This window comes from Trinickia sp. (genome assembly GCF_051954495.1).
Classification (GTDB): Bacteria; Pseudomonadota; Gammaproteobacteria; order Burkholderiales; family Burkholderiaceae; genus Trinickia.
Window position 1 is genome coordinate 1 of the sequence record NZ_JBQCHR010000130.1, and the last position, 49279, is coordinate 49279.

Here is a 49279-nt window from a genome sequence, read left to right on the forward strand (position 1 = left end):
ACGCTGCAAGAGCTCGGTCAAGCCAAGCGCATCGAAGTGGGCAAGGAAAACACGACGATCATCGACGGCGCAGGCGAAGGGAAGAACATCGAAGCGCGCGTGAAGCAAATCCGCACGCAAATCGAAGAAGCGACGTCCGACTACGACCGTGAAAAGCTGCAAGAGCGCGTGGCCAAGCTGGCCGGCGGCGTGGCAGTGATCAAGGTCGGCGCCGCGACCGAAGTCGAAATGAAGGAAAAGAAGGCACGTGTCGAAGACGCGCTGCACGCCACGCGTGCCGCCGTTGAAGAAGGCATCGTTCCTGGCGGCGGTGTTGCGCTGATCCGCGCTCGCACGGCCATCACGGGCCTGAAGGGCGCGAATGCCGACCAAGACGCAGGCATCAAGATCGTGCTGCGCGCGATGGAAGAGCCGCTGCGTCAGATCGTGGTCAACGGCGGCTTGGAAGCCGGCGTTGTCGTGGCGGCCGTTGCCGGAGGCAAGGGCAACTACGGCTTCAACGCTGCGACGGAAGAGTACGGCGATCTGGTGGAAGCCGGCGTCGTCGATCCGACGAAGGTCACGCGTACGGCGCTGCAAAACGCCGCTTCGGTGGCAGGCCTGCTGCTGACGACGGACGCAGCCGTTGCCGAACTGCCGAAGAAGGATGCCCCGATGCCTGGCGGTATGCCCGGCGGCATGGGCGGCATGGGCATGGACATGTAATTTCGGGTTCGAGCGGCCCCTGCTTTTAGGCCGCTCGCCGAAACGACATGGCGGGCGCGGTGAAAGCCGTGCCTCCAAGCCGAAAAAAACCCCGCAGCAATGCGGGGTTTTTTTATGCGCGCGACGGCTTCTGACGCGGGGCGCGCTCGCCAATCGGCGGCGATTCCTCTTCGTCGTCGCGCGCCCAGAAGAAGCGGTCGGGCAAATACGCGCCCATGCCGGGCCGGAACGCCTGCCGGGCCGCCTGATAGAGATATTCCTGCGCTTCGCGCACCGCTTCGGCCGGCTCCTGGCCGTTCGCGAGCAGCGCGGCGACGGCCGCGCCGAGCGTATCCGTGATGCCCATGAGCCGATACTGCGGCCGGTCCCACATATCCTGCCGTAGCTGGCCTTCCTCGCTGTAAAGCGTGTTGACGAGCCGATGGGTGCCCGTTTGCGTCGATAGCACGTATTCGGCGCCTTGCGACAGCAAATGCGCGATCGCGGCATCGAGGCTCGGCGCTTCGGCTTCGCCGTCGGGCTGCGCCAGCGTGATGAGCGTGGCTTGATCCGCGATCAGCACCGTCGTTTGCGGCGCCAGCAGATCGGCGATGGATTCGCGCAGTTCGTCGGCGGCAAGCACGTGTTCGTCGTCGACGGTGAAATCGGGGGCGAGGATCAGCGGAATACCGTCGTAGTCGGCCACGACTTCCGCAATGGCGCTGACGACTTCGGCGCGTGTGGCCGCGCCGATTTTGAATGCCGCGATGGGCATGTCCTCGAGCAACATGCGCGCTTGCGTGGCGACGACCTCGGGGTCGAGCCCTGTCACTTCGTCGCAGGTGGCCGAGTCGCGCACGGTATAGCCGGTCAGGACCGACACCCCGTGGCAGCCCATGCTGGCGAGCGTGAGCAAATCGGCTTGCAGGCCGAAGCCGCCGGTGGGATCGGACAAGCCGAAGGTTAGAACGATAGGGGGGGCGGCGCTGAGCATGGAGTGGAGCAATGTCGAGAAGAACGCAAGCGGCGAGCCGGCCGGCTCGCCTGCGCGCGCCTCATTATGAGGCTTAATTCGGTCCGATGGCGCGAAGAAAGGGCATTAGCGGGCTGCGTATGCGGCGTTGCTCGCATGTTGGACGCGAACTCGCGCGGCGACCCGGGTTTCCACGCAGCCGGAACGCCGACTACGCCTAGCCAGGGGCACCCCAAAAACGGTACCATCATGGCTCTTTGATCAATGGTTTTCAACGCGATACAAGAATGGAATATAAAAGCTGGATGTGCCTCATTTGCGGGTGGATCTACGACGAAGAGGCCGGGCTGCCGGAAGAAGGCATTGCGCCGGGCACGCGCTGGGAAGACGTTCCGATCAACTGGACATGCCCGGAATGCGGCGCTCGCAAGGAAGATTTCGAAATGGTGCAGATCTGATCGTTAGCCGGCCCGGTTCGTGCGCGCGTGCGTACGAGTTGCGTCGCATCCTCACGAAGCCATGACATCCGCCGATTTGCCAAGCCTCGAGGCGTTGCCGAACCCCCGCGGCGCCGCCGTGCGCGAGGCCGAGGCCGCGCTGCTCGAAGCCCGGCATGCCTGCGAGGCGCGGATGGCCGTGGTCGGGCCATTGCTGCGCGCCGCGCAAGCGCTGCGTCAGGCGGGGTGGCTCGCCTCGCAGCGGTTCACCGATGCGCTCGTGCTGGCTTCCCCCTTCGCGAACGGCGATTTTCTCGTGCAATTCGAAGCGGCGCTGGCCGATTTTCATGCCGCATTGGCCCGTCGCAACTTGCGCGAGCTGGCATGTTCGCCCACGCTGTTCAGTCATTACTGCGAGTTGAATGCCCAGGTGGCGCGCCATACGCAGGCCTACGCCGTCGCCCTCGAGGATCTCGCCCTGGCGGGGCGGCCTATTGCGCCGGCCGTCATGCGGGCGCATTCCGGCCCCGCGCACGCCGGTTTGCGCGCACGATACGAGCAGGCGCTGCTGCCCGTGTTGAAAGGGCATGACGACGGCGGGGCGGCGCTCGATACGCTCGATGCCTGCGTGGCCGAGCTCGCCGGCGACGACGCGTACGACGTTTGGCGTCTGGCGCGTGCATGCGCTCGCACGTTGCGCTTGAACGGCCGTTCGCAGGCGGGCGATCCGGACGCCAAGCGCTTCTATGCCCGCTGCAACTTGCTGCTGGCCGAGCAGGGCCATGGCCAGCAATACGCCCCGCGTTCGTTCGTGCGCGCGGCGCTTGCCTTGCTGTGGCGCGACTATGCGTTATATGGCGCGGCCGCCGAAGATGCCGACGCGGTGGCGCTGCTCAACGACTATGGGCTGACGGTCGACTGGCACGTCGCCGGCACGCAATCGTCGGAGGCCGCCTGGGAGCAGGAAGCGGCCCAGGCCGAAAGCGCGGGGGCGAGCGGTGCGGCCACGCGCGAACTCGGCGTGCTGTCCGTCAACGTTTATGCGTACGAGGATTTTCTGCAAACGGCGGATGCATCGATGGCGGCGCTGACCGTCGGCGCCGATGCCGCGTTCGCATCGGCAACGCCGGACGCCGCCGCGGCCGAGCATGCCGCCCAAGCGGCCTATCGGCTGGGCGCCGCGGCGCAAGCCCTTGGGCTCGGTCACGTCTCGCTGCTCGCCGATGCGCTCGGTTTGGCATGGCGCCGCCATGCCTATGCGGCGCGCGTCGCCTCGCCGCAGTCGGCGCCGCAGCGCAAGCCGATCGAGCAGGCAGGCGAAGCGTTGCGCGCGATGCTGCTGCGCGTCGCGGCGGGCGTCGCGCCGCCCGATTCGGCCGTTCCGCTTGCGCTGCTCACGCAGGCCATCGAGCGCACCCCAGGTGCCGCAGGGACCATACAGGCCGCGTAAGTGTCTTAAGCACTGCAAGACTTCCTTCTTCATCGCCGGCCATGCCGCGCGGCAAACCCTTGTCCGAACGGCTATGCGCCGGGCGACGGTGTGCATGCGTGATAGAGTGCGAGAAACATAGGGCCGCTTTAAGAAGCGGGCTCGAACGATGCGCCGCTTCCGGCGCGTGGCCGGCCATTGCGAGCCGGCGCGCACTTGTGGCGTCCAACGTGCACCGTCTTTGCTAAAATTCGAACCATGCCTAAGAGTAACGATCGCATCAACCTGACCAACCAGTTCCTGATCGCCATGCCCAATATGGCCGATCCCACTTTTTCAGGGACTGTGGTCTACCTTTGCGATCACAGCGAGCGCGGTGCGCTTGGCCTCGTCATCAACCGGCCGACCGACATCGATCTCGAATCGCTATTCAGCCGCATCGATCTGAAGCTCGAGATCGAGCCGCTGCTCCATGTTCCCGTCTACTTCGGCGGCCCGGTGCAAACCGAGCGCGGCTTCGTGCTGCACGAGCCGGTCGAGGGCAGCGCGTATACCTCGTCGATGGCCGTCACCGGCGGCCTAGAGATGACAACCTCGAAAGACGTGCTCGAAGACGTCGCGAGCGGCAAGGGGCCGCAGCGCTTCCTGCTTACGCTCGGCCATGCGGGCTGGGGGGCGGGGCAGCTCGAAGAGGAAATCTCGCGCAACGGCTGGCTGACGGTCGAGGCCGATCCGAAGATCGTGTTCGACGTGCCCGCAGAGGAACGCTTCCAGGCGGCGTTGGGGCTGCTCGGCGTCACGCCCTCCATGCTGTCGGGCGACGCGGGTCACGCATGATGAAGCCGGTCGGGCGTGAGGCGACGCTGCTTGCGTTCGACTATGGCGAGAAGCGCATCGGGGTTGCGGTCGGCAATGCGTTGACGCGGCAGGCCCGTGCGCTCGTCGTCGTCCAGAATCGCAACCGCGAGTTTCGTTTCGAAGCCGTGGGCAAGCTCATCGGCGAGTGGAAGCCCGATGCGCTCGTCGTCGGCCTGCCGTGCCATCCCGACGGCACTCCGCACGAAATGACGCAATTGGCCAAACGATTCGGCAATCAGTTGAACGGGCGTTTCAATTTGCCGGTCGACTGGGTGGACGAACGCTATAGTTCGGTCGAAGCCGATATCGACATGCGCGAACGAGGCGTCGGGGCCGACATGCGCGATGCAGAAGCCGCCCGCATCATTCTTCAACAGTATTTGGACGGACTTTCCAATGAGTGCCATTGATGCCGAAGCGTCCTACGGGGCGCTCGTCGCGCAAATTCGCGACGTCTACGGCGCGTCCTTCGCGGCCGCGGACGGCCCCGTGCTCGCGGGCATCTTCAGCGGCGGCGCCTGGCTGGCCGAGCGCCTAGCCGGCGATCTGGGGGCCAAGGTGTTCGGCGTCGTCAACGTCGCGCTGCATCGCGACGATTACGCTAAAAAGGGGCTGCACAGCCAAGCGTCGCCCACGTCGCTGCCGTTCGACGTCAACGATCGGCGCATCGTGCTGGTGGACGATGTGCTGCACACGGGGCGCACCGTGCGCGCGGCTATCAACGAGCTGTACGACTACGGGCGTCCCGCATCGATCGAGTTGGCCGTGCTGGCCGAGCGCAGCGGCCGCGAGATGCCGATCGAGGCGCGCTTCGTGGGCGCCCATGCCGAAATCGACGCGGCCACGACGCTCGTGCTGGAACAAGGCCCGGATAAGCGCCTGGCCTTCCGCACCGAAGCGCGAGGCGCGTAGCCCGTGCTTCGTGCTGTTTCTCCCGTAGGCCGCTATCGCATCACGGCGTATCGCGCATGCGCTGCGTCGAGGCGCCCGCGCGCCATGCGCGGCGCTTCGCTCATTCACGTTTGTATTAGACCGTCAGACCGACCATGAACACCGTCACTCCGGGCAGCGCCGAGCGCTTTCGCTACGGCTTCCTGAAGGGCAATCCGCAGCTCACGAAAAACGGCGAGCTCAAGCATTTGCTCACGATCGAAGGGCTGCCGCGCTCCATTCTCACGCATATCCTCGATACGGCGGAGCCGTTCGTGAGCGTGACCGACCGCGAGGTGAAGAAGGTGCCGCTTTTGCGCGGCAAATCGATCTTCAACCTGTTTTTCGAGAACTCGACGCGTACGCGCACGACCTTCGAAATCGCGGCGAAGCGGCTCTCGGCCGACGTGCTCAATCTGAACATCAACGCTTCGTCGACGAGCAAGGGCGAATCGCTGCTCGACACGATCAACAATCTGTCGGCCATGCATGCCGACATGTTCGTCGTGCGGCATGCGTCGAGCGGCGCGCCGTATCTGATCGCCGAGCATTGCGCCCCGCACGTGCACGTGATCAACGCCGGCGACGGGCGGCACGCGCACCCCACGCAAGGGTTGCTCGACATGTACACGATCCGCCACTACAAGCGCGATTTCACGAATCTGCGCGTGGCGATCGTCGGCGACATCCTGCACTCGCGCGTGGCGCGTTCCGACATCCACGCGCTGACCACGCTCGGCGTGCCCGAGGTGCGGGCGATCGGCCCGCGCACGCTGCTGCCGGGCGGCTTGGAAGAGCTCGGCGTGCGCGTTTATCACGACCTCGACGAGGGCCTGAAAGACGTCGACGTCATCATCATGCTGCGCTTGCAGAACGAGCGGATGAGCGGCGCGCTGCTGCCCTCGGCGCAAGAGTACTTCAAGAGCTGGGGGCTCACCCCCGAGCGGCTCGCGCGCGCGAAGCCCGACGCGATCGTCATGCACCCGGGCCCCATGAACCGCGGCGTGGAAATCGATTCTCAAGTGGCCGACGGGCCGCAATCGGTGATCCTCAATCAAGTGACGTTCGGGATCGCCGTGCGCATGGCGGTGATGAGCATCGTGGCCGGCAACAACGACTGAGCGAGCGCCTCGAATCGGCCGAACGGCAAGCTCGAGAGCGACGCAACGAGAACAAAGGCAGCACATGAAGATTCATATCGAAGGCGGCACGGTGATCGACCCGGCCGCGGGCGTGGAAAAACGCGCGGACGTCTACATCGCCGACGGCAAGATCGCCGCAATCGGCGCGGCGCCCGACGGTTTCGAGGCGGACAAGACCATCGACGCGAAGGGCTTGCAGGTGGCGCCGGGCTTCGTCGATTTGTCGGCGCGCTTGCGCGAGCCCGGCTACGAGCACAAGGCGACGCTCGACTCGGAAATGGCGGCGGCTGTCGCGGGCGGGATCACGACGCTCGCGTGCCCGCCGGATACGGATCCGGTGCTCGATGAACCGGGGCTCGTCGAAATGCTCAAGTTTCGCGCGAGCAAGCTTCATCGCGCACACGTTCATCCGCTCGGCGCGCTCACGGTGGGCTTGAAGGGCGCCGTCATCACCGAGATGGTGGGACTGACCGAGGCGGGTTGCGTCGGTTTTACGCAGGTGGACGAGCCGATCGTCGACACGAAAGTGCTGCTGCGCGCGCTGCAATACGCGAGCACATACGGCTATGCGGTATGGCTGCGGCCGATCGACGCCTACCTCGCCAAGGATGGCGTGGCCGCGAGCGGCGCGGTTGCCTCGCGCCTGGGTTTGTCGGGCGTGCCGGTGGCCGCCGAGACCATCGCGCTGCACACGATTTTCGAGCTGATGCGAGGCACGGGCGCGCGCGTGCATTTGTCGCGCTTGTCGTCGGCCGCGGGCGTCGCGCTCGTGCGCGAGGCGAAGGCCGAGGGGCTCGCCGTCACCTGCGACGTCAGTGCGAATCACGTTCATCTCATCGACGTCGACATCGGCTATTTCGATTCGCAGTTCCGGCTCGACCCGCGCTGCGCGGGCAGCGCGATCGCGAGGCGATTCGCGCGGGCTTGGCCGACGGCACGATCGATGCAATTTGTTCCGATCACACGCCTGTCGACGATGACGAGAAACTGCTGCCGTTCGCTGAAGCCACGCCGGGCGCGACGGGCCTGGAGTTGCTGCTTTCGTTGACGATCAAGTGGGCCGATGAAGCGAAGCTGCCGCTTGCGCAGGCGCTGGGCCGCATCACATCGGCGCCGGCCAACGTCCTCAAGCTGCCGGTAGGACGTATCGAAGTGGGCGCGGCGGCGGATATCTGCGTGTTCGACCGCGATGCGTTTTGGCGCGTGGAGCCGCGCGCGCTCAAGAGCCAAGGGCACAACACGCCGTTCCTCGGGTACGAACTGCCGGCGCGCGTGCGGGCGACGATCGTCGCCGGGCGCGTGGCGTACGCGCAGGCGTAACGCCAACGCCTATCGGGTCGATCGACATGAAGATCATGCTCGCCAAGCTGCGTCTCGTGCTGCATCTGCTTCACGGCATGTGGATCATTGCGACGCGCTATTCACGCTGGTCCGATGCGCGAAAGCGCGAGGTCAATCGCGCGTGGTCGCTGAAGCTGCTGCGCCTGGCGGGCATGCGGCTCGTGGTTCACCACGACGAGCATCGCCTCGATCACGGGGCGCTCGTGGTCGGCAACCATATTTCATGGGCCGATATCTACGTGATCAACGCCTGGCGGCCCACGCCGTTCGTGTCGAAGGCGGAAGTGCGGCAGTGGCCTGTGGTGGGCTGGCTGGCGCACCGGTTGGATACGATCTTCATCCATCGGGAAAAGCGCCGGGATGCCCAACGGGCCATGCACGAGATGGCGGCGCGTTTGGAGGGCGGTGGCGTGGTGTGCGTTTTTCCGGAGGGGACGACGTCCGACGGTCTGACGCTGCTGCCGTTCCATGCCAACCTGTTTCAGGCGGCCGTATCGGCGCAGTGCCCCGTGCAACCGATCTGCTTGCTTTATGAAGATGTGGCAGGGCGCCAGTCGACGGCGCCGGCGTATATCGGCGAGATGAGCCTGGGGCAGTCGCTCGACGCGGTGCTCAACGGTGGACCGTTTACGGCGCATTTGTATGTCGGGGCGCCGATCGAGCCGATGGAGGATCGGCGCGCACTTTCGGCGAAAGCGCGCGAGGCGGTGCAGGCGGGGTTGAGCGAACTGCAGGCAAGTGTGGCGCGGCCGCTCGAGCACGGAGCGCCGGCCGCGGACGAACGTGCTTCGGACGACGAAGGATCGATCGAGGGGACGCTGACGCCGCGGCATTGAGCATCGGCCGCCGGACGGTTTATTTTCCCGCGCCGCTCGCGCATTCCGCGCAGTCGACTTGCACGACGGTGCGTGCGCTCGGATCGCGCGCAAGCCTGACGGCCGATAGGCGGTTGCCCCATACGCAGCCCGAATCGAGCGCGACGAGATTCTCGCGCACCATGAGCCCAAGCGCGGCCCAGTGGCCGAAGACGACCGTGACGTCCGACGTGGCTCGATCGGAGGCGTCGAACCAAGGCATCTGTCCGGCGGGCGCCGAGTTGGGCCCGCCATTCGCTGCGAATTCCATGGTGCCGTCGGCGGTACAAAAGCGAATACGTGTGAGCGCATTGAACGCCACGCGCATGCGGTCCTTACGCTTCAGATCGGGCGACCAGCGGCGCGGCTCGTTGCCGTAGAGGTCTTTCAGCGTGTCCTTCCAATCGGGCGAGCGCAAAGCCCGCTGCAACTCGTCGGCGAGTTCCAGCGTGAGCGTTGCATCCCACTGTGGCAAGACGCCGGCATGCACCATCAGCATGCCGTTTTCGAAATGGGCGAACGGGCGTTGACGCAGCCACTCTAGGAGCGGTTCGGCGTCGGGGGCTTCGAGGATGTCGGCGATCGTATCGCTGTCTTTCATCTTGCGAATGCCAGCCGCCACGGCGAGCAGGTGCAGGTCGTGATTGCCTAGCACCGCCGTTGCTCGGGCGCCGTAGCCGGAGACTTCGCGCAGCGTGGCGAGGGAATCGGGGCCTCGGTTGATGAGGTCGCCGGCAAACCATAGCGGGGTGTCAGGTTCGAGCGGGAGCGCGTCGAGCAGGCGCCGAAACGGCGCGTGGCAGCCTTGGAGGTCGCCGAAGGCGAAGGGGGCGGATACGGCGAATGTCGTCATCGTTGCGCGAGGCGAGCCTGCTGGGGCTCGACTGATCGAATTGTTGCAGCGCCGCCGTATAATTGGCGGCATCGAAGCGGCCGACCTTGCCCATGGCAAGGCTATCGGTGCGGCGCGCGGTTGATTCAGTGATCGGGATTGTACGGAAAGTCCGTTTGCCTACCTACTTGCCGGTCACGCCTATCGAATAGGAACAGGAACCTTCATGATTCTCGTAACGGGCGGTGCCGGCTTTATCGGTGCAAATTTCGTGCTCGACTGGTTGCGCGACACTGACGAAGTCGTACTCAACGTCGATAAGCTCACATATGCGGGCAATCTTCGCACGTTGAAGTCGCTCGAGGGAGATAGCCGGCATGTATTTGTGCGTGCCGATATCTGCGACGCTGCCGCGCTCGATTCGCTGTTTTTGGCTCACCGGCCGCGCGCGGTGGTCCACTTCGCAGCGGAGAGTCACGTCGACCGCTCAATCCACGGCCCTGCCGATTTCGTCCAAACTAACGTCGTCGGCACGTTCGTGCTGCTCGAGGCTGCGCGCAGATACTGGGCCGCGCTCGATGACGCTGACCGTGAGGCATTCCGGTTCTTGCATGTATCGACCGACGAAGTGTACGGGTCGCTCGGTCCAGCCGATCCTCAGTTTTCGGAAACCACTCCTTATGCGCCGAACAGCCCCTATTCGGCGACGAAGGCAGGCTCCGATCACCTCGTGCGTGCCTATCATCACACCTACGGCTTGCCGACGCTGACCACGAACTGTTCGAACAATTACGGTCCATATCAGTTTCCGGAAAAGCTGATCCCGCTGATGATCGCCAATGCGCTGGCCGGAAAGGCGCTGCCTGTTTATGGCGATGGTCGTAACGTGCGCGATTGGCTTTACGTAGGCGACCATTGCAGTGCGATTCGACAGATCTTGGCGCGCGGCGAAGTCGGTCAGACCTACAACGTGGGCGGCTGGAACGAGAAGACGAATATCGACGTCGTGGAGACGATTTGCGCGCTGCTCGATGTTGCTAGGCCGAAGGCGGGCGGTTCGTACCGCGACCAAATCGCATTCGTGAAAGATCGCCCCGGGCATGATCGACGCTACGCGATAGACGCACATAAGCTCGAACGCGAACTCGGCTGGACGCCGGCGGAGACGTTCGAGACAGGACTCGCTAAGACCGTGCAGTGGTATCTCGACAATCAAGAATGGGTCGACGAGGTGGCGTCTGGCGAGTACCGGAAGTGGGTGGAAACCAACTACGCGAAACGCGCTTAAGGAGAACGAGGCATGGCGCGTAAGGGAATTATTCTTGCCGGGGGCTCGGGCACACGGCTGTACCCGATCACGAACGTCGTCTCGAAGCAATTGCTGCCTGTGTACGACAAGCCGATGATCTATTACCCGCTGTCGACGCTGATGCTCGCGGGAATTCGGGAAGTGTTGGTCATCTCGACGCCGCAAGACACGCCGCGATTCGCCGCGATGCTAGGCGACGGAGGTCAGTGGGGCATGAACCTGCAGTACGCCGTGCAGCCCTCGCCTGACGGGCTTGCACAGGCGTTCATTATTGGGCGGGACTTCGTGGGCTCGGATCCGAGTGCGTTAATCCTCGGCGACAACATTTTTTACGGGCATGACCTGGCGGGGCAACTTGAACGTGCGGACCAGCGTGAAGCGGGCGCCACCGTCTTTGCATACCACGTCAACGATCCCGAGCGCTATGGGGTCGTGGAGTTTGATCGCGGCTTTAGGGCAGTCTCGATCGAGGAGAAACCTCTCGAGCCCCGCTCCAACTATGCGGTAACGGGCTTGTACTTTTACGACCAGCGCGTGTGCGATATTGCCAGTCAGATCAAGCCGTCGGCGCGCGGCGAACTCGAAATCACCGACGTGAACTCGCACTATCTTCGCGAAGGCGCGCTGACTGTTGAAATCATGGGGCGCGGCTATGCGTGGCTAGATACGGGTACGCATGATTCGTTGATCGAAGCGGCTTCATTCATCGCGACGCTGCAAAAACGGCAGGGCCTCGTGGTGGCGTGTCCCGAGGAGATTGCATACCGTCGCAAGTGGATTACCGCGGAGCAACTCGAGAGACTCGCCGCGCCCCTGTCGAAGAACGCGTATGGGCACTATCTGCGCAACCTACTTTCGGATCCGATCGCCTGAATATGAGAGTCATTGCTACTTCGCTGCCCGACGTCAAAATTATCGAGCCGAAGGTGTTTGAGGACGCCCGCGGTTTCTTCTTCGAGAGCTTCAACTCACGCGTTTTCGAACAACAGGTCACTGCGGGCGTGCAATTCACGCAGGACAATCACTCCCGTTCATCCAAAGGCGTTTTGCGGGGCATGCACTACCAAATTCAGCACCCCCAAGGCAAGCTTGTGCATGTGCTGAGCGGCGAGGTGTTCGATGTCGCCGTCGACATGCGTCGCAGCTCGCCGACTTTCGGCAAGTGGGTAGGGGCGTTGCTGTCGGCCGAAAACAAGCGCCACATGTGGATTCCACCCGGATTCGCGCATGGCTTCGTGGTGCTGTCGGACACTGCCGAGTTTTTCTATAAAACGACAGACTTTTGGTATCCGGAGCACGAGCGTTGCTTGCTTTGGAATGACCCCGACGTCGCGATCGATTGGCCAATCGATTTCGAGCCCACTTTGGCGAAGAAGGATGCAGCTGCTCAGCGCTTGCGCGATGCAGAGGTCTACGAATGAAATTGCTCGTGATTGGTCGGGGCGGCCAGGTGGGATGGGAATTGACGCGAAGCTTGGCGCCGCTAGGGCACGTGGTGGCGCTCGGCCGTGAAGATGCAGACCTATCGCGGCCCGACCGGCTACCTGGGCTCATCGGCGAAATCAAACCGGACATCGTAGTGAATGCCGCGGCATATACCGCGGTCGATAAAGCCGAAAGCGAAGCGAAGCTTGCCTCGACGATCAACGCGGACGCTGTAGGCGCTCTCGCTGAAGGGGCGCGAGATATCGGCGCGCTTTTCGTTCATTTCTCCACCGATTACGTGTTCGACGGCAAAAAGGCCGGTCCCTATGGGGAGACCGATGCGCCCAGGCCTCTGAACGAGTATGGACGCGGCAAGCTGGCCGGGGAAATAGCTATCGAGGCGGCGGGCGGTGACTGGCTCGTGTTCCGAACATCGTGGGTTTACTCCGCGCGCGGTGCGAATTTTTTTCAAACGATGCTTCGGCTCGCACAAGAGCGCGAAACGCTGCGGGTCGTGGCTGATCAATACGGTGCACCGACCGCGGCACGGATGATCGCCGATTTGACGGCGCACGCAATTCGACAGGCGGCCGCAGAGCGTAAGAGCGGCCTCTTCGAAAGCGGTCTGTTTCACATGACTGCTAACGGAAGTACGAGTTGGTTCGGCTTCGCGTCGCGGATCATCGACGCGTTTGCCTCCGCCTGTCCGGGGCGAGTCCTGACGCGCTCGATCGAGCCCATTGCGTCCAGCGAATACATGACAGCGGCGGAGAGGCCACGCAACAGCTTGCTCGACAACTGCAAATTGGAGCGGCGATTTGGCCTTTTTCGTCAAGACTGGGACGCATACCTGCAACTGGTGTTCGACGAAGCGCTAGCTAGCGGCTCGCGATAATACGGGCGGATGAAGCGGGCGACGCTCGGCGGCTGCGGGGATATCCACCCCGCACCGGCGCAGCGGCGTTCGCCCCGTTACGCTGTCTACTTATGCCAAACAGTGCGGTTGACGTAATCGGTATAGCTCAGCACGATTCGGGCGATTTGCTTCGATACGTGCGGATTCTCGTAATCGGCGACGGGCAGGACGGGCGGATTCGCCGCGTCATATTGGCTAGTGACCATTCGAACGGCGTCAATGACCCGATCTTTCTTGAGCCCACTCATGACGAGCGTGCCCACATCCATGCCCTCCGGCCTCTCATGTGCATTGCGAATGGTGATCGCGGGCAGATTGAGCAGCGAGGTCTCCTCGGTAATCGTGCCGCTATCGGACAGCACGCAGAAGGAATCCTTTTGTAGTCGGATGTAGTCGAGAAAGCCGAAAGGTTTCGCGAACTCGATTCCGTGTTCAGGCAATCGCTTATCCAGATCCGCCAAGCGCGCACGTGTGCGCGGATGTGTCGATACAAGTACGCGATGACCGAATTCGCCAACCAAGGCTTCCAGTGTGTCGAGCAGATCGCCGAGCGCCTCGGGCGAGTCCACGTTCTCTTCACGATGGGCGCTGACAATGAAATATTCTCGCGGCTTAAGTCCGAGCCGCGCCAGCACGTCCGACTTCTCGATCTTAGGCGCGTAATAGTCCAGCACTTCGCGCATGTGCGACCCTGTCCGAAAGATCGTTTCCGGGCGAATGCCTTCGTCGAGCAGGTAGCGCCGCGAATTTTCCGTGAGCACGAGGTTGATATCGGACAGGTGATCGAGCACCTTGCGATTGAGCTCTTCGGGGACGCGTTCGTCGAAGCAGCGGTTTCCGGCCTCCATGTGAAACACAGGCACCTTGCGCCGCTTGGCGGGAATGACGGCCAGGCAAGAGTTGGTGTCGCCGTATAACATCAACGCGTCCGGCCGTTCGAGCTCGATAACTTTATCCGCGCGCTCAATGACTCGGGCAATCGTTTCGGCCGGCGAGGCTCCGGCTGCGTCCAAGAAATGGTCGGGGCGCCGAATTTCCAAGTCGTCGAAGAAAACCTGATTGAGCTCATAATCGAAGTTCTGACCCGTGTGGACCAGCACATGCTTGGTATGGCGCTCCAACTCGGCGATCACGCGGCTCATCTTGATGAGCTCCGGCCGCGTACCGACGATGGTCATGACTTTAAGCACGCAATGCCTCCTGCACGTAGTCGAGTTTGCCCAGCAGCGTCTTGACCTGCTCGACATTCAAACGCTCGGTATTGTGCGAAGTGTAGTCCTCGGCTTGCGAGATGCTCGTTTCGCCCTGCACGAAGTATTTGTTGTAATTCAAATCGCGATCGTCCGAAGGGATCCGATAGTAACGCCCCATGTCTTCCGCCCGGGCCATCTCCTCGCGTGAGACCAGCGACTCATAGAGCTTTTCGCCGTGCCGTGTGCCGATCACTCGAATTTTGCTGCGGCTTTGGAACAACTCTATCAGTGCCTGTGCAAGATCGCCGACGGTCGACGCCGGCGCCTTCTGCACGAAGATGTCGCCTTGTGTCCCGTGCTCGAACGCGTGAAGTACGAGATCGACGGAATCTTCCAGGGACATCAAAAAGCGCGTCATCGTGGGATCCGTCACGGTCAAATCCTTACCTTCGCGAATCTGATCGATAAAGAGAGGAATGACGGAGCCGCGCGAGGCCATGACATTGCCATACCGCGTGGCGGACATGACCGTGTCGCCGGGCCCTTGAATGCGAGACTTTGCAACCATGAGCTTCTCCATCATCGCCTTGGAGATGCCCATAGCGTTGATGGGGTACACCGCTTTGTCAGTGGAAAGCACGACGACCCGGTCGACCCCGCACGCGCTTGCCGCGGTCAAGACGTTCTCGGCACCGATGACGTTCGTTCGCACGGCCTCCATCGGATAAAACTCGCAAGAAGGCACTTGCTTGAGGGCCGCCGCGTGAAAAACGTAATCGACGCCTTTCATCGCGTCGCGCACGCTATCGGCATTGCGCACATCGCCGATGTAAAACTTCAGTTTGGCATCGGCCAAGGCGATGCGCATGTCTTCCTGCTTCTTCTCGTCTCGGCTAAATATGCGGATTTCGCGGACGTTCGTATTGAGGAAGCGTTTGAGCACGGCATTGCCGAACGAACCGGTACCTCCGGTAATCATCAAGACTTTATCGTCGAACATGGATGTCTTCCTCAGCAATCAATTAAACCGGTGCATGGTTTCGATCAACGCCGGCCACGCCGGCGGGACGTAGCCTGTTGCGTCTCGAAAGCGCGCAGCATTGAGTGAGCGATCAATGGCGAGCGCATCGTCGGCTACGATTTCGATCGACTTGCCGTACGTCTTCGCCACGAGCGTCAGCAGATCGAATTTGGCGATCGGATCCGCCGCCACGTGATAGAGGCCGCGTAGATCGCGGTGCGGCAGGACGAACTCTTTCATGATCCGGGCGAGTTCGACCGTGGGTACGCCCGAAAATATTGCTTTACGAAATCCCTTCACCTGACCCGATTGACTCAAGAACCAGTCGACGAGTGCACTTGCTCGGCCAAACTCGTGACCGATGATGGAGGTTCGAAGCGTAACAGCGTGCGGATAATCCACTTCGCCCAGGAGCTTGCTGCGCCCGTATAGGTCGGTGGCGTCGGGGGCGTCTGTTTCACGATAATTGCCCTTGTCGCCCGCGAAGACGCAGTCGGTGCTGACGTGGATCATGCGGGCGCCAGCCACCTCGCACAGACGCGCGATGCGATGGGGCAGCAACGCATTGATCGGCAACGCTTCGAGTGGGTCGTTGACATGCGCAAGCTGCTTAATGAGGCCAACGCAATTGATGACGACATCCGGCTTCGCTAGGCCGAACGCTCTGACAAGCCCGTCGGCGTCGAGCACATCGATGCCGCAAATTAGTTGGCTGCGTAGGGCCGGATCAAAGTGTTGCAATGCAGCCGCCTGACGCACCGTACCGAAGGTGCTCATGCTCGAATCGGCTGAGAAATATCGAAAGACCGCGTTTCCGAGCATGCCGGAAGCGCCGAGAACGAGAACGTTCATACGATCGCCTGTTGTCATCTGTTAAATGGTGCGCTTAAGTGCCGCTTCTGTCCGATCGGGATGGGTTGAGCGAACGAACGTGCTGTTCGAGCCAGGCGTTCAGGACGCGCTGGTCGTAGTGCGTATCAAAGAATGCCTTGCCGTTTGCCCCCAGCGTATCTCGTTCCTGAGGACTCATTTCGTACAAGTCCAGAATGCGCTGGGCAAGCATGGGTGCGTTCTCGCTGGGGCAAGTCACGCCAGCCCGCGCCTTTTCGACCACGCGCGCTCCTTCGCCGTTCAGTGCGGCGATGATAGGGCGGCCCGCGGCCAGGTACGCTTGGACTTTGCTTGGTACCGTGTAACTGCCCAAGGCCACGTCCTTGAGCGACACGAGCAGTGCGCTGGCCCGCGCGAAGATAGCGGGCATTTGCTCGACCGGGAAATGACCCGGCATCTCGACGTTGCTCAGCCCGCGCCGCTCGATGTCTTCGCGAAGCTTCTGCGCCAACGCGCCAGCGCCAATCAGAAAAATACGAATATCGGTTCGATCGCGCAGCAGCTCCGCGGCATCGAGTACCGTGGGCAATGCTTGCACGGTTCCAAGGTTGCCTGCGAACACCACACTGAAACCATCCGCGATGCGCGGTATGGGGAGCGGCTGAGCGAGGCCATCTTGCCGAAACAATGCGTCCGCACTATTGGGGAACACGGCAATCTTGTCCGGCTTGCAGTACCGCGCGACCGGTTGTACAAAACCATCCGATTGGACGAGCACGGAATCGGTGTGGCGGTAAATGAACCGCACGACGCCGCCGACGATTCGCAAGATATGGCGATTCTTGGCGAAGCCGGTTGCCTCCAGCGATTCTGGCCAAAGGTCCTGCACCCACACCATGAGCGGTGCACGCTTGATCCATTTCAGCCATATGGCGGGAATGGCTTGCAGGAGCGGTGAAGGAGCATAGACGAACAGGGCATCGAAGCGTTGCCTCCGCAGCATCCAGGGGCCGAAAACGATGCCCGAGACGACGAAGCTCAAGTAGTTCAGGATCAGGTGCAACGCGGAACCCTGCTTGCGAGGGTAAAGCGGAACCCGCACGATCTCGATCTCGCCCAGTTGCTCCCGCCGAAACGACCACGCTCGATAGCCGTCGGCGATCACCCCGCTCGGGTAGTTTGGCTGGCCCGTCAGCACCGTGACCCGATTGCCGTGTTTAGCCCAGTCGCCGCAAAGTGTGGTGATCGGAAATGTCTCTGGATGGAAGTACTGCGTGACGACCAGCAGTCGCGCCGCTGAGGCGCGCGCGTCGTCGGTGGCCTGCGTATTGCTAACGGGGCCGCCAACCATTTCCGCCGGGGCGCTAGGCTGCGCTTGGCTGCCCGATGCGGATGAGCGACGGCAGAAATAGCTGGAAAGCATAAGACACAGCAACAAGCCGTTGCCGAACAGCATGCCGAGCAGACCGCCGACGAAAACGGTGTAGAGCACCAGCGGCAAGGTGCAGCGCAGCGCCCGATCATTGGAACGGCCGATGTAGCTGATGAGTGCGCCAAGCAGCAAACTGAAGACGATGACACCGGGCAAACCGAAGTTGACGTATGCCTCGACGAAGTAGGCGGCATTCGAAGAGCCGGTGCCCGTTTCGGAGGCCCCCCACTCGTAGACGAAAACTTGGCGTTCGAACTGGATGCGATGCAGGCCGAACAACGACGAGATCAACAGATTCGTCGCACCCCACAGTGGCATGCCGCGGTACGTTTTCCACCAGTAGTCGAGCGAATCGGTCACCGTGCTGATCGGCACCGAGAACGCACGGAAAATCAGAAAGCCTCCGACGCTCGTGCCGGTTGATTTACCGAAACCCGATAAGAGGATATTTAGCGCAAGCAAGCCGATGGCTGCGGAAAGCAGCCAAGTCAAGCGCAGGCGACGAGTTTTCGATACGACCACTACCGCCATCAGCGGCAAAAAGATCCGCAAAAAGAACGCCTTCTCCATGAAGATCATCGAGTAGGCGAAAAATATGGCGATGATGATCCATCGATACTTGTACTTGCGCAGCAATGCGACGCACATGCAGTACGGCAGAATCGTGGCCGTCAGAAAGCCGTTCAGATAGGGCAACACCGCGGCCCAACCCGTGCGGGCTTTGAGAAATTCCTCGCGCGCAACGGCGATGTCGGCGGGCGACGCGCCCTTGAGGGCGGCGATAATCGGAATCGACCCCGCGGATGCAATAGTCACCGCGCAGAACGCGACGAAGACCAACGTGACCGCAGCCACCACCGGTTTCGCCCGGACATCGTCAAATTCGATTTGAGCCGGGCGTTGAAAGGCTAACGACCCCAGGACCACGCAAACAGCGCTCAGCCACGGAATCAATGCGATACCGTTTTTCGTCTCTGCGAGCATGCGGGTATCAACGAACCAAGGACCGACGCCGTAGAAGAGCGCGATCGCGACCGCAAAGACGATCGCGCCCGAGAACGGATCCGCCAGTGTCCTAAGTAGCCTTTCCATGGTCTGTCGCTCTATGCCCGGGTAGCCGAAACGCCAAGCGCGATTTGTTCGAACTGACGTGCCTTCTCACGGCGGGACAAGCTAGTCACGAACGCCTCGTCCTGGCTGGCGGCCGGCCAACCATTGGCCAGTTGTTCGAGCGCGGCGGCGAGCGTCTCGACGTCGCGCGATACAACGTGAGACTTCGAAGCTCGCTTAATGTAGCTCGCCGCGAGCGTCTGCTCATCGATTTCCGCGACGATAGGGCGACCCGACGCGAGATATTCGAACAGCTTGGTGGTGAGGACGCCGCGCGCGCTCAGGCTCGACATGTTCGACGTTTCCATGAACAGCAGGGCATCCGCGGTCAGCATCGCCTCGATCGATTTGCGGTACGGTACGGCAGGAAGAAAGTCGATCCACTGCTTCAGGCTCGGGTGCCGTGCGTCGATGAAGTCTTCCAAGATACGTGTGTCGCCGAAAAGCTCGAGCCTGACCGGTCTTGTCGCCCTGCCGGGCGCGTTGACGCGCTCCAACGCCCCCAACAGGTTATGTGGAATACGGTCGCGAGTGATTGTACCCATGTACCGAATGACGATCGGTCTTTCGGCTGCTTCGGATGTGACGGGCCCCAGTGCGGCGTTCACAGCCTGGAACACTTCGCTGTCGTATCCGTTTTCGACGCAATGGACCGTCGGATGCATGGCCTCGTAGTATGTCTGCATCGGGCCGGAAATGACGGTGACCGCCGTTGCACGCTTGAGCAATGCTCGATCGATCGCTCGCTCCATCCAATCGGACAGCCACGTGCCGTTCATGACGTGATTGCCGCTGAACTGATCGCGGTAGTCGGCGATCCACGGCTTTCCAAAACGTCGCGCGGCCACGAGCGCTGCGAGGTGGGCCGGCCATGGAGGGCATGAACTCACGAAGATGTCAGCGCTCTGCAGTTCCTGCGCGACCTGGGGATCCAGTTTTTTCGAACGCAGCGCCAATGCAAACACAAGCCGATGATCGATCAACTGGCCGGAGAGGCGCATTATTTGTTGCCGCAATCGTCGCGTCCAGTGGATGCGCTTGGCGGCGGGGCGGTCGACTTTCGCCACGACGCTCGGTGCATCGCTTTTCACGCGGCGGCCGCTTGCATCTAGCTCGTAAAGCCGGACGTACGGCGGCACTTCCTCCGTGAGAGGACCGTCGCGCAGCGTCTTTCGCGTCGTCACGACGACAATCTCGTGCCCGTCGCGCGCAAGATATTTGGCGAACGACTCTACGCGGCGAGAACCCGTAGAGTTGAGCGGCGGGAAGTAATGAACAAAAAATACGACCTTCATATGCGCGATTCCGATGGCCGGTTTAGCCTGCCAATGCGGGCAAGGTAAGGACCCTAGCGACGATCTTGTCCGAGGCATCGCCTTCGCCGTACAAGGAGGGCCAAGCGGTCGGGGCGGCCGCCGAAGTGACGGCCGCCGCGATGGCTTGTGCCTTCGCACCCACGAGGGCGTTCCATCCGCAGTCGACAAGCTCCGTCCATTCGGTTTCGTCGCGCAATGTCACGCAGGGCTTGCGCATGAAGAAGGCTTCCTTCTGCACGCCGCCCGAATCGGTGACGATGCATCGGGCGTGGCGCTCCAACTGCAACATGGCGCGGAAACCTACTGGCTCGATGAGACGCACATTGGCCGGAACGTCGAGACCAAATTCGGCAAGCTTGCCCCGCGTTCTGGGGTGCAACGGCAGCACGATCGGCTGCCCGACCAGGCGAAAGCCTGTAAATATGCCTTCGAGTCGTTCGCGGGAATCGGTGTTTTCGGCACGGTGGACCGTTGCGAGTGCGTAGCTGCCCGGCTCGAGGTTCAGTGCGTTCAAGATGTCCGGCGCATTCTCCGTTGCCCGCGAATACGTGATGGACGCATCGAACATGACGTCTCCGACGATGGAAATCTTCGACGCGGGGATGCCTTCGGCCATGAGTTGATCGGCGGCCGCGGCATGTGGCGCGAACAGCAAATCGCTAACGTGATCGGTCGCGATGCGGTTGATCTCCTCGGGCATGGCCCTGTTCATCGAGCGCAGCCCGGCTTCGATATGGGCGACGGGAATGTGGATCTTGACGGCGGCTAACGCTCCGGCGAGCGTGGAGTTCGTATCGCCGTAAACGATCACGGCGTCTGGACGGTCTTTCAGGAAGATGGCTTCCATTTGCTCGAGCATTCGGCCCGTCATGGCGCCGTGAGACAGACCGCCGATTTCCAATTGATGGAGCGGAGCGGGAATCTCGAGTTCGTCGAAGAACACGCCGCTCATGTTTTCGTCGAAGTGCTGCCCCGTATGGATGAGGTGATGTTCGACATTTTTTTGGCGCGCAAACGCGTGCGCGACGACCGCCGCTTTGACGAACTGCGGGCGAGCCCCCACGACTGAATATACTTTTTTCACGAGCCAATCCTCACATTTGAACGCCGAACGTTTTGAGCCAGGTGCCGAAGCAGATGACTCGCCACGTGTGATAGCTGAACGGGGCCTTGCCGGCGGCGACGCGGGCCAACACGTCTTTCATTCGGGGCGAAATGATCCCCGCCGATACTTGCACGGCATCGTCGAGCCTCCGTTCGAACTGCGCGGTGTGCTCGCCTTTCATCCAATACTCTTCAGCCGTCAGAAAACCCTTCTTATCGACGCGGTCGAGCACCTTTCTGGGCACCAAGCCGTCCATACCGGAGCGCAGGACGCGCTTGGTCACGCCGTCCTTCACCTTGAAGACTTCGGGAAGGTTGACGACGTATTCGACGAGTCGATAGTCAAGGAACGGTACCCGGGCTTCGAGCGAATGCGCCATCGAGCTACGATCTTCCCAATGCAGCAGCATTTGCAGGTTTGCCCCCGCCATTTGCGCGAGGGATAGGTCCCGTACCGACAGCGCTCGGGCGCCGAGCGGCACGAAGGGATCTCTGTCCCGCGCACCCAGCTTGGCAACATCGAGCCAATCGCGTCGCATCGCCGTCATGCCGCGCGCGGCCCCAAGCGGACGAATCGAGCGCGGCATCAAGTTGGCGACCAGATACTCCGCGAACTTGACTGGACCATACCCGTGCATCCTTCGCATGGCGCCAAATTCCGACCCGAAGTCTCGAATCTGTCCATGCCGAGCGAGACCCGCCAAACGGGCGCCCAGAAAGCCGTGATAGCCGGCGAGCTGTTCGTCCGCGCCTTGGCCGTCGAGCATGACGATGACGCCCTTTTCACGGGCAGCGCGGAACACGCACCACTGCGCGAACACGCTCGAGGAGCCAAACGGCTCGTCCTGGGTCCACACCAGTTCGTCGAGCCGATCGAACATTTCATTCGCGTCGGGAAAGACGAACGAGCTTTCGATATTGGTATTGCGCGTGACGGCCTCGATGTACTCGCGCTCGTCGACCTGCGCGAACTCGGAGCATGACGAAAACGTCTTTTGCGTGGGTGCACCCTCGATCGACTCCAGTGCGGCTCTTACGGAGCAGACGATCGACGAGGAGTCGAGCCCGCCAGACAGGCAGGAACCCAGCGGTACGTCGGCACGCATCCGCAGTCGCACCGCATCGAGGAATAAGCGGCGGAATTCTTGTGCCGCATCCGCAAAATTGTCAGGGACAGTCGCGCTCGTTTTGGCCAGGTCGTACCAGCGGGTCGTTGCAATCCGCGGGGCGAGCTTGCGGGAAAGGCGATGCTGATCGTCTAGCTCTATCAGTGCGAAATGACCCGCGGGCAGATGGTAGACGCCATCGAACATCGTTTCGTCGCCGTGGTCCTGAATACCCCAGGCCAAGAAGTCGAATACGGGCTGTGCCGCCATCTTCGCGCGCCAATCCCCCTGGGCCGAAAATGCCTTGATTTCGGAAGAAAACGCGAGAGCCGAGCCGTCGGGCGCTACACGGTAATAGAGCGGCTTGACCCCGAATCGATCGCGTGCGAGAAACAGCGTTTTCCGGACGCGATCATAAATGGCCATCGACCACATGCCGTTGCACCGATCGAGTAACCCCGGGCCCCATTTGTCATAGCCCGCAAGCAGCACTTCTGTGTCAGAGTGTGAACGGAACCGGTAGCCCTCGCGTTCGAGTTCGCTTCGCAACTCCAGGTAGTTGAATACTTCGCCGTTGTAGACGATCCAATAACGGTCGGCATACGACATCGGCTGGTGCCCGAACGGCGACAAGTCGAGAATGGCCAGCCGGCGGTGGCCCATCGCCAAGAACGACTGCGGCCGGCCCTCGAACCATTCACGGCGATGAGCGGTCGGCTTGTAGGGCAGAGCATCGAGCCCGTCGAACGAGGGCGTGTCGTCGCCGGCCAAACAAACAGGAGCGCCGGCGGGAAACAGCACGAGGCCCTCATCGTCCGGCCCGCGGTGACGAATCAGGTCCATCATGCCGGCCAGTTGCCGCACGTCGACGGGGCTGGATTGTACGATTCCTACGATGCCACACATGAGTTATCTCGCTACCTGATCGGCGATGTAAACATAGATCCCATAGCAGGTGGTTTCGCTGATCGCTACCGCGATCAGTAGCCGTTCCAACGGTACCCGGCCAGCAAGGGAGAGATAAACCGCACTCGTCACGCAGAAATACAGCACCTGCCACAACGCGCCTTGGCGCAACTTGTTGCGGACGATGAAAATTCCCGTCACCGGCGAGACGCAACTGCGCACCGCGACCGGCCAAAACACCAACATCAGAAACGTCGTATCCGTGCGCCAGCCGTGCCCGAGAAAGCGACCCAGGACCGGCGAGCCAAGCAATACGACCGCGAAAAATAGGAGCACCGCGCCGAGCAACAGATATCTGACGACGCGCCGCTGGAATGGGCGCGCCGACTGGTGAGCGCGCACGATGTCTCCAGCGCGCTTCAAATACACCTGTCCGACTGCGATCGCTAGCAGCATCAGGGGCGCAGAGAGCAAGCGCTGTACTTGTGCGTAATTACCAGCGTCCGCCGGCGAGTACTTCGACGAAATGAACCAGACGGGCATCGCCAACGAAACCGAATCGAGCAACGCGGTCGGTAGTGAAACGAGCGGAAACTCCCGTAGCCCTCGTGCAGTCTGTGCGATTTTCGCAAAGCCGCCCCAGGGCTGGCGCCGCCAGTGTACTGCGGCGAACGGCACAGATATCAAAAAGCCCACTAGACAACTGTTGATCAATCCGATGGGCAGTAATAGCGCGCAGGCGCTGAAGATGGCCGGCTGTGCCAGCCGCAGCATGCTCGAGTACGCAAAATGACCTTGGCGAATCGCGGTCGCGCCCGTCAGTTGGAACATCCCGCATGCAAGCGCCGCCACGGCCACGCGTCCAGCACTCGCTTCCGGCCCGACGACGCGATGCAGGAGTTCTCGACCCGGGGGCGTGACCGCGAAGCAAGCGGCGACTAATGCTGTCGTCCAAGCTGCGATGAACGCTGCCCAGTACGCCGGAGCGACGTGCTTTTCATCAGCCGCGTTCAGTGCGGCGTCGTAGCGAAAGCATGCGATCGTGATAAACACCGAACACAGCGATAGGAATGCGGCATAGTGGCCAAAGGCCGCGGGGGCGTACATCCGGGCAAGCCACGGTGTGGTGGCGAATACGATGAGTTGCCCGGCCGCGGACCCTCCCGCGACCGTCGCGATTTGCTTGAGCAGCGCCAATTAGCTGCCCTTCAACGCGCCGACTATTCTGTCCTGATCTGCTTCGGTGAGATCCGCGCTCATTGGAAGACTGAATACCTGGCCGGCGTTTGCCAGCGATGCGGGGCAACCCTCCTGCGAGGCATAGCGCTGGTACGCCGGCTGATGATCGATCGGCGTCGGGTAGTGGATCGCGTAAGGAATGCCCGCATCGGACATTCGCTTCAGGAACATGTCGCGCTTGCCCGCAGCGGCGCGGACGGTGAATTGACCGTGCACGCTCGTGCGATCGCCACGTACGGCGACGGGCATCAAACCGTCCACCGATTTGAGCGCCCGATGATATCGATCCCCGAGCGACAGTCGACGTTCGATTTCCCAATCGAGGCGGCTAAGCTTGGCAAGGACGATCGCACACTGCAACGTGTCCATGCGCCCGCCAACACCCACCCGCGTATGGTAGTAGCGCTTCTCTTGCCCATGGGTGCGAATCTCGCGCATAGCTTGCGCCAGTGACGCATCCGTCGTGAAAATCGCACCACCGTCGCCATAACAACCAAGCGGTTTGCTCGGAAAGAAGCTCGTGCAAGCGATCGTCGAAAGATTGCAGCTACGCTTGCCCCGGTAAGTGGCGCCGAAGCTTTGAGCGGCATCTTCGATAACCAGCAGGTCGTGGCGAGCCGCGAGCTCGTTGATCTCGTCCATATCGGCCGGCTGTCCGTACAGGGATACCGGAATGATCGCGCGCGTCGCCGCGGTGATCTTTGCTTCAATCAGACGAGGATCGATATTGCAGGTATCCGGTTCGATGTCGACGAATACCGGTGTCGCGCCCACCAGCACGATGACCTCGGCGGTTGCCACGAACGAGAACGGCGTCGTAATGACTTCGTCGCCAGGACCGATTCCAGCCGCCATCAATGCGATCAGAAGCGCTTCGGTGCCCGAGGCTACCGTAATGCAGTGCGGGGCGCCCGTGTACTCGGCCAGCGCTTGCTCAAGTTCTCCGACTTCCGGCCCCATGATGAAGCGACCATGTTCGAGCACACGCCGCATGCGGTCGTCAATGTCTTGCTGCAGGGCGCGGTATTGCGCCTTGAGGTCGATGAATTCCATGCCTGGTTCTCTTCAGTCGGATACGGCGCGGCATGCGCCGTCTTGCAGCACGTAGCGCTCGCCGGTTTGCGGGCATGCGGCTTCGCCGGAGCCCGTGAGGGGTAGCTCGAGACGTTCACCGAACCGGCTCATCCAGCCGATCTGGCGGGCCGGTACGCCTGCCATCAGCGCGTAGTCGGGGACGTCCCGGTTTACGACGGCCCCCGCGGCGATGAATGCATACGCGCCGATCGTCACGCCGCAGACGACGGTCGCGTTGGCGCCGATCGTGGCATCGTGACGGACGATCGTGCGACGGTATTCATCTTTGCGTGCAATGGCCGACCGTGGGTTGTACACGTTCGTGAACACCATGCTCGGGCCGCAAAAGACATTGTCCTCGAGCGTCACGGCGTCGTACACGGATACGTTGTTCTGAACTTTGACGTTATTGCCGATGAGCACATCGTTGCCGACAAAAACGTTCTGTCCGAAAGAGCAGCGTTCCCCGATCTTCGCCCCCGCGCAGATATGGACGAAGTGCCACACGCGAGACCCGTCGCCGATACTCGCGCCGGGATCGACGATAGCGCTCGGGTGAATATTGACGGCCATGTCAGTAGTCCAAGGGAAGCGCGACGCGCTTGCCGTCACGCGCCGAGCGATAGGCCGCGATAAGGAGCTCGAGTGAGCGCAAGCCTTCTCGGCCATCGGTCTCGGGCTCCGCTTCTCCTTGCAACACGCGAATGACGTTGTCGTAGTAGAGCGGGTGCCCGAACCCATAGACCGAGGTCGTTTCGTAGCTCGCCTCGGCGACTTTTCGATCGTCGTCGGTGCTGTCGGCGAACTCCCAGTGCTGAATCTCGTTGACCGCCACTCCGCCGATTCGAACGGTCCCTTTCTCGCCGAGGATCGTGATGCTGCCCTCGAGGTTCTTCGGATAGGTGAGCATGGTCACGCTCATCGAACCGAGCGCACCGCTGCGCCAGCGAAGGCTCAGGACGCCCGTGTCTTCCACTTCGATGTTGCGAGCGAGCGTGGCGGTGTACGCCTGTACGCTCTCGACGGGACCAACCACCCAATCGAGCAGATCGACGTAATGGCTCGCTTGATTCATGAAGGCGCCGCCGTCGAACTCCCACGTCCCGCGCCATGCCGCGCTGTCGTAATACTCCTGCGGTCGCGTCCAGAACACGTTCATGTTGACCATGTATATCCGGCCGAAACGCCCGTCTTCGACAGCGCGTTTAAGCAACTGCAACGTTGCGTTACGACGGTTCTGCTTAACGACGAAAAGACGCACGCCTGCCGCGTCGCAAGCGGCGACCATGCGCTTGCCGTCATCCCAGCGCGTGGCCATCGGCTTTTCGGTGATGACGTGGCGACCTGCTTCCGCAATTTGGACGGCTTGTTCAGCATGAAGCCCCGACGGTGTCGTGAGAATGAACGCGTCCGCGTCGCATTCTTCGAGCATCTGGGCGAGACTGCTGTAGCCTTTGGCGCCAGTCGATTGCACAGCTAGGGCGAGGGCGGCGGCATCGACATCGCAGACGCCGACGAGCTGCGCCCGGTCGGCGTGTTTCTCGATGGCGCCCATGTGGTTTTTTGCGATGCGGCCGCAACCGACAAGGGCGAAGCGAACCGGTCGTCCTGCGATCGGAGAAGGAAAGTGGCGCATCGATCAAGCCCTAACGACGTTAGCGAATTGCGTTTGATACACGCCGCGCGTATCGACGATGAGCTTCGCGTTTTGTTGAATCAATGCGTAGTCGAACGCGTCGTGGTTCGTCGCGAGCAGCACGAGATCATAGGACGCGATGGATTCCGCCGTGATTGCCACGCTTGCAAGGTCGAAGTGATGCTCGCGCATTTGCGGGAACGTCGGGACGTGCGGGTCCGAATATTCGACGTGAGCGCCCTTGTCGCGCAGCAACTCCATCAACTCGACGGACGGCGATTCGCGCATGTCGTCGACATTCTTCTTGTAGGCGATACCCAAGACCAAGATGCGGCTGTTCTTGATGGCACGCTCGCGGTTATTCAGCGCATCGGCGATCTTCGACACGATCCACTGCGGCATGTCGCTGTTGACTTCTCCCGCAAGCTCGATGAAACGCGTATGCAAACCGTATTCGCGCGCCTTCCACGTGAGATAGAACGGATCGATCGGAATGCAGTGGCCGCCGAGGCCGGGGCCAGGCCAATAGGGAACGAAGCCGAACGGCTTCGTTGCGGCGGCGCGGATCACCTCGAACACATCAAGCCCCATCCGGTCGCAGATGATCTTCATCTCGTTCACGAGGCCGATGTTCACGGCTCGATGGATGTTCTCGAGCAACTTCGTCATCTCGGCCACGCGCGTGCTGGACACCGGCACGACTTTGTCGATGATTTCACCGTATATGGCGACGCCGAGCTCCAAGCAATCGGGGGTGCGACCGCCTACGACCTTCGGGATCGTCCGCGTCGTGTAGTTGGGATTGCCCGGATCTTCACGTTCCGGCGAGAAAACGAGATACGCGTCGACGCCGACTTTGAGCCCCGTTTTTTCGATTCGAGGCAGCAATTCTTCGTCGGTCGTGCCGGGGTACGTCGTGCTCTCGAGCGAAATCAGCTGACCGGCGCGCAAGTGCGGCACGAGCGAATCGACCGTGCCGATCACGTAGGACAGATCGGGTTCGCGGAATTCGTTGAGCGGCGTGGGCACGCAAATGATGAGGACGTCGCAGTTTTTCGCTTCGCTGAAGTCAGTCGTGGACCTCATGCCTCGCGCTTTCGCGGCTTGCACGGCGTCACTGCCGATGTGCTCGATGTAGCTTTGGCCGTCGTTGAGCTTGTTGACCTTTTGAGCATCGATGTCGAGCCCGAGTACAGGAAAACCCACTTCGACGAACCGCAATGCAAGCGGCAACCCGACATATCCCAGCCCGACAATGCCGATTTGTGCCTGATGGGCGGAGACTCGCTGCTTGAGATTCATTTTCATACGTCAGCTTTGGCGATAGACCAGAATCAGAGGTTGCTTTGGAAGCATGTGAATGGTCGCCTCCACACTGGGGTGCGATCGACTATTTTTGGGAGGCGCCCCTCGCTAACGAACCGATGGTCCGCTGTTGCGCCATTGAGAGCATTCCAACTAGGGGCGAGATTATACCAGGCGCCTAGTCGATTCCAAAGCGCCCCCGGCGGACCTACCGCTAGCTCGGATCAATGCAGCCTAGCCCGAGCGCGCCGGCGGAGGCCAAGGTCCCGCGCCGGCCAGTCGCCAGCGCTGCGCGGTGCGGTCTCGCGCGAGCGCCGGAGCTACGTCCCACGTGTTGTGCTTTCGCCTTGTGCGGTCGATTTTGCGCTTGCACGTGCTAAACTTGTCAGTTGCGGACATTTTTTGCGAGGGTAAGACCTGTCCCTTGTTGGGTGTCGCTTTCGGTTCAGGATGCACGATGGAGCGTGCGTGTGGGACCGGCTACGCGGTGCCGCTACCGATTATCTCTTTGCATACCGCTCGGTTATCGCCGATAACGGGCCGAATGTCGTACTTTTGTTTTAAGCATCCATGAAGCGAGCCTTCGATTTTTGCGTCGCACTTGTCGCGGGGCTTGTCCTTCTTGCCCCGCTGCTGTTGATTGCCGCGGCAGTCAAGTTGACCTCGGCAGGGCCGGTGCTCTACTGGTCCGACCGCGTTGGGTGCCGAAATCGCATCTTCCGTATGCCCAAGTTCCGGTCGATGCGGGTTGGTACTCCGGCCGTCGCCACTCATTTGTTGAACGATCCAGGCGCATACTTGACGCCGATCGGAAGCTTCTTACGTAAGACAAGCATCGATGAGCTGCCGCAGTTGTGGTGCATTTTGACGGGCGACATGAGTTTCGTCGGACCTCGCCCCGCGCTGTTCAATCAGTACGATTTGATCGAATTGCGCACGAAGGCGGGCGTCGATGCATTGAAGCCCGGCCTGACGGGCTGGGCGCAGGTTAACGGCCGCGACGAGCTGCCGATACCGGTCAAGGTCGGCTTCGACGCGGACTACATGCAACGGCGGTCCTTCGCACTCGATCTGCGCATTCTATGGATGACGGCGTTAAAAGTTGCGAAGCGTGACGGCGTGACTCACTGATGATCGCCGCATTGATGAGCAGTGCTAACCTGGTCTCCCCATGCTCGAACGCCTTTTAAAGCTTCACCGGTCAGTCAAGATCGTACTGATGTTGCTGACAGACGCCATCATCCTGCCGCTGTGTTACTTCGCTGCGGTGGCGTTGCGCCTGGGAACCGCGGACGTCGTTCACAGAAATTCGATCTTCCTCGCTGCGGTGATGGCCTGCGTTGCCCTGGTGTTTTTTGTACGGGCAGGCTTGTATGGCGCGGTGATTCGCTTTATCGAGTTGCAGGTAGTGTTGACGATCGGCGTCGGGCTAGGCGTGGTCGTCATAGCGGCTTACTTGGTGATGCTGCTCTTCGGGCAGGCCGGCATACCGCGCACCTCACTCGCTATATTCTGGCTTATCGCGTTTGCTTACGTCGCCCTTTCGCGCTTTGGCGCTCGGTCGCTGTTGCAGCGGCTATCGAGCGGCCGGCGGCGGCTACGTCAGAAAGCACTGATCTACGGCGCGGCATCGGAGGGCGTGCAACTCGCGCAGGCCATGCGTCACAGTCAGGAGTATGAAACTGTTTGTTTCATCGACGACGATTTGACGCTGCGCCACAAGACAGTGGCAGGCATCCGCGTTTACGGGCCCGACGAGATCGAGTCGCTGCTCGATCGGTATGTGATCTCGATGATCGTGTTGGCCAAGCCGCGCCTGTCTCCATCGCAGCGTACGGAAGTCATTTCGTCCTTGGCGTCATTCAACGTGCCCGTGAGCGTACTGCCGAGCATCGATAGCCTCGTCGACGGGAAGATCAGTGTCTCGTCCATTCGAGAGATCGAACTCGAAGATCTGCTGGGCCGCGATCCCGTGCCACCGCGCCCCGATCTGTTCGCGCGCTGCATCACCGGTCGTTCCGTGATGGTAACGGGCGCCGGCGGGTCCATTGGCAGCGAACTGTGCCGTCAAATAGTCAGCCAACGGCCGCGAAATCTTATCTTGTTCGACCACTCGGAGTTCAATCTCTATTCGATCGAGCGCGAACTGTCGAACAAGTCACCCGGTACCACGCTGATCCCCATTCTCGGGAGTGTCTGCGACCAAGCGTTACTCAGCGAGACGTTGTCGAGCTATCCCGTCGATACCGTTTATCACGCGGCCGCGTACAAGCATGTTCCGCTTGTCGAGAGCAATATCGTCCAGGGTGTGCTCAACAATGTCATGGGTTCGCTGTCGGTCGCGCGGGCTGCTGGCCAGGCTGCGGTCAAGTCCTGCGTGCTCGTGTCTACCGACAAGGCCGTCCGCCCGACTAACGTGATGGGCAGCACGAAGCGAATTGCCGAACTGGTCTTTCAGGCCGCCTCTCGGCAATTCGACGCCACCTGTTTTTCGATGGTTCGATTCGGCAACGTGTTGGGGTCATCGGGATCGGTCGTGCCGTTGTTCAAGCGGCAAATTAAAGAGGGCGGCCCGATCACGCTCACACACGCCGATATCAATCGATTTTTCATGTTGATCCCAGAGGCCGCGCAACTTGTCATCCAGGCGGGCGCCATGGCCGAGGGGGGCGATGTCTTCGTACTGGACATGGGCGCTCCCGTGCGAATTATCGACCTTGCCCGAAAGATGGTGCACCTCTCGGGATTTTCGGAAAAGACTCCTGAGTTCCCGCACGGAGACATCGAGATCAAGATCGTCGGGTTGCGCCCTGGCGAGAAGCTTTTTGAAGAATTGCTGATCGGCGAGGACGTGACCCGCAGCGAGCATCCCAAGATCATGCGCGCGCGAGAGCGGATGATCCCTTGGCGCGATCTGCTGCCTCAGCTCGACGCACTCTGCGAGGCATGCAGGGCCTTCGATACGGAGGGGGTAGTGCGCATCATCAAGCAGCTCGTTCCCGAATATGTGCCCCAGGGCAGCGCGGAAGTAGAGGCGGCGTCGACTCACTGACGCGGTCGTACCGGATTTCGGGCGGTACCGCCTCGGCGGCGCGTATGGCTAATTTAAATCTCATAGGAATGGCGTGAATGGATCAACAGCGCTTTGTGCAGGCGTCGGCGGCTTTCGAAAGTGGCCTGAGCTTCGATCAGATTTTCTCCTTTGCAAAGCGGCGCATGCGTTCGATCGCAGGGTTGGCTATCTTGGGGGCAATCGCTGGGATCGGGGTTGCGCTCGTCCTTCCTGACGAATGGCAAGCGACTGACGTCATTCAGGTAGGTCAGATCACGCGCACGCTTATCACCAACGGAAACACGAACGTGATCGTACAGCCGTTGGAGCCTGCCGCGCGAACGGTCGATCGCATGTCGCTGAGGCAGTTCCAAGACGATGTACTTAAATCGCTAGGCCTTCCGCTCGAGCGCGGACGCAGTAGCGAGACGGCGTTGGTCCGCGACTACGCTCAAGTCGATCTACGACGCGACGGCGATCTCGTGACGATCACTGCACGTGGATACACGCCGGAGCAAGCCAAGCAGGTCGTGGCCGCCTATGAGAAATTGATCATCGACGCGCACCAGGCGCTGTTGCAGCCGTCGGTCAATCGGATGTCGGCGGAGTTGCAGCAGGCGAAATCGGCCCTCACTGCAGCCCAGAGGCGGGAATCCGTGCTCAATAGTCAGAGCACGGACATGTTGAAAGGCGCCGAGGGTCGTTTCTCCGCGGACGTCTTGCGCGATAGTCTCGTTCAGCGCAATGACGAGGAACTGCATCGTTTCGCGCAGCGCATCGAAGAAATCCAAGAGGATTTGAACCCGGCCCGCACCTTCAACACCCGGCCGCTAATGTCTAGCATCGAGGTTGGCGATAGACCGGTGTTTCCGCGCAAGAGCACGGCCGCAGAGCTAGGTGCGCTGATCGGGTTCGCTGTTGGCGTCTGCCTCGGCTTGCTGCTCGACAACCGCGCTCGGAAAGCATCCCGCTAGGCAGAGTCGGAGGTTACACGCGACAACTGAAGCGGGGCGCCGCATGGCCCCGATCTTGCGCCTCAGCGGCTCATGACGCTTGGCAGAAAAGAGATTAGGACATGACACAAAACGTTGTGATGACGGGCGCTAGCGGGTTCGTCGGCAAAGCGGTTTCGCGCTGCCTGCTTTCGCGAGGCGATGTAGTGCATGGTCTGGTTCGTCGGGCCGGCAGCGCAGTCGACGGCGTACATGAGGTGCGGCTGACTGGGGATGATTTCCAGCAGCTCGAGGACGACTGGCCGCGAACGTTGACGTGCGATGTCGTCGTGCATCTGGCCGCGCGCGTGCACGTGATGGGAGAGACGTCGCCCGAAGCGTTGCCTTCTTATCGTGCGATGAATGTCGAGGGGACGTTGAGAGTGGCGCGGCTGGCTGCGAGAGCCGGCGCCCGTCGATTCGTCTTCGTCAGCAGCATTAAGGCGGTAGGCGAGCGCAGTGTTGGCAAGCCCATCAGTGAACGCGATGAGCCACTTCCGCAAGACGCCTACGGCATCTCAAAATTGGAAGCGGAGAGGGCGCTGCTCGAGTTCGGCAGAACAGCAGGAATGGAAATCGTGATAGTGCGGCCACCGCTCGTATATGGTCCGGGTGTACGCGCTAATTTCTTCAACCTGATGCGAGCAATCGACAAAGGGATCCCTCTTCCCCTCGGGGCGATCTCGGCGCAGCGGAGCCTCGTCTATGTTGACAATCTAGCGGATGCGATTGCACGGTGCACGATCGCGCCAGCAGCCGCGGGCGAGACGTTCCACGTGGCGGACGAGCGGGATGTGGCGGTTAGAGAGTTGGCGGCGATGCTGGCTGAGTCCTTGGACGCGCCGCGCCGCTTGTTGCCGGTGCCGGCTGGATTGCTGCGACTCGTGGGGCGGTTGACTGGACGCAGCGCAACGGTGGATCGGCTAGTTGGCGAATTGCGGCTCGATTGCTCACATATCCGCGAAGTAATCGGCTGGCACCCCCCTCACAGCACTGAACAGGGCCTTAGTGATACCGCGGCTTGGTTTCGCTCAACGCACTAGGAAGTATTCCCCTAAACACGCCGAGCCCCGAGGCGGCGAACGGCCGGTCGACTAACGGGCGTCATTCCGCCAAAGGCATAGACGCGCCGCGGGGGACGGCGGAGATCACACGAGACGCGTCCTGAACGCGACCGTACCTATGCATGAGAACCCTGGATTCGCGAAAAAATGCTTAAGCCGTCGTTTTCGGCTGGCTTGTCTGGCGCTGTCGATTTTATGCCTCTCCCTCGCTGGAGGATATCAATCCGCTCGCACAGAGCCCGACCCAAATGCGGTCGATGCGCACGCCGCCGCCCATACATCCGAGTCTCCAACAACGAAGCACGTCGCGCCCAAGCCCAATGCCATACCCGAGGCCGTCTATAACGCGATTGCACGGGCCACGCTTCCCGAAGCCGCGACCGCCGATCAATTGGCTGCGCGGGAGGCCCAGGTAAAGACGTTCGTCGCATCGAACGGTGGCGATAGGATTTATGAAGGATACCTCGCGGAATACGGTCCGCCACCCGACAAGCGGCACTGGTATATCGCGGCGACTGAGGATACGACAACACGACAGCTAGGTTTCTATTACATCACGCATCCGCTCACGAACGGCCCGGACGTCGCTTTTATCGATTGCGAGGCGACGCCTGTTCAATTGTCGATCGATCCTACGCTCCGAGGTCTATGTGGGCTATCGCAATGGGACGCCTATCAAATGAGCGGAGACAAACGCTACGCTCAAGCAATGCTCAAGATGGCGGACGGCTTCGTTGCGGAATCCGCTAACGGCAAAATTCTGTGGAGCATGCCGGTGGTGCCAGCATTCGGCATCACCAAGGCCCCGTGGATTTCCGCTCTGACGCAGAGCGTCGCAATCTCGACTCTACTGAGGGCGTATCAGTACACCGGTAATCAGAGGTACAAGAACGCAGCCACCGCCGCGTTCCGGTGGCTGACGGTTCCCGTTAACCGAGGCGGGTTGCGATCTACCGACATCGGCACATGGCTGGAGGAATATCCGACGCAAGACTCAAAGATGAAGAACGGCCATGTCCTTAACGGGAACATCTGGGCATTGTTTGGCGTGTGGGATTATTACCGTGTCACCAGAGATTCCAAGGCGAAAGCCTTGTTTGACGCCGGCGTGCAAGCGATCAAGAGAAACATGGATTGGTTTGACCTGGGCTACTGGAGCGTGTACTCGCACCAAGACCGCGTCTCGACCGTCAATGGACTATATATGCAGTTTATCGTGCAGCAAATGTACGCAATCGCCAGAATTACCCGCGATCCGTTTTTTGATGCTATTGCGCATAAGTGGGAGCGGGCACAAGCGACTGACGCACTTTTTGTACATAACATCGCGCTGGCATTTCTGGCGCAAACCCCGCGTTGATGGATTTTTCATTCTACGACCGCCTAAGGCGAGTTGTAGAAGCGCGGCGCGGTCACGCGCGTTATATCTCACGGCCGCGAGTCCCGCCGATTCGACTTTGTCGTAATCATGGCCTCCGTGATCGCCGCACCACCAACCACTTCGGCGCCCGAAACCGCACGATACTCACATAAAGCCAAACATACGTCACTGCAAACAGCACGACGAACGCGAACAAATGCACCGTATGCTGCCAAAACAGCGTCGCCGGAATCACGCCTATCAGGCATAGCAGCCACAAATACGGCGACGTCAGCGAATTTCTCCGTGTAATTTCATGCGCGGTTTTCGTTCCCACGGCCCAGCGCATGAGCCGCTTGTACACGAGCATGTGCAAATGCACGCCATCGGGAATCCCAGGCGACATACCCCGCACGAACTTCTTCCGATAGATCGAAAAGCAGGTCTCGAAGATCGGATAAACGAACAGCAGCACCGGGTACCAAGCGGACACTTCCCGATGCCGCATGACGAGCGAGATGGCGAGCTCGGCCAGCATGAACCCGATGAAGTAGGCGCCGCCATCGCCGAGAAAAATCAACCCGGCCGGGAAGTTCCAGATGAAGAACCCGAGCACCGCGCCCATCATGATGAGCGACGCCGACAGCACGATCGGATCACCCAGCCTGAACGCGACGTAAGCGAGCGACGCAAACATCATCAACGCCACCATCGAAGCAAGGCCGTTGAACCCGTCGATGATGTTGACCGCATTGGCCAGCGCTGCAACGGCCAGCACGGTCACGCAGAACGAGATCGCCGCATAGGAAAGCAGAAAATCGAGCGGCGGCACGCTGATCCGAACCACGGCCACGTGCAACGTGAAATAGGTGATGGCCGCCGCGGCCATCGTAGCGAGCAAGCGTGCCGAAGGCGAAACCCGCTTGGTCAAGTCTTCGATGAGCCCCGAAGCAAACGCCGGCAGACCGCAAGCGACCAGTGCCAGGATGCCCGCGGCGACGGCCGGGTAGGGTCCGAACAGCTGCAGTGTCGCCGCAACTAGGCCGATCAAAATCCCCACGCCGCCGATGCGCGGCACGGGGCGCACATGGAATTTTTGAACGCCTGCCAAATCGCTGTCGACGGTGAACTTCTCGTGCAAATGCGCATAGCGCACGATCAACAGCGTCACGAGGAGCGAGATCAGAAAACCGAGGGCGAAGCTGAGCATGATGGTGGGGTAGGAGCGAACCGGCGAATTATACCGGCTGCTTCCACCGCGCCTCGCCCCTATTGCAATGCGCTACATCGGCGCTGCGCCTTGACCCGGCATGGGCCCGAAGTCCCTACGCGCCTAATCGAACCCGCGCGGATTCATCGCCTGCCAGCGCCAATGATCCTCGCACATCCGCGGCAGGTCATACTGCGCACGCCAGCCGAGCAGCGCTTCGGCGGCTTGCGTCCCCGCGTAGCATTCGGCCACGTCTCCCGGCCGGCGCGCGACGATCTCGTACGGCACCCGCCGGCCTGACGCCGCCTCGAAAGCGTGCACGACCTCGAGCACCGAATAGCCGCGCCCCGTGCCCAGATTGACGACGAGGCTTGCGTCGCGCGCATCGAGCGCATCCAGCGCCGCGATATGACCGCGCGCCAGATCGACCACATGAATGTAGTCCCGTACGCCGGTCCCGTCGGGTGTCGCGTAATCGCCGCCGAAGACGCGAAGTTTTTCCAGCTTGCCCACCGCCACTTGCGCGACATACGGCATCAAATTGTTGGGCACGCCGGCCGGATCTTCGCCGATGAGCCCGCTTTCATGCGCGCCAGCCGGGTTGAAATAGCGCAGCGTGGCGATGCGCCAGTGCGGATCGGCCCGCTCGACATCGCGCAAGATTTGCTCGGCGATGATCTTCGATTGGCCGTACGGGTTCGTCGCGGACAGCGGGAAGGTTTCCTCTACCGGCGACCGTTCAGGCGTACCGTACACCGTCGCCGACGAGCTGAAGACGAGGCGTTTGATCTCGCGTGAGCGCATCGTGTCCAGCAGCACGAGCAGGCTGTCCAGATTGTTCCGGTAATAGTCGATCGGCTTCGCTACCGATTCGCCCACGGATTTGAGCGCGGCAAAATGAATCGCCGCGCGGATCGGGTGCGCGTCGAAAACCTTCGCGAGCGCCAAGGGATCGCACACGTCGATCTCATGGAAGGGAACGGAGCGGCCGACGATCCGCTCGATGCGTCGCACGGCTTCGCGCTTGCTGTTGACGAGGTTGTCGACGATGACGACGTCATAGCCGCTCGACATCAGTTCGATCGCCGTATGCGAGCCGATGTAGCCCGCCCCGCCCGTGACGAGAATCGCGCCCTGGCGGCGCTCGGACGTTGTCGTGGATGTCATGTTTCTTCTTCCTATGCGGCGCTTCGCGCCTCGTCTTGCTCGAATACGGCCGCGCCGGTCAGCGCGAAAAGGGTTTGCCGATAACGTTCGACGACCAGCGCTTCGTCGAATTCGGTCGTCACCTTTTCTCGTCCTCTCAATCCCATTTCGCGTCGCGCGTCCTCGCTCATCTCGAGCACCTGCGCCAACTTCGCGGCGAGGCTTTGCGCGTTCTTGACTTCGCAGAGCAGCCCCGTCACGCCGTCGGCGACGACCTCGCGACAGCCAGGTACATCGGTCGCGACGATCGGCCGGCCCATGGCCGACGCTTCCATTAACGTGCGCGGCACGCCCTCCCGGTACGACGGCAATACGACGCAGTCGGCGCCGGCGATCGCGGGACGAACGTCATGGGCTTCGCCAAGATACTCGATGATGCCTTCCTTACGCCAACCGTCCACGTCGGTCTGTGCGATGGCGCTCGGGTTATCGACGCCGACGGGCCCCAGCAGTTGAAAGCGCGCTTGCGGATAGCGCCGACGCAAGATGCGGGCGGCTTCGACATATTCGGCCACGCCTTTGTCCCACAACAATCGTCCGATCAGAACGAACGTGAACGCTTGCGCGCGCGGCAGCGGCGTCAGCACGAATTGATCGATATCGACGCCTTCGCCATGCAGCAGCTTCGCCCGGTCGGGGTGCGCGAGCAGCCGTTCGTTCAAGAACGCCTGATGATCGTCGCGATTCAGAAACCAGACTTCGTTCGGGAAGCGGAAAGCGAAGCGATAAAGCGCTTTGGCGACGCTCGCCGCGCGGCTCTTCTGAATGAATACGTACCCGAGCCCGGTCGTGACGGCAATCGACGGAACGCGCGCGAGCCATGCCGCAACCGATCCGTAGATGTTCGGCTTGATCGTGTAATGGAACACGACGGCGGGGCGAATCGTTCGATAGTGCCGATACAGCGCAGCGAGCGTTCGCAAGTCGGCGAGCGGGTTCGTGCCTTTCGATGCGACGGGCAATTCGATGCACACACAACCCATGGCTTCGAGCAATGCAAACGTTCGGTCGCGCGGCGCCAGCACGATCACACGCACGCCCTTGGCGACGAGCATGCGAATGAGGCCCTGTCGATAGGTGTAAATGGCGAAGCCTGTGTTGCAGACGAGGCAGACCGTAAGCGGCGCGGCGTGCGTGGGGAGCGAGGGCGAGGTCGGCTTCATGCGATGCGATGCGAGTCGGGTCAGGCGGCGTGCGTGGCGAACAGCGCGCGTTTCATGGTTCTCAAAGCGGAGTAAGGCGTGACGATATGCAACAGGTTCTTCGCAAGCCCGAGCCAATCGTAGATGTTCGCCGCATTGAAGTAGCGCCATTGCAGCTTCAAAGTCGAGGCGATCTGCCGCCGCCGCTTCGTCGCGCTGATTCCACCCTCGTTCAGCTCGTAATACAAGCCCAGCTCCGGCAGATTGGCGCAGTCGTAGCGCTCCATGAGCCGCAAGAACAAGTCGAGATCCTCGGCCGCGCGATAAGCGACGCGGTAGTTCCCCACGGCGCGCACGGCGTCGACGCGCAGCATCATCGACGGATGCACGAGCGACGACCGAAAGAAGCGCAGACGGCGCACGGCGTCGGCCTCGGCGGGCGTGCGCAGCATGAACAGCGGCGCACCTTCGCGCGACACCACCTGCGTCCACATGCCGAGGCCCGCCACGTTCGGATGTGCTTCGAGATAGGCGCGTTGTTTGGCTAGACGCCCGGGCGCCGCCAGATCGCCGGCGTCGATCCGTGCCGCGTAGCGATAGCCGCGCACTGCAAGCGCTTCGATCCCCGCTTGCAGCGCCCGCTCGATGCCGCCGTTTTTCGGCATGCGCACGATTTCGATCTGCATGTTCGGTAGGGCCGGGGCGATGATCGGCGGCGTGCTGCCGTCGTCGACGATCAGCACGTACACGCGTGCACCCTCGGCTTCGGCGAACGAAGCGAGCGTGCGCTCGACGTCGGCTTGGCCGTTGTACGCGGGCATGAGCACGGCGACATCGCCGAGCGGGTCTTGCGGCGAGAAGCCGGGAGAGGACATCGTCATGAGCGCAGCTTGAAGCGAATGTAATAGACGTTGACGGCGACGGCCACGCAATAGCCCGCGGCGAGCCCCGCCAGCGCGCCATAGGCGCCGATGCGCGGAATGGCGATCAGATCGACGATGAACGCGGCTGCCAGCGCGAGCAGCCACTTCGTCAGGACGACGAATTTTGCCTGGTACTTGAGCAGTACGAGGTTGCCGATCGCTTCCACGCCGGCGGGCACCGAAAGCCAGACGCACCAGCGAAAGATCGGGATGGCGTCGGCGAAGTTCGGGCCGAACACGCGTGTGATGACGATCGAGCCGAGCGCATCGAGCACGAGCGCGCCCGAGATCATCAATATCGCCGCGAGCCCCATGAGCCGTGCGACGTTGCGCTTCAACTGCGCGCGTTCGTGCACGCGATAGACGAAGGCCGGCGCGATCGTTTGGGCGAGCATCAGCGCGAGCGCGATCCAATTCTCGTTGATTTGCTGGGCGGCCGAGTAGCGCCCGAGATCGGCGAACGAAATCGCTCGCTCGAGCATGAGCCGGTCCAGTTTCAGGAACAGATACATGCACACGAGGCCGACCCAGAAAACCGTGCCCGCGCTCGCGAAATGGCGCAACAAGCCGGGCTCCACGCGCCAGCCGAGCCTGCCGCCGTGGCGCCGCGCGTAGTAGACGAGCAGCACGGCGCCGATCACGCCCGCCTCGAGCGCCCAAAGCCAGGCGAAGCCCGGCGCGCCCACGGCCATGCGCACGAACGCATAGACGAGCGCGAGCTTCGCCAACGCCGTGACCATGCTCGTCACGAGCTGCGGCTTGCTGTAGGTCAGGCTCTGCAGCCACGAGTTGACGACGCCGATGAACGGTTCTCTAAAGATCATCGTGACGGCCAGTCCTGCCAGCATCGCTCCGACCATGGGATCGGTCAGGCCGGCCGCGATACCGGCCCACGTGGCGGCAAGGGCCAGCGCCGATACGGCGAATCGTAAGACGAACGCGCTTCCTAGCACCGTGCCGAGGTCCGCCTCGCCGCGGTGGACGATGGTGGGAACCAGTATTTCGGCCCCGCACACCCACGTCACAGGCGCGAGCACGAGCAGCAGCGTGTTCGCGTATTGCCATTTGCCGAAAACGTCCGGCCCGAAGTAACGGGCCAGCAATCCCGCGATAGCGATCGCGACGCCTATCTGCGTCAGCCGCTCGAGCCCGAGCCAGACGATGTTCGCGGCGGCTTTCGCGATATCCGGATGGGCAATGCGCCTCAGCATGTAACGAAAAGTAAGGGCAGGAATTTTGCTCGCCGTGTTCGCGCGGGCGCGGAAATGACGCGCTTTTCGGCCGTCATCTCGTACGGCCGGATCGCGAAAGAGCATAGGAGCATTAAAATGGGCGCAAGTCGCGCCGGCGGAAAAACCGCAATTATAAGTGGGTTGCCGGCGCCGGCACCTTTTCCAATCGCAGCCAAAAGAGAGTGATCCATGATTTCGCAATCCATCTTCAAGGCGTACGACATCCGAGGCGTCATCGGCAAAACGCTCGATGAGGACGTCGCGCGACTGGTCGGCAAGGCATTCGGCAGCGAAGTGCGCAAGCAAGGCGGCGATGCCGTCGTCGTCGCACGCGATGGCCGTTTGTCCGGCCCGTCGCTGATCAAAGCGCTGGCGGACGGTTTGCGCGCGGCCGGCGTCGATGTCGTCGACGTGGGCATGGTGCCCACGCCGGTCGGCTACTTCGCCGCCAGCGTCCCGCTCGCGCTCGAGGGCGGCGAGCGCCGCGTCGATTCGTGCATCGTCGTGACGGGCAGCCACAACCCGCCCGACTACAACGGCTTCAAAATGGTTCTGCGCGGCGCCGCAATTTACGGCGAGCAGATTCAGGCGCTCTATCGCCGCATCGAAGCCAACGACTTCGCGAGCGGCAGCGGCGGATACGAGCAATACGACATTGCCGATAAATACATCGAGCGCATCGTGAGCGATGTGAAGCTCGCGCGGCCGATGAAGATCGTCGTCGATGCCGGCAACGGCGTCGCCGGCGCGCTCGGGCCTCGGCTGTTCAAGGCGCTGGGCTGCGAACTCGTCGAACTGTTTACCGAAATCGACGGCAATTTCCCCAATCATCACCCCGATCCGGCGCACCCCGAGAACCTGCAGGACGTCATCCGCGCGCTGAAGGAAACGGACGCCGAGGTGGGCTTTGCGTTCGACGGAGACGGCGATCGGCTCGGCGTCGTGACGAAGGACGGGCAGATCATCTACCCCGACCGCCAATTGATGCTGTTTGCGCAGGAAGTCCTGTCGCGCAACCCCGGCGCGCAGATCATCTACGACGTGAAGTGCACGCGTAACCTGGCGAAGTGGGTGCGAGACAAGGGCGGCGACCCGGTGATGTGGAAGACCGGCCACTCGCTCGTCAAGGCGAAGCTGCGCGAAACGGGCGCGCCGCTAGCGGGCGAAATGAGCGGTCACGTGTTCTTCAAGGACCGCTGGTATGGGTTCGACGACGGCCTTTACACCGGCGCGCGCCTGCTGGAATTGCTCTCGCGCGAGCAGAATCCGAGCAAGGTGCTCAACGATCTGCCCAACTCGCTGTCGACCCCCGAGCTGCAGCTCAAGCTCGAAGAAGGCGAAAACTTCACGCTGATCGGCCGCTTGCAGAAGGAAGCGCAGTTCACGGGCGCGGATGAGGTCATCACGATCGACGGCTTGCGCGTCGAGTATCCGGACGGCTTCGGCTTGGCGCGTTCGTCGAATACGACGCCCGTCGTCGTCATGCGTTTCGAGGCCGACAGCGCCGATGCGCTCAAGCGGATTCAGGACGATTTCCGCCGCGTGATCGTCGCGGCCAAGCCGGACGCGAAGCTGCCGTTCTAAGCGGTCCCCGTAAGCGGCCCCCGTAAGCGGCGCAGGCGCGCGCCGCGCGCGTTACTGCGACGCGGCCTGCGCCGGCGCGGGCTGCGCGCTCGGCTGCTGCGCCGCGGGCGGCGTCGCGTCCGCAGGTGTGGCGGCTGGGGCCGATGCCGCCGCGGGCGCGGCCACGATCACGGGCGGCGGCAACCCCGGCAAGGCGCTCGTCTTGACCGGAGCGACCGGCACGGGCGCCGTCTTGATCAGCGTGCTCACGTAGTGCCCCACCGAATCGAAGAATCGATCGTAGAACGCGTTCGATTGAATCGTTTCGCTCGACACCTTCACCATGGCGTCGCTATTGGAGCGGATCGGCAGCGAGACCGACCCGAGCAGGCTCAAGCCGACGCTGGCCGACGTATCGCTCTTCTTCAGCGTGTAGCCGCTTTGAATCGCGTTCGCATAGACGATGCTGGAGCCGTCCGCGTCCACGCCCGGCGTGCAAACCACGTGGAATTCCACCGTGATGTGCGAGTCGCCGTTCGGCTGGAAATCCTTCGTCGCGTCGATGCGGTCGGTTTGCGTGAGCGTCGTCAGATAGCCTTGATTGAGCAAGGCGCGGCGCACGGCTTCGCACGCGTCGGAGCTGCCGACATGGAAGGTACGCGAGAACGGGCTCGCGCCCGTATCGAACATCTCTTGCTGAAATTTCGGCTGCGGCGCGCTGGAGCACGCGGCGAGGGCCGTGAGCGTCGCGAACGCGAGCGTCGCGCGCGCTCGGCGCACTAGGCGCACTAGGCGGTACGAACTGGACATGTTGCGTTGAGGTGCTGCGCTCGGCGAGCGCGTGATTCGAACGACGAGCATTGTAGTGCTTTCCGGCCCTCGACATGACGGGGGGACGGCATCGTGGCGTTGGGGCCTTGATTGTCCATGCGGCAAGATTGGGTCCAATCGGGCCGGCTGCGGCCGAATGCAACTCAAAATCGGCCCGCGGGCGCGGTAGAATCCCCTCCCTTCAGGCAGTGCGCGAGTGGGAAGGTTCATTTCCCCGCCGGGCTGCGATGCCGTACCTTTCTTTTACCTTTCAGCGTGCAAAAGATCCTGCTCGTCCGCGTGTCGTCGCTCGGTGACGTCGTTCACAACATGCCCGCTGTCGCCGACATTCTGCGTGTCTATCCGGGCGCGCAGATCGACTGGCTCGTCGAGGAAAGCTTCGCCGATCTCGTCACGCTCGTGCAGGGCGTCCACCGGGCCATTCCGTTCTCGTTGCGGCGCTGGCGCAAACGCCTGTTCTCGCCGGCCACATGGCGGGAGATCGCCGCGTTCCGGCGCGCGCTCGCCGCCGAGCGCTACGACCTCGTCATCGACTGTCAGGGCCTCATCAAGACAGCCTGGGTGGCGAGCTGGGCCCGCGGGCCGCTCGTCGGGCTCGGCAACCGCACCGATGGGGCCGGCTACGAGTGGCCCGTGCGCTTCTTCTATAGCCGGCGGGTGCCGATCGAGCCGCGCACGCACGTGGTCGAGCGCACGCGCCAGCTCGTCGCGCAGGCGATCGGCGCGCCGCGGCCACAACCCTCGGACGAAATCGACTTCGGGCTCGATACGTCGCGCGCCGCCCGTGCGCTGGCTGAAGTGGGGCTGAATCTGCCTGTGCCGTACGTCGTGCTCGTGCACGCGACCTCTCGCGCCGACAAGCAATGGCCCGACGCCTCGTGGATCGAACTCGGCCGCGCGCTCGTCACGCGCGGCGCTTCGCTCGTGCTGCCGTGGGGCAGCGAGGCGGAACGCGAGACGAGCGAGCGCTTGGCGAAGGAATTCGGCGCCGCGGCCATCGTGCCGCCGCGCCTGTCGTTGCCTGCCGTCGTCGGGCTGCTCGATGGGGCGGCGGCGACCGTGGGCGTCGATACGGGGCTCGTCCATATCGCGGCGGCCCTGAAGCGGCCCACCGTCGAGTTGTACAATTTCGCGACCGCATGGCGCACGGGCGGCTATTGGTCCGCTCGCGTCGTCAATCTCGGCACCGCCGGCGATCCGCCGACGCTGCAGCAAGTCAAGACCGCGCTGGCCGGATTCGGCCTGCTGTAATCGAGGCGACCCACCGCACCATGAAAGAATCGCAAATCCTGGAAGTCAATTGTTCGGATTGGGAAGGCTCCGACTTATCGGTTACGCGCGATACGCTGCGCGTCGCGCTCGAAACCGGCAAGGTCCTCTATTTTCCGAATTTGCGCTTTGCGATAGAAGGCGGGGAAACGGCGCTGCTCGATCCCTCGCTCGCCGATCCGAAACGCAAGAACATCAGTCTCGATCCGAACGGCGGGGCGCTGCGTGGGGTAGTCGGCGATACCGTCACGCAGTCGGCCGTGCGCGCGCTCATCGCGCGCTACCAAGCGCAAGTGCGCACGCTGATCGATCACCTGGTGCCCGAATATCGCGATGCGCTGCGCCCCGCGCCCACGAGCTTGCGGCTCATGCGCGTCGAAACGCGCCACACGTCTTGGCGCAAGGACGATAGCCGTCTGCACGTCGATGCTTTTCCGTCGCGCCCGAATCGAGGCGAGCGCATTCTGCGCGTGTTCGCCAACGTCAATCCGAATGGCGAGCCGCGCGTCTGGCGCGTCGGCGAGCCGTTCGAGCAGATGGCTAAACGCTTTTTGCCGACGATCAAGCGACAGACACCGGGCTCGGCGTGGCTGCTCAATGCGCTTCATATCACGAAGTCGCCGCGCAGCGCCTACGATCACTTGATGCTCAACCTGCACGACGGGATGAAGGCCAACCTCGACTATCAAAAGTCGTGTCCGCAAGAAACGATGCCGTTCCCGCCGGGCAGTGCTTGGATTTGTTTTTCCGATCAAACGTCGCACGCGGCCATGTCGGGGCAGTACATGCTGGAGCAGACGTTTTTCCTCCCCGTTCGCGCGATGGTGCAGCCCGAATGCGCGCCGCTAGGTATCCTGGAGCGGCTCGAAGGCCGCGCGCTGGTGTGAGGGCGATGCGAGGGGGGACGGCGGTCGGCCGCTCGGCGTTCGCGGTGGCGCGCTTCGGGTTCGAGGTCTTCGTGTCGAAAGCGGCAGAGCCGACATGCTGAGGCCCATTTACCGCGCGCTGTGGTGGGTCGTCGCACCGCTCGCCGTCTTGCGGCTCTTCATTCGGTCGCGCCGCGAGCGTGGCTATCGCGAGCATATCGGCGAGCGCTTCGGCTTCGCGCGAGGACGCGTGCCCGAGGATAGCGCGCCGCTCATTTGGGTCCATGCGGTGTCTGTCGGCGAAACGCGCGCCGCGCAGCCGTTGATCAATGCGCTGATGGCGGCGCGGCCCGATGCGCGCGTGCTCGTCACGCACATGACCCCGAGCGGCCGCGCAACGAGTACGCAGTTGTTCGGCGATCGCGTCTTGCGCTGCTACCTGCCATACGATCAACCGCATGCCGTCCGGCGATTTCTGCGCGCTTGGCGGCCATCGCTCGGCATCGTGATGGAAACGGAAGTGTGGCCGACGCTGATCGACGAATGCCGCGCGGCCGACGTGCCGCTCGTGCTGACGAACGCCCGTATGTCGGCTCGTTCGTTCAAACGGGCGGCGCGGTTCGGCGCTGCCGCCCGCGAGGTGTTCGGCGGTTTCACTCGGGTGCTGGCGCAAAGCCCGTCCGATGCCGAACGTCTCACGGCGCTCGGCGCGCGCAATGTCGCCGTGCTCGGCAATCTCAAATTCGACATGGCGACGCCGCCCGAACTCGTCGCGCGCGGCCGGGCCTGGCGCGCCGCGATCGGCCCGCGGCCGGTGTGGGTGGCGGCGAGCACGCGCGAGGGCGAGGAAGCGCTCGTGCTCGATGCATTCGCGGCGCTGTCGACCGAAGACGCGCTGCTCATTCTCGTGCCGCGTCACCCGCAGCGCTTCGACGAAGTGGCCGCGCTCGTCGAGCGGCGCGGCTTGCGTTGCGCCAGGCGTTCCGCGTGGGGCGGGGCGGCGCTCGCCGCCGCGGCGGCGAGCCAGGTGGCCGACGCGCCCTTGCGCTCGGATGTCACGGTGCTGCTCGGCGATTCGATGGGTGAACTCGGCGCGTACTACGCAGCGTCGGACGTCGCGTTCATCGGCGGCAGCTTGCTCCCGCTCGGCGGGCAAAACCTCATCGAGGCATGTGCGGTGGGCGTGCCCGTGCTCATCGGCCCACACGTGTTCAACTTCACGCAGGCCACGAAGGATGCCGTTTCCGCCGGGGCGGCCGTGCAGGTGAGCGACCCGCGTGATTTGGCGCGCGTGCTCGGCGAACTCTTCGCCGACAAGTCGCGGCGCGTGGCGATGGGGGCCGCGGCCTCGGCATTCGCCTCGAGGCATAGCGGCGCGACGCAACGCACGGTCGATGTCTTGACGACGTTGCTTCCGCAAGAGGAAGCGGCCGACGTTTGACGCCCGGGGTTCGGGGTTAAAGCGTCGGCTTGACGCCTAGGCTTATGCCGTGAGCAGTCCCTTGCGCTCGATGAACCCGATCACCTCGTCGAGCCCGCTTTGCGCCTTCAGGTTGCACATGACGAATGGCCGCTCGCCGCGCATCGTCTTCGCATCGGCGGCCATGATGTCGAGGTTGGCGCCGACGTATGGTGCAAGGTCGGTCTTGTTGATGACGAGCAAATCCGATTTCGTGATGCCGGGGCCGCCTTTGCGCGGGATCTTTTCTCCGCCTGCCACGTCGATGACGTAGATCGTCAGATCGGACAACTCGGGACTGAACGTCGCGGCGAGGTTGTCCCCGCCTGATTCGATGAACACGATGTCCGCATCGGGAAACTTCGTCAGCATGCGGTCGACGGCCTCGAGGTTGATCGAGGCATCCTCGCGGATCGCCGTGTGCGGGCAGCCGCCCGTTTCGACGCCCATGATGCGCTCGGGCTCGAGCGCGCCGGCCACCGTCAAGAGGCGCTGATCTTCCTTCGTATAAATGTCGTTCGTGATCGCGACCAGATCGTAGCGATCGCGCATCGCCTTGCAGAGCATCTCGAGCAGCGTCGTTTTGCCCGAGCCGACGGGGCCGCCCACACCAACGCGCAGCGGCGGCAGTTTTTTGGTCCTCATTGCATTGCCTTCGATTCAAAAAAACTCAAAACGTTTAAGAACGGAACAATCGCGAGTATTGCGTCTCGTGTCGCGCCGAAAACACGCCGAGCATCGGCGAAAAAGTATTGATTCGCTCGGGCGGCGTAGCGAGCGCGAGCGCGACGGCTTCGTCGATCGCCGCGCGCGCGGCCACCAGCATCCGCTGTCCCGCGAGTTGCCCGAGCGGGACCGCCTTGATCGCCGCCGCGACTTGATTCTCGGCCCAGGCGAACGCATAGGCGGCCAGCGCGGCATCCGTCGAGATCTCGTGCGCGGCCGCGGCGAAGGCGAACGCCGTGGGCTGCGACAGCGGCGTCAGTGCAGCCAATGTCGCCCGCCTTGGCCCGTCGCCCCATTCGAGCGATAGCGCAAGCTGCTTGAGCGACCATCCCATCTGCTCGGTTTCTCGCCGTAGCTCGGCGGCTTCGCGGCTGGCGCGAAACTGCCGATCGGCGGTGGTGAGGGCGGCCGCGTCGTGCGCTCGCCAGCGTTCGAGCTGATGGGCGATGAACGGCAATTCCGCCCGCGCGAGAACGTGCCGCAAGCCGTCTTCCATCCATGCACACGCCGTGTCGGCGTCGACGATCCATTGCGCCTCGACGGCGGCTTCGAGCCCCTGCGAATAGCTGAACGCGCCGATCGGCAGCGCCGGCGAAGCGAGATGGAGCAGGGCCGTCAGTTCGGCAAGGCGCATGGCTTCAGTGCTTGTGATTCGAGTGATGGGGATGGTCGTGGTCGTGGTCGCAATGATCGTGGCCGTGATCATGATCGTGCCCATGGTGATGACCGTGCGCATGGGCGTGACCATGTCCATGTCCATGTCCATCTTCATGCTCGTGCTCGCCGTGCCCATGGCGCTGCGCGAACACCTGCTGTGCGAGCGCATAGTCTTCGGCGAACGTCGCATCGTGTCCATGCCGATGGCCGCCGCCGTATGCGCCGGCTTCCGGGTGGAACGGCGCTGTTGCCCGCTCGACTTGCGCACCGACACGCGTCAGCATCGCTTCGAGCACGGGATCGGCTTCGAGCTTGAGGTAACCGGCGCCGATTTCGACGGGCGTATGGCGATTGCCGAGGTGATAGGCGGCGCGCGTGAGCGTGAGCGTATCGGGCGCGCGGACCACGAGCACGGCTTCGGCGGCGGCGACGATGCGAACGAGCGCGCCGTCGTCGGCCACGAGCACGTCGCCGTCCGCCAGCACCGTGCCGCGCGGCATGACGAGCGCGACTTCCTCGCCCGTGTCGAGCGTGGCGGCGAGCCGGCTCTTGCAGCGCGCATCGTAAGCGAGTGTGAGCGTGGGCGCACGCGCGACGAGCGATGCAGCCAGCTTCGCGGGCGGGGAAATGCGTTTATCGATCGTTCTCATCGCAATGTTTAGGACAACAAAACTTCGCGCCCATGACGCTCAAAACAAGAAATACCGCTGCGCCATCGGCAAGACGGCGGCCGGCGCGCAGGTGAGCGTTTCACCGTTCGCCACCACCTCGTACGTTTCCGGGTCGACGCTGATCGACGGCTGCCAGGCGTTATGGACCATGTCGGCTTTCGACACCGTTCGGCATCCGCGCACGGGGACGATGCGCTTTTTCAAGCCATAGCGCTCGGCCACGCCGGACTCGGCCGCGAGCTGCGAGACGAACGTGAGCGATGTCTGCGTCAGCGCGGCCCCGCGCGTGGCGAACATCTCGCGGTAATGCACGGGCTGCGGCGTGGGGATCGACGCGTTCGGGTCGCCCATCTGCGCCAGCGCGATCATGCCGCCCTTCAAGATCAGCGTGGGTTTGATCCCAAAAAACGCCGGCTCCCAAAACACGAGATCGGCCCACTTGCCCGCTTCGATCGAACCGACTTCGTGGGCAATGCCATGCGTGATCGCCGGGTTGATCGTGTACTTCGCCACGTAGCGCTTCGCCCGGAAATTATCGTTGCGCGTGCTGTCCTCGCGCAGTGCGCCGCGTTGCACCTTCATCTTGTGCGCCGTTTGCCACGTGCGAATGATGACTTCGCCCACGCGGCCCATCGCTTGAGAATCGGAGGACA

45 protein-coding genes and 1 pseudogene are annotated in these 49279 nt (G+C 62.3%); 22 read left to right on the forward strand and 24 right to left on the reverse strand.

From position 1 onward, the window contains the following. The coding region (locus ACTHNR_RS18200) for a TCP-1/cpn60 chaperonin family protein (RefSeq protein ID WP_440549058.1) at positions 1-705 on the forward strand (705 nt) is incomplete at its 5' end. Between the two features lie 112 nt (positions 706-817). Here the strand turns inward: ACTHNR_RS18200 and ACTHNR_RS18205 are convergent. After that, positions 818-1678: a hydroxymethylpyrimidine/phosphomethylpyrimidine kinase gene (locus tag ACTHNR_RS18205; protein WP_440549059.1), complete on the reverse strand. Its 861-nt coding sequence runs from the start codon at positions 1676-1678 to the stop codon at positions 818-820. Positions 1679-1944: 266 nt separating this feature from the next. On the opposite strand from ACTHNR_RS18205, the gene ACTHNR_RS18210 reads away from it, so the two are divergent. The 8 genes and pseudogenes from ACTHNR_RS18210 (at position 1945) to ACTHNR_RS18245 (ending at position 8630) form a co-directional block, all read left to right on the forward strand. Next, the gene (locus ACTHNR_RS18210; RefSeq protein ID WP_004186709.1) at positions 1945-2115 is read left to right on the forward strand and encodes a rubredoxin; all 171 of its coding nucleotides are present in this window, start codon (positions 1945-1947) and stop codon (positions 2113-2115) included. A 61-nt stretch (positions 2116-2176) separates the two neighbouring features. Next, on the forward strand, positions 2177-3544 hold the full coding sequence (locus tag ACTHNR_RS18215) for a hypothetical protein (RefSeq protein ID WP_440549060.1): 1368 nt from the start codon (positions 2177-2179) through the stop codon (positions 3542-3544). A 237-nt stretch (positions 3545-3781) separates the two neighbouring features. Next, positions 3782-4360, forward strand: a complete 579-nt coding sequence (locus ACTHNR_RS18220) for a YqgE/AlgH family protein (RefSeq protein WP_440549061.1) — start codon at positions 3782-3784, stop codon at positions 4358-4360. Then, the gene (gene ruvX, locus ACTHNR_RS18225; protein ID WP_440549062.1) at positions 4357-4791 is read left to right on the forward strand and encodes a Holliday junction resolvase RuvX; all 435 of its coding nucleotides are present in this window, start codon (positions 4357-4359) and stop codon (positions 4789-4791) included. The genes ACTHNR_RS18220 and ruvX overlap by 4 nt, the downstream gene beginning before the upstream one ends. Further along, on the forward strand, positions 4778-5293 hold the full coding sequence (gene pyrR, locus ACTHNR_RS18230; protein WP_440549063.1) for a bifunctional pyr operon transcriptional regulator/uracil phosphoribosyltransferase PyrR: 516 nt from the start codon (positions 4778-4780) through the stop codon (positions 5291-5293). The genes ruvX and pyrR overlap by 14 nt, the downstream gene beginning before the upstream one ends. 134 nt (positions 5294-5427) lie before the next feature. After that, a complete protein-coding gene (locus ACTHNR_RS18235) occupies positions 5428-6432 on the forward strand; it encodes an aspartate carbamoyltransferase catalytic subunit (RefSeq protein ID WP_440549064.1) in 1005 nt (334 codons plus the stop codon). A 64-nt stretch (positions 6433-6496) separates the two neighbouring features. Next, positions 6497-7773: pseudogene (locus ACTHNR_RS18240) on the forward strand (dihydroorotase). A 26-nt stretch (positions 7774-7799) separates the two neighbouring features. Beyond that, entirely contained in the window at positions 7800-8630 is an 831-nt protein-coding gene (locus ACTHNR_RS18245) for a lysophospholipid acyltransferase family protein (RefSeq protein ID WP_440549065.1), read from the forward strand. A gap of 19 nt (positions 8631-8649) precedes the next feature. Here the strand turns inward: ACTHNR_RS18245 and ACTHNR_RS18250 are convergent, their stop codons facing one another. Then, entirely contained in the window at positions 8650-9501 is an 852-nt protein-coding gene (locus ACTHNR_RS18250) for a symmetrical bis(5'-nucleosyl)-tetraphosphatase (RefSeq protein ID WP_440549066.1), read from the reverse strand. 205 nt (positions 9502-9706) lie between these two features. On the opposite strand from ACTHNR_RS18250, the gene rfbB reads away from it, so the two are divergent. The 4 genes from rfbB to rfbD are packed head-to-tail and all read left to right on the forward strand — an operon-like array spanning position 9707 to position 13109. Continuing rightward, the gene (gene rfbB / locus ACTHNR_RS18255; protein ID WP_440549067.1) at positions 9707-10768 is read left to right on the forward strand and encodes a dTDP-glucose 4,6-dehydratase; all 1062 of its coding nucleotides are present in this window, start codon (positions 9707-9709) and stop codon (positions 10766-10768) included. A 12-nt stretch (positions 10769-10780) separates the two neighbouring features. After that, on the forward strand, positions 10781-11662 hold the full coding sequence (gene rfbA, locus ACTHNR_RS18260; RefSeq protein WP_440549068.1) for a glucose-1-phosphate thymidylyltransferase RfbA: 882 nt from the start codon (positions 10781-10783) through the stop codon (positions 11660-11662). Positions 11663-11664: 2 nt separating this feature from the next. Further along, positions 11665-12210, forward strand: coding sequence for a dTDP-4-dehydrorhamnose 3,5-epimerase (gene rfbC, locus ACTHNR_RS18265; RefSeq protein ID WP_440549069.1), 546 nt, complete (start codon positions 11665-11667; stop codon positions 12208-12210). After that, the gene (gene rfbD, locus ACTHNR_RS18270; RefSeq protein WP_440549070.1) at positions 12207-13109 is read left to right on the forward strand and encodes a dTDP-4-dehydrorhamnose reductase; all 903 of its coding nucleotides are present in this window, start codon (positions 12207-12209) and stop codon (positions 13107-13109) included. Before rfbC ends, rfbD begins: the two co-directional genes overlap by 4 nt. Positions 13110-13195: 86 nt before the next feature. On the opposite strand, the gene wecB (ACTHNR_RS18275) is transcribed toward rfbD, so the two are convergent. From wecB (ACTHNR_RS18275) to ACTHNR_RS18330, 12 genes are read right to left on the reverse strand one after another with little or no spacing between them, the layout of a single operon-like run. Further along, on the reverse strand, positions 13196-14320 hold the full coding sequence (wecB, locus tag ACTHNR_RS18275; protein WP_440549071.1) for a non-hydrolyzing UDP-N-acetylglucosamine 2-epimerase: 1125 nt from the start codon (positions 14318-14320) through the stop codon (positions 13196-13198). Next, a complete protein-coding gene (locus ACTHNR_RS18280; protein WP_440549072.1) occupies positions 14313-15323 on the reverse strand; it encodes a polysaccharide biosynthesis protein in 1011 nt (336 codons plus the stop codon). The genes wecB (ACTHNR_RS18275) and ACTHNR_RS18280 overlap by 8 nt, the downstream gene beginning before the upstream one ends. Before the next feature lie 18 nt (positions 15324-15341). Continuing rightward, positions 15342-16196, reverse strand: a complete 855-nt coding sequence (locus ACTHNR_RS18285; RefSeq protein WP_440549073.1) for a dTDP-4-dehydrorhamnose reductase family protein — start codon at positions 16194-16196, stop codon at positions 15342-15344. A gap of 34 nt (positions 16197-16230) precedes the next feature. After that, positions 16231-18699: an oligosaccharide repeat unit polymerase gene (locus ACTHNR_RS18290; RefSeq protein ID WP_440549074.1), complete on the reverse strand. Its 2469-nt coding sequence runs from the start codon at positions 18697-18699 to the stop codon at positions 16231-16233. Between the two features lie 11 nt (positions 18700-18710). Then, positions 18711-20090, reverse strand: a complete 1380-nt coding sequence (locus ACTHNR_RS18295; protein WP_440549075.1) for a glycosyltransferase — start codon at positions 20088-20090, stop codon at positions 18711-18713. Then, entirely contained in the window at positions 20035-21117 is a 1083-nt protein-coding gene (gene wecB / locus ACTHNR_RS18300) for a non-hydrolyzing UDP-N-acetylglucosamine 2-epimerase (RefSeq protein ID WP_440549076.1), read from the reverse strand. The genes ACTHNR_RS18295 and wecB (ACTHNR_RS18300) overlap by 56 nt, the downstream gene beginning before the upstream one ends. Positions 21118-21127: 10 nt before the next feature. After that, positions 21128-23149, reverse strand: a complete 2022-nt coding sequence (gene asnB, locus ACTHNR_RS18305; RefSeq protein ID WP_440549077.1) for an asparagine synthase (glutamine-hydrolyzing) — start codon at positions 23147-23149, stop codon at positions 21128-21130. A gap of 3 nt (positions 23150-23152) precedes the next feature. Continuing rightward, positions 23153-24346, reverse strand: coding sequence for a lipopolysaccharide biosynthesis protein (locus tag ACTHNR_RS18310; RefSeq protein WP_440549078.1), 1194 nt, complete (start codon positions 24344-24346; stop codon positions 23153-23155). Further along, positions 24347-25441 (reverse strand): DegT/DnrJ/EryC1/StrS family aminotransferase, encoded by a 1095-nt coding sequence (locus ACTHNR_RS18315; protein WP_440549079.1) that lies wholly within the window; start codon positions 25439-25441, stop codon positions 24347-24349. A 12-nt stretch (positions 25442-25453) separates the two neighbouring features. Continuing rightward, complete coding sequence (locus ACTHNR_RS18320) at positions 25454-26035, reverse strand: acyltransferase (RefSeq protein ID WP_440549080.1); 582 nt, start codon at positions 26033-26035, stop codon at positions 25454-25456. Between the two features lies 1 nt (position 26036). Then, positions 26037-27098, reverse strand: coding sequence for a Gfo/Idh/MocA family protein (locus ACTHNR_RS18325; RefSeq protein WP_440549081.1), 1062 nt, complete (start codon positions 27096-27098; stop codon positions 26037-26039). 3 nt (positions 27099-27101) lie between these two features. After that, positions 27102-28406 carry a nucleotide sugar dehydrogenase gene (locus ACTHNR_RS18330; RefSeq protein ID WP_440549082.1) on the reverse strand — a complete coding sequence of 435 codons (1305 nt, stop codon included), beginning with the start codon at positions 28404-28406 and terminating at the stop codon, positions 27102-27104. A 567-nt stretch (positions 28407-28973) separates the two neighbouring features. On the opposite strand from ACTHNR_RS18330, the gene ACTHNR_RS18335 reads away from it, so the two are divergent. From ACTHNR_RS18335 to ACTHNR_RS18355, 5 genes are all read left to right on the forward strand, one after another. After that, positions 28974-29534, forward strand: coding sequence for a sugar transferase (locus ACTHNR_RS18335; protein WP_440549083.1), 561 nt, complete (start codon positions 28974-28976; stop codon positions 29532-29534). Between the two features lie 88 nt (positions 29535-29622). Then, positions 29623-31455, forward strand: coding sequence for a polysaccharide biosynthesis protein (locus ACTHNR_RS18340; RefSeq protein WP_440549084.1), 1833 nt, complete (start codon positions 29623-29625; stop codon positions 31453-31455). 77 nt (positions 31456-31532) lie between these two features. Beyond that, positions 31533-32429, forward strand: coding sequence for a Wzz/FepE/Etk N-terminal domain-containing protein (locus tag ACTHNR_RS18345; RefSeq protein ID WP_440549085.1), 897 nt, complete (start codon positions 31533-31535; stop codon positions 32427-32429). Between the two features lie 101 nt (positions 32430-32530). Next, a complete protein-coding gene (locus tag ACTHNR_RS18350; protein WP_440549086.1) occupies positions 32531-33490 on the forward strand; it encodes a UDP-glucose 4-epimerase family protein in 960 nt (319 codons plus the stop codon). A gap of 139 nt (positions 33491-33629) precedes the next feature. Next, entirely contained in the window at positions 33630-34871 is a 1242-nt protein-coding gene (locus ACTHNR_RS18355; protein ID WP_440549087.1) for a D-glucuronyl C5-epimerase family protein, read from the forward strand. Between the two features lie 106 nt (positions 34872-34977). On the opposite strand, the gene ACTHNR_RS18360 is transcribed toward ACTHNR_RS18355, so the two are convergent. The 5 genes from ACTHNR_RS18360 to ACTHNR_RS18380 form a co-directional block, all read right to left on the reverse strand. Continuing rightward, entirely contained in the window at positions 34978-36081 is a 1104-nt protein-coding gene (locus ACTHNR_RS18360; RefSeq protein WP_440549088.1) for an MraY family glycosyltransferase, read from the reverse strand. 123 nt (positions 36082-36204) lie between these two features. Next, entirely contained in the window at positions 36205-37248 is a 1044-nt protein-coding gene (gene galE / locus ACTHNR_RS18365; protein WP_440549089.1) for a UDP-glucose 4-epimerase GalE, read from the reverse strand. Positions 37249-37259: 11 nt separating this feature from the next. Further along, positions 37260-38450, reverse strand: a complete 1191-nt coding sequence (locus ACTHNR_RS18370; protein WP_440549090.1) for a glycosyltransferase family 4 protein — start codon at positions 38448-38450, stop codon at positions 37260-37262. A gap of 20 nt (positions 38451-38470) precedes the next feature. Further along, positions 38471-39310: a glycosyltransferase gene (locus tag ACTHNR_RS18375; protein WP_440549091.1), complete on the reverse strand. Its 840-nt coding sequence runs from the start codon at positions 39308-39310 to the stop codon at positions 38471-38473. Continuing rightward, on the reverse strand, positions 39307-40563 hold the full coding sequence (locus tag ACTHNR_RS18380; protein ID WP_440549092.1) for an oligosaccharide flippase family protein: 1257 nt from the start codon (positions 40561-40563) through the stop codon (positions 39307-39309). The genes ACTHNR_RS18375 and ACTHNR_RS18380 overlap by 4 nt, the downstream gene beginning before the upstream one ends. A gap of 210 nt (positions 40564-40773) precedes the next feature. Between ACTHNR_RS18380 and ACTHNR_RS18385 the strand changes: the two genes are divergently transcribed. Continuing rightward, positions 40774-42168: a phosphomannomutase/phosphoglucomutase gene (locus ACTHNR_RS18385; RefSeq protein WP_440549093.1), complete on the forward strand. Its 1395-nt coding sequence runs from the start codon at positions 40774-40776 to the stop codon at positions 42166-42168. A 51-nt stretch (positions 42169-42219) separates the two neighbouring features. On the opposite strand, the gene ACTHNR_RS18390 is transcribed toward ACTHNR_RS18385, so the two are convergent. Next, positions 42220-42957, reverse strand: coding sequence for a DUF2242 domain-containing protein (locus tag ACTHNR_RS18390; RefSeq protein WP_440549094.1), 738 nt, complete (start codon positions 42955-42957; stop codon positions 42220-42222). 276 nt (positions 42958-43233) lie between these two features. Here ACTHNR_RS18390 and waaC point away from each other — a divergent pair, with 276 nt between their 5' ends. The 3 genes from waaC (at position 43234) to waaA (ending at position 46554) form a co-directional block, all read left to right on the forward strand. Further along, the gene (gene waaC, locus ACTHNR_RS18395) at positions 43234-44229 is read left to right on the forward strand and encodes a lipopolysaccharide heptosyltransferase I (RefSeq protein ID WP_440549095.1); all 996 of its coding nucleotides are present in this window, start codon (positions 43234-43236) and stop codon (positions 44227-44229) included. A 20-nt stretch (positions 44230-44249) separates the two neighbouring features. Beyond that, positions 44250-45134: a Kdo hydroxylase family protein gene (locus ACTHNR_RS18400; RefSeq protein ID WP_440549096.1), complete on the forward strand. Its 885-nt coding sequence runs from the start codon at positions 44250-44252 to the stop codon at positions 45132-45134. A gap of 94 nt (positions 45135-45228) precedes the next feature. Next, complete coding sequence (gene waaA, locus ACTHNR_RS18405) at positions 45229-46554, forward strand: lipid IV(A) 3-deoxy-D-manno-octulosonic acid transferase (RefSeq protein WP_440549098.1); 1326 nt, start codon at positions 45229-45231, stop codon at positions 46552-46554. 42 nt (positions 46555-46596) lie between these two features. On the opposite strand, the gene ureG is transcribed toward waaA, so the two are convergent. The 4 genes from ureG to ACTHNR_RS18425 all read right to left on the reverse strand — a co-directional run. Then, the gene (gene ureG, locus ACTHNR_RS18410; protein WP_440549099.1) at positions 46597-47217 is read right to left on the reverse strand and encodes an urease accessory protein UreG; all 621 of its coding nucleotides are present in this window, start codon (positions 47215-47217) and stop codon (positions 46597-46599) included. A gap of 34 nt (positions 47218-47251) precedes the next feature. Then, positions 47252-47932 carry an urease accessory protein UreF gene (locus ACTHNR_RS18415; RefSeq protein ID WP_440549102.1) on the reverse strand — a complete coding sequence of 227 codons (681 nt, stop codon included), beginning with the start codon at positions 47930-47932 and terminating at the stop codon, positions 47252-47254. Positions 47933-47936: 4 nt separating this feature from the next. After that, entirely contained in the window at positions 47937-48605 is a 669-nt protein-coding gene (gene ureE, locus ACTHNR_RS18420) for an urease accessory protein UreE (protein ID WP_440549100.1), read from the reverse strand. Positions 48606-48644: 39 nt separating this feature from the next. Next, the coding region (locus tag ACTHNR_RS18425) for an amidohydrolase family protein (protein WP_440549101.1) at positions 48645-49279 on the reverse strand (635 nt) is incomplete at its 5' end.

Coding starts and splice junctions, on each gene's coding strand:
- ACTHNR_RS18205 (WP_440549059.1), bottom strand. CDS start 1,678: ATGCTCAGCGCCGCCCCCCCTATCGTTCTAACCTTCGGCTTGTCCGAT.
- ACTHNR_RS18210 (WP_004186709.1), top strand. CDS start 1,945: ATGGAATATAAAAGCTGGATGTGCCTCATTTGCGGGTGGATCTACGAC.
- ACTHNR_RS18215 (WP_440549060.1), top strand. CDS start 2,177: ATGACATCCGCCGATTTGCCAAGCCTCGAGGCGTTGCCGAACCCCCGC.
- ACTHNR_RS18220 (WP_440549061.1), top strand. CDS start 3,782: ATGCCTAAGAGTAACGATCGCATCAACCTGACCAACCAGTTCCTGATC.
- ruvX (WP_440549062.1), top strand. CDS start 4,357: ATGATGAAGCCGGTCGGGCGTGAGGCGACGCTGCTTGCGTTCGACTAT.
- pyrR (WP_440549063.1), top strand. CDS start 4,778: ATGAGTGCCATTGATGCCGAAGCGTCCTACGGGGCGCTCGTCGCGCAA.
- ACTHNR_RS18235 (WP_440549064.1), top strand. CDS start 5,428: ATGAACACCGTCACTCCGGGCAGCGCCGAGCGCTTTCGCTACGGCTTC.
- ACTHNR_RS18245 (WP_440549065.1), top strand. CDS start 7,800: ATGAAGATCATGCTCGCCAAGCTGCGTCTCGTGCTGCATCTGCTTCAC.
- ACTHNR_RS18250 (WP_440549066.1), bottom strand. CDS start 9,501: ATGACGACATTCGCCGTATCCGCCCCCTTCGCCTTCGGCGACCTCCAA.
- rfbB (WP_440549067.1), top strand. CDS start 9,707: ATGATTCTCGTAACGGGCGGTGCCGGCTTTATCGGTGCAAATTTCGTG.
- rfbA (WP_440549068.1), top strand. CDS start 10,781: ATGGCGCGTAAGGGAATTATTCTTGCCGGGGGCTCGGGCACACGGCTG.
- rfbC (WP_440549069.1), top strand. CDS start 11,665: ATGAGAGTCATTGCTACTTCGCTGCCCGACGTCAAAATTATCGAGCCG.
- rfbD (WP_440549070.1), top strand. CDS start 12,207: ATGAAATTGCTCGTGATTGGTCGGGGCGGCCAGGTGGGATGGGAATTG.
- ACTHNR_RS18280 (WP_440549072.1), bottom strand. CDS start 15,323: ATGTTCGACGATAAAGTCTTGATGATTACCGGAGGTACCGGTTCGTTC.
- ACTHNR_RS18285 (WP_440549073.1), bottom strand. CDS start 16,196: ATGAACGTTCTCGTTCTCGGCGCTTCCGGCATGCTCGGAAACGCGGTC.
- ACTHNR_RS18290 (WP_440549074.1), bottom strand. CDS start 18,699: ATGGAAAGGCTACTTAGGACACTGGCGGATCCGTTCTCGGGCGCGATC.
- ACTHNR_RS18295 (WP_440549075.1), bottom strand. CDS start 20,090: ATGCCTCGGACAAGATCGTCGCTAGGGTCCTTACCTTGCCCGCATTGG.
- asnB (WP_440549077.1), bottom strand. CDS start 23,149: ATGTGTGGCATCGTAGGAATCGTACAATCCAGCCCCGTCGACGTGCGG.
- ACTHNR_RS18315 (WP_440549079.1), bottom strand. CDS start 25,441: ATGGAATTCATCGACCTCAAGGCGCAATACCGCGCCCTGCAGCAAGAC.
- ACTHNR_RS18320 (WP_440549080.1), bottom strand. CDS start 26,035: ATGGCCGTCAATATTCACCCGAGCGCTATCGTCGATCCCGGCGCGAGT.
- ACTHNR_RS18325 (WP_440549081.1), bottom strand. CDS start 27,098: ATGCGCCACTTTCCTTCTCCGATCGCAGGACGACCGGTTCGCTTCGCC.
- ACTHNR_RS18330 (WP_440549082.1), bottom strand. CDS start 28,406: ATGAAAATGAATCTCAAGCAGCGAGTCTCCGCCCATCAGGCACAAATC.
- ACTHNR_RS18335 (WP_440549083.1), top strand. CDS start 28,974: ATGAAGCGAGCCTTCGATTTTTGCGTCGCACTTGTCGCGGGGCTTGTC.
- ACTHNR_RS18340 (WP_440549084.1), top strand. CDS start 29,623: ATGTTGCTGACAGACGCCATCATCCTGCCGCTGTGTTACTTCGCTGCG.
- ACTHNR_RS18345 (WP_440549085.1), top strand. CDS start 31,533: ATGGATCAACAGCGCTTTGTGCAGGCGTCGGCGGCTTTCGAAAGTGGC.
- ACTHNR_RS18350 (WP_440549086.1), top strand. CDS start 32,531: ATGACACAAAACGTTGTGATGACGGGCGCTAGCGGGTTCGTCGGCAAA.
- ACTHNR_RS18355 (WP_440549087.1), top strand. CDS start 33,630: ATGCATGAGAACCCTGGATTCGCGAAAAAATGCTTAAGCCGTCGTTTT.
- ACTHNR_RS18360 (WP_440549088.1), bottom strand. CDS start 36,081: ATGCTCAGCTTCGCCCTCGGTTTTCTGATCTCGCTCCTCGTGACGCTG.
- galE (WP_440549089.1), bottom strand. CDS start 37,248: ATGACATCCACGACAACGTCCGAGCGCCGCCAGGGCGCGATTCTCGTC.
- ACTHNR_RS18370 (WP_440549090.1), bottom strand. CDS start 38,450: ATGAAGCCGACCTCGCCCTCGCTCCCCACGCACGCCGCGCCGCTTACG.
- ACTHNR_RS18375 (WP_440549091.1), bottom strand. CDS start 39,310: ATGACGATGTCCTCTCCCGGCTTCTCGCCGCAAGACCCGCTCGGCGAT.
- ACTHNR_RS18380 (WP_440549092.1), bottom strand. CDS start 40,563: ATGCTGAGGCGCATTGCCCATCCGGATATCGCGAAAGCCGCCGCGAAC.
- ACTHNR_RS18385 (WP_440549093.1), top strand. CDS start 40,774: ATGATTTCGCAATCCATCTTCAAGGCGTACGACATCCGAGGCGTCATC.
- ACTHNR_RS18390 (WP_440549094.1), bottom strand. CDS start 42,957: ATGTCCAGTTCGTACCGCCTAGTGCGCCTAGTGCGCCGAGCGCGCGCG.
- ACTHNR_RS18400 (WP_440549096.1), top strand. CDS start 44,250: ATGAAAGAATCGCAAATCCTGGAAGTCAATTGTTCGGATTGGGAAGGC.
- waaA (WP_440549098.1), top strand. CDS start 45,229: ATGCTGAGGCCCATTTACCGCGCGCTGTGGTGGGTCGTCGCACCGCTC.
- ureG (WP_440549099.1), bottom strand. CDS start 47,217: ATGAGGACCAAAAAACTGCCGCCGCTGCGCGTTGGTGTGGGCGGCCCC.
- ACTHNR_RS18415 (WP_440549102.1), bottom strand. CDS start 47,932: ATGCGCCTTGCCGAACTGACGGCCCTGCTCCATCTCGCTTCGCCGGCG.
- ureE (WP_440549100.1), bottom strand. CDS start 48,605: ATGAGAACGATCGATAAACGCATTTCCCCGCCCGCGAAGCTGGCTGCA.